Annotated in this window: 32 protein-coding genes and 1 tRNA gene; 10 read left to right on the top strand and 23 right to left on the bottom strand. The window is 40.3% G+C overall.

Annotated elements, in window-relative coordinates; all coding sequences use genetic code 11:
* Nucleotides 1-943: 943 nt before the first annotated feature.
* A complete protein-coding gene (locus QZ738_RS13230) occupies nt 944-2,095 on the bottom strand; it encodes an aldose epimerase family protein (RefSeq protein ID WP_293788228.1) in 1,152 nt (383 codons plus the stop codon).
* 199 nt (nt 2,096-2,294) lie between these two features.
* Here QZ738_RS13230 and QZ738_RS13225 point away from each other — a divergent pair, with 199 nt between their 5' ends.
* From QZ738_RS13225 to QZ738_RS13210, 4 genes are all read left to right on the top strand, one after another.
* Complete coding sequence (locus QZ738_RS13225; RefSeq protein WP_293788227.1) at nt 2,295-2,966, top strand: HAD family phosphatase; 672 nt, start codon at nt 2,295-2,297, stop codon at nt 2,964-2,966.
* 1 nt (nt 2,967) lies between these two features.
* Nucleotides 2,968-3,666: an NUDIX domain-containing protein gene (locus tag QZ738_RS13220; RefSeq protein ID WP_293788226.1), complete on the top strand. Its 699-nt coding sequence runs from the start codon at nt 2,968-2,970 to the stop codon at nt 3,664-3,666.
* A 208-nt stretch (nt 3,667-3,874) separates the two neighbouring features.
* Nucleotides 3,875-3,947, top strand: a tRNA-Lys gene (locus QZ738_RS13215).
* Nucleotides 3,948-4,321: 374 nt separating this feature from the next.
* Entirely contained in the window at nt 4,322-4,618 is a 297-nt protein-coding gene (locus tag QZ738_RS13210; RefSeq protein ID WP_293788225.1) for an Arm DNA-binding domain-containing protein, read from the top strand.
* Nucleotides 4,619-4,799: 181 nt separating this feature from the next.
* On the opposite strand, the gene QZ738_RS13205 is transcribed toward QZ738_RS13210, so the two are convergent.
* Nucleotides 4,800-5,033 (bottom strand): DNA-binding protein, encoded by a 234-nt coding sequence (locus QZ738_RS13205; RefSeq protein ID WP_293788224.1) that lies wholly within the window; start codon nt 5,031-5,033, stop codon nt 4,800-4,802.
* A gap of 197 nt (nt 5,034-5,230) precedes the next feature.
* Here QZ738_RS13205 and QZ738_RS13200 point away from each other — a divergent pair, with 197 nt between their 5' ends.
* Both QZ738_RS13200 and QZ738_RS13195 read left to right on the top strand, forming a co-directional pair.
* On the top strand, nt 5,231-7,414 hold the full coding sequence (locus QZ738_RS13200) for a peptidase domain-containing ABC transporter (protein ID WP_293788223.1): 2,184 nt from the start codon (nt 5,231-5,233) through the stop codon (nt 7,412-7,414).
* 12 nt (nt 7,415-7,426) lie between these two features.
* Nucleotides 7,427-7,951 carry a hypothetical protein gene (locus tag QZ738_RS13195; RefSeq protein ID WP_293788222.1) on the top strand — a complete coding sequence of 175 codons (525 nt, stop codon included), beginning with the start codon at nt 7,427-7,429 and terminating at the stop codon, nt 7,949-7,951.
* On the opposite strand, the gene QZ738_RS13190 is transcribed toward QZ738_RS13195, so the two are convergent.
* The 3 genes from QZ738_RS13190 to QZ738_RS13180 all read right to left on the bottom strand — a co-directional run bounded on the left by QZ738_RS13190 (nt 7,948) and on the right by QZ738_RS13180 (nt 12,334).
* Nucleotides 7,948-9,024 carry a hypothetical protein gene (locus QZ738_RS13190; RefSeq protein WP_293788221.1) on the bottom strand — a complete coding sequence of 359 codons (1,077 nt, stop codon included), beginning with the start codon at nt 9,022-9,024 and terminating at the stop codon, nt 7,948-7,950. The genes QZ738_RS13195 and QZ738_RS13190 overlap by 4 nt on opposite strands.
* A 20-nt stretch (nt 9,025-9,044) precedes the next feature.
* Nucleotides 9,045-12,002 carry a type 2 lanthipeptide synthetase LanM family protein gene (locus tag QZ738_RS13185; RefSeq protein WP_293788220.1) on the bottom strand — a complete coding sequence of 986 codons (2,958 nt, stop codon included), beginning with the start codon at nt 12,000-12,002 and terminating at the stop codon, nt 9,045-9,047.
* A 113-nt stretch (nt 12,003-12,115) separates the two neighbouring features.
* Nucleotides 12,116-12,334 (bottom strand): hypothetical protein, encoded by a 219-nt coding sequence (locus QZ738_RS13180; protein WP_293788219.1) that lies wholly within the window; start codon nt 12,332-12,334, stop codon nt 12,116-12,118.
* A gap of 267 nt (nt 12,335-12,601) precedes the next feature.
* Between QZ738_RS13180 and QZ738_RS13175 the strand changes: the two genes are divergently transcribed.
* A complete protein-coding gene (locus QZ738_RS13175) occupies nt 12,602-15,037 on the top strand; it encodes an outer membrane beta-barrel family protein (RefSeq protein ID WP_293788218.1) in 2,436 nt (811 codons plus the stop codon).
* Between the two features lie 646 nt (nt 15,038-15,683).
* Here the strand turns inward: QZ738_RS13175 and QZ738_RS21350 are convergent.
* Nucleotides 15,684-15,803 (bottom strand): winged helix-turn-helix transcriptional regulator, encoded by a 120-nt coding sequence (locus QZ738_RS21350; protein ID WP_367268589.1) that lies wholly within the window; start codon nt 15,801-15,803, stop codon nt 15,684-15,686.
* Nucleotides 15,804-16,788: 985 nt separating this feature from the next.
* On the opposite strand from QZ738_RS21350, the gene QZ738_RS13170 reads away from it, so the two are divergent.
* Nucleotides 16,789-18,114 (top strand): sigma-54 dependent transcriptional regulator, encoded by a 1,326-nt coding sequence (locus QZ738_RS13170; RefSeq protein WP_293788217.1) that lies wholly within the window; start codon nt 16,789-16,791, stop codon nt 18,112-18,114.
* Between the two features lie 337 nt (nt 18,115-18,451).
* Here QZ738_RS13170 and QZ738_RS13165 read toward each other — a convergent pair whose 3' ends face one another.
* From QZ738_RS13165 to QZ738_RS13095, 15 genes are all read right to left on the bottom strand, one after another.
* Nucleotides 18,452-19,072, bottom strand: a complete 621-nt coding sequence (locus QZ738_RS13165; protein ID WP_293788216.1) for a response regulator transcription factor — start codon at nt 19,070-19,072, stop codon at nt 18,452-18,454.
* 1 nt (nt 19,073) lies between these two features.
* Nucleotides 19,074-19,685: a hypothetical protein gene (locus tag QZ738_RS13160; RefSeq protein WP_293788215.1), complete on the bottom strand. Its 612-nt coding sequence runs from the start codon at nt 19,683-19,685 to the stop codon at nt 19,074-19,076.
* 376 nt (nt 19,686-20,061) lie between these two features.
* Complete coding sequence (locus QZ738_RS13155; protein WP_293788214.1) at nt 20,062-20,937, bottom strand: PorP/SprF family type IX secretion system membrane protein; 876 nt, start codon at nt 20,935-20,937, stop codon at nt 20,062-20,064.
* Between the two features lie 193 nt (nt 20,938-21,130).
* Nucleotides 21,131-21,646, bottom strand: a complete 516-nt coding sequence (locus QZ738_RS13150) for a gliding motility-associated C-terminal domain-containing protein (RefSeq protein WP_293788213.1) — start codon at nt 21,644-21,646, stop codon at nt 21,131-21,133.
* Nucleotides 21,647-21,689: 43 nt separating this feature from the next.
* Entirely contained in the window at nt 21,690-23,852 is a 2,163-nt protein-coding gene (locus QZ738_RS13145) for a hypothetical protein (RefSeq protein WP_293788212.1), read from the bottom strand.
* A 46-nt stretch (nt 23,853-23,898) separates the two neighbouring features.
* Complete coding sequence (locus tag QZ738_RS13140) at nt 23,899-25,203, bottom strand: hypothetical protein (protein WP_293788211.1); 1,305 nt, start codon at nt 25,201-25,203, stop codon at nt 23,899-23,901.
* 12 nt (nt 25,204-25,215) lie between these two features.
* Entirely contained in the window at nt 25,216-26,514 is a 1,299-nt protein-coding gene (locus QZ738_RS13135) for a hypothetical protein (protein WP_293788210.1), read from the bottom strand.
* Nucleotides 26,515-26,533: 19 nt separating this feature from the next.
* Nucleotides 26,534-29,944 carry a hypothetical protein gene (locus QZ738_RS13130; protein ID WP_293788209.1) on the bottom strand — a complete coding sequence of 1,137 codons (3,411 nt, stop codon included), beginning with the start codon at nt 29,942-29,944 and terminating at the stop codon, nt 26,534-26,536.
* 951 nt (nt 29,945-30,895) lie between these two features.
* On the bottom strand, nt 30,896-32,332 hold the full coding sequence (locus QZ738_RS13125) for a TolC family protein (protein WP_293788208.1): 1,437 nt from the start codon (nt 32,330-32,332) through the stop codon (nt 30,896-30,898).
* Nucleotides 32,333-35,467 (bottom strand): efflux RND transporter permease subunit, encoded by a 3,135-nt coding sequence (locus QZ738_RS13120; RefSeq protein WP_293788207.1) that lies wholly within the window; start codon nt 35,465-35,467, stop codon nt 32,333-32,335.
* A gap of 61 nt (nt 35,468-35,528) precedes the next feature.
* Nucleotides 35,529-36,647, bottom strand: a complete 1,119-nt coding sequence (locus QZ738_RS13115) for an efflux RND transporter periplasmic adaptor subunit (protein ID WP_293788206.1) — start codon at nt 36,645-36,647, stop codon at nt 35,529-35,531.
* Nucleotides 36,648-36,747: 100 nt separating this feature from the next.
* The gene (locus QZ738_RS13110) at nt 36,748-37,137 is read right to left on the bottom strand and encodes a hypothetical protein (RefSeq protein WP_293788205.1); all 390 of its coding nucleotides are present in this window, start codon (nt 37,135-37,137) and stop codon (nt 36,748-36,750) included.
* Nucleotides 37,138-37,336: 199 nt separating this feature from the next.
* Entirely contained in the window at nt 37,337-37,699 is a 363-nt protein-coding gene (locus QZ738_RS13105) for a ferredoxin (protein WP_293788204.1), read from the bottom strand.
* 19 nt (nt 37,700-37,718) lie between these two features.
* Entirely contained in the window at nt 37,719-38,372 is a 654-nt protein-coding gene (locus QZ738_RS13100) for a hypothetical protein (protein ID WP_293788203.1), read from the bottom strand.
* 519 nt (nt 38,373-38,891) lie between these two features.
* On the bottom strand, nt 38,892-41,039 hold the full coding sequence (locus QZ738_RS13095) for a GH92 family glycosyl hydrolase (protein ID WP_293788202.1): 2,148 nt from the start codon (nt 41,037-41,039) through the stop codon (nt 38,892-38,894).
* Between the two features lie 284 nt (nt 41,040-41,323).
* Here QZ738_RS13095 and QZ738_RS13090 point away from each other — a divergent pair, with 284 nt between their 5' ends.
* Both QZ738_RS13090 and QZ738_RS13085 read left to right on the top strand, forming a co-directional pair.
* The gene (locus tag QZ738_RS13090) at nt 41,324-43,525 is read left to right on the top strand and encodes a glycoside hydrolase N-terminal domain-containing protein (protein ID WP_293788201.1); all 2,202 of its coding nucleotides are present in this window, start codon (nt 41,324-41,326) and stop codon (nt 43,523-43,525) included.
* Nucleotides 43,526-43,644: 119 nt separating this feature from the next.
* The gene (locus QZ738_RS13085) at nt 43,645-43,998 is read left to right on the top strand and encodes a nuclear transport factor 2 family protein (protein WP_293788200.1); all 354 of its coding nucleotides are present in this window, start codon (nt 43,645-43,647) and stop codon (nt 43,996-43,998) included.
* 92 nt (nt 43,999-44,090) lie between these two features.
* On the opposite strand, the gene QZ738_RS13080 is transcribed toward QZ738_RS13085, so the two are convergent.
* Together QZ738_RS13080 and QZ738_RS13075 are read right to left on the bottom strand one after the other, a co-directional pair.
* Complete coding sequence (locus tag QZ738_RS13080; protein ID WP_293788199.1) at nt 44,091-44,285, bottom strand: hypothetical protein; 195 nt, start codon at nt 44,283-44,285, stop codon at nt 44,091-44,093.
* The gene (locus tag QZ738_RS13075) at nt 44,269-45,468 is read right to left on the bottom strand and encodes a GAF domain-containing sensor histidine kinase (RefSeq protein WP_293788198.1); all 1,200 of its coding nucleotides are present in this window, start codon (nt 45,466-45,468) and stop codon (nt 44,269-44,271) included. The genes QZ738_RS13080 and QZ738_RS13075 overlap by 17 nt, the downstream gene beginning before the upstream one ends.
* Nucleotides 45,469-45,575 lie beyond the last annotated feature (107 nt).

The raw sequence follows: 45,575 nt of genomic DNA, 5'->3' as shown, positions 1-45,575 counted from the left end.
ATTAATAGTGTGTAAAAAAAGCCCTTCTATAAACTGGAAAAAGTTCGCCTTCCTTTATAAGGGCTGACATAAAGATACTGGTTAAATCCTTTCTTTGCAATGTTTTTCCTTAACTTAACGACATTGGGCGGGCGGGCACAGCGGCATCCCTGAAGTGCAGCGGAGGGATATAGCGTAGAACGGGAACAAACTTTAATAGTTGCTACAGTCCTTGTGCTTCAAAATGAGAATAATTTTTTGTAAAGCAAGTTTCGTTGTCTTTCGTTTAGTGCAGTCCTTCTTTCCGCTATTATCTTTTTGTGAGAGATTGCAGGCATATTTTGGTTTCTGCACCAAAAAGGATAGCCGCTTCAATAAGGTTTATTGAACAGGGGCCTGTGTAAGAAACTAACGATTGCTTTTCATGTCGTCAGCCGTTTGCACTTTCTTGTCTTGCCCGAACCGTGTGATCTAGCCCCCTGCCCGTTGCAGGCGGGCGGGCAAAGCGGCATCCCTGAAGCGCAGCGGAGGGATATAGCGTAGAACGGGAACAGACATTAATAGTTGCTACAGCACTTGCGCTCCAAAAAAAAGTAATAAAAATCATTTGTAAATCAGGGATCGTTAGCTTTCGGTTAATGCAGTCTTTCTTTCCGCTATTATCTTTTTTGTGAGCGGTTAGCAGGCCTATTTTTGTTTCTGCACCAAAAAGGATAACCGCTTCAATAAGGTTTATTGAACGGAAGACAGAATAAGCAATCAAGAAGTATTTTGCCAAGAATCTCCAAATCATTTCTGATATCACCTCAAACTAATTTTTTAAAAAAAGACGTAGGCTTTCCGATCTGCGAGACACCAACAGATAGTAGAAGGGCAAAAAAAAAAGACCCCGAAGGTTATTGAAAACCTTCGGGGTACGGCTAAAACCTGTAGTTAGCTAATTCAGATTGTTAACTGGTCAACCCTATTTCGAGAACTGATAAGTTGTACTCGTTTTATACGTTTCACCTGGTTTAAGAACAGTCGAAGCAAAGTTAGGGTGATTTGGTGCATCAGGAAAATGTTGTGTTTCCAGGCAGAAAGCCGAACGGTGTGGGTATGATTTACCGCCTTTACCATCTTTATCAGCTCCGGTCAGGAAATTACCACTGTAAAATTGCAGGCCGGGTTCTGTGGTAATCACAGATAGCACAATACCAGTTTTGCTGCTTTTTACTACAGCAACCGGTGTTTTACCGTCATGGTGGGTTAAAGCAAAGTTATGGTCGTAACCTTTTCCAAATTTTAACTGCTCGTCATTATCGCCAATTTGCTTCCCGATTAATTTCGCTTTGTTAAAATCAAAAGCAGTACCTGCAACGGGCTGCAATTTTCCAGTTGGGATCAGGGTCGAATCAACAGGGGTATAAGCGCTGGCATCAATCATCAGTTCGTGGTCCAGAATGGTGCTATCTCCTTCGCCGTTTAAGTTGAAATAGGCATGATTGGTTAGGTTTACGATAGTGGTTTTATCAGTGGTCGCCTCATAGTCTATTTGCAATCCATTGTTATCAGTTAACGTATAAGTTACCTTCACATCTAGTTTACCAGGATAACCAGCTTCACCATCTTTTGAAACATAGCTCAATTCAAGTTTGTTGCTATCCAGTTGTTTGGCATCCCAAACTTTGCCGAAAAAGCCATCTGTACCACCATGCAGGGTATTTACACCATCGTTAAGCTGTAATTGATATTCCTTTCCGTCTAAAGTAAATTTACCTTTGCCAATGCGGTTTCCATAACGACCAATTAGTGCGCCAAAAAATGGCTCTCCTTTTTTACGGTAGGCACCAATGCTATCATAGCCAAGCACTACGTCGGTTAATTTGTTATTTTGATCAGGTATCAATAACGAAACTACTCTTCCGCCGTAATTACTGATAGACACCGAAGCGCCATTTTTATTTTTTAATGTATAAAGCTTAACCGCTTTACCATCAATGGTGGTGTTGTATTTCAGTGAATCTTGCTGTGTGCTACCTGCTGTACCTTTATCAGCTTTGGGGTTACATGCGCTAAAAGCAAGGGCTAAACACAAGGTAGCGAAGGGTAATGCCTTAAGGAATTGTTTTTTCATCAGTTTATTTTTTTTAAGTTGGTGAAGCGATCGTCATTTTTACATAGAAAAACTCCTGACGCTTACATATAGATTTATTTTTGGTTACGGCTAAAGTAGCAAAAAATAATTAACGTCAGCTTAACGATTATCATATTATTTCTATTAATGTTGATCCTCATTCCGTACATCAAAAAAAATCACATAATTTAGCGGGAATATGTACGATTTAAATTTCAAGCCCAAAGCTTTTCTGTTCGATTTAAACGGAACCATGATTAACGACATGGAGTACCACACCCTGGCCTGGTACAGTATCATGACCGAAGATTTAGGAGCAGACCTTGATTACGCAAGCGTAAAAAAAGAGATGTATGGTAAAAACCACGAGGTGCTGGAACGTGTTTTTGGTAAAGGTAAGTTTAGTCCGTCGGAAATAGAAAGCCTTTCTGTAGATAAGGAAAAGCGTTACCAGTCTGGTTATTTACCGCATTTGGCTTTGATTGCCGGTTTGGATAATTTTTTAGCGCGGGCTGATGCTGCACAAATACCGATGGCCATTGGCTCTGCAGCAATTCCGTTCAATATCGATTTCGTGGTAGATGGTTTAAACATCCGCCACTATTTAAGTGCAATTGTAAGTGCCGACGATGTGCAAAAGAGCAAACCTAATCCGGAAACCTTTCTAAAAGCTGCCGCTGCGTTGCATATATCGCCTGCCGATTGCCTGGTTTTTGAAGATGCACCTAAAGGTGTAGAATCAGCTTTAAATGCGGGCATGAAATGCCTGGTAATTACCACTACACATGCCGTTGAAGAATTTAGTGCTTATCCAAATATTTTGGGCTATATTACCGATTACAACGATGCTAAATTAAATTTGCTTTTTTAAAATGGGAAAATACTTAAACCAAAAACCTGTATTAGTTGCTGTTGACTGCATTATTTTTGGTTACGATGGCGAACATCTGAAACTTTTGGTTATTAAAAGGGCCATAGAACCCATAAAGGACCAATGGAGTTTGATGGGTGGTTTTATTGGGGAAGACGAAAATCTGGATGGTGCTGCAAAACGGATTCTTTTAGAGCTTACCGGTTTGCATGATGTTTATTTAGAGCAATTGCACGCTTACGGCAGTCCAAACCGTGATCCGATTGAACGCACGGTATCAGTTGTATATTTTGCCCTGATCGATATCAATAAATACAGCAAACAGATCAATGACCAGTTCCATGCCGAGTGGTTTAAAGTTAAAGAAGTACCTGAATTGATTTTCGACCACAATGTGATGGTTCAGGCAGCGATGGATAAAATCCGTTACCAGGCAGCCCTTCACCCTGTTTTATTTGAGTTATTGCCAAAACGTTTTACCATACCACAGTTGCAGTCTTTATACGAACAGGTGTACGACGCCCCAATTGATAACCGCAATTTTATCCGTAAAATTACGGCCAGTGGTTTATTGATCAAACAAAATGAAAAAGATAAATCAAGTTCAAGGCGTGGTGCTTTCTATTTTAAGCTTGATAAAAATAAACACAAAGCGCAGTTTCAGTCGTTTTTGAATTTTATACCCAAAACGGCCAAGTAAGCATTTTAGTTTTTCTTACCGTAATTTCCTTGCGATAGAAGTTTTAATTAAAAATTATAAAAAAAATATTTTCTGCTTAGTGGTTTTAGAATCAATTAATTATAACCAGATAATTTAATTTCTAAGCCTGAACCCAAAAACATTTTACAAAAACATTTGCAAAGCAAGGATTAATCTCTATATTTGCACCTCCTTAAACAAAAGGAATGATTCCGTAGCTCAGCTGGTAGAGCATTACACTTTTAATGTAGTGGTCCTGGGTTCGAATCCCAGCGGGATCACAGCAAAGACTATCAAAATGTATAAAACCCTGCAATCGCAATATTAGCAGGGTTTTTGCTTTTATGGAATTGCCAAAAATCACACGAATTCACAAAACTTTGGTGAGTGATTAGGTGAGTAAGGCAAAACGGTTAAAATTGACTCACCGAATTGTATATAATCATTTATTGTACAGGTTGTTACAAACTGAACATCTTGTTTAGATTTAGTTGCAAAGCTATGTTTGCATCACTGTTATTATTTTATAACGGCGATGCAACTCTCGAACCGAAAAACGTTCTCGGGTTGTTTCACCTTTAATCGTTAGATTATGAAGACCAATTTTAGCCTGCTTTTCTATCTGAAAAAGCAAAAGAACTAAGTAAGTGGAAATGTGCCGATCTACATGAGGATTACCGTAGAGGAAAATCGTGCAGAGATGGCCACCGATCGGGATTGCGACCCTAAGCGATGGAACGCTAAGGGCAGCCGAGCCATCGGCTCCAAAGAAGAGATCAAGGTGTTGAACACCCATCTTGACCAATTGCAGAATGCAATGTATTATGGCCATCAACGTGTTTTCGATATGGGCTTGCCGATTACTTCCGATGCCATCAAATCAAGTTATCTGGGTACGCTTACTAATTCACATACCCTATTGGAAGCGGTTGCCGATCATAATTTAACTTGAGTTCGGGATAAAAGATATATAAAAATAAGGGCAAAGTTCATTATTTTTTCTTATAAATAGTTGACAATCAATTTATTAACATGTAAAAAAAACCTATGCTCAAAGATAAAATTATAGAAATTTTCGTAAAAGTTGATGATTTCTGCAAGGAAATAATGCCGGAAAATGCCGCCACATTATCTTACTTGTAAAACATCAACCTACCGACTTTGCTAAATTTTAATGTCCCTGAATCACGGAGACTTTGCAACTTTCCAGGTGAGATGCTCAAAAGTTGACGTACTTCATAGCTTTTCAGCCATTCTTTTTGTTCGCTGTTTTTGTGCAGCTTTTGCCCCGGAGGTCTTAGTTCCGAAAATAGTTCCTGTTTGAACTGTTCTAAATCTTCTTTGGTTATAAATTCGATAGTTACCATAATATGCGTATTAAAATGTAATGGCAAACTTCAGATTGTTGGTTTGGAGTTATTGGGTACTTGTGTGGGTAGTACCTAAAAATAATTTGCAGAATTCAAATTAAATTTAACACGATACCAAAACAATTTGTCTTTATTGGTATAAATGTGTATATATGCCAAGGATCAGTTCAATCTTTAAAAACCTATTTTTTAAATTGAAAAAATTTAAGCTCTACCGCCAAAGAGATCAGATGGATTGCGGGCCAACCTGCCTTAAAATGATTGCCAGGCACTATGGAGCCAACCACGCTATCGAAAAACTTAGAGGACTCTCAGGGATTAACAAACATGGGGTTTCTTTCCGCGGAATTCTCGAAGCGGCCAGAGATATTGGATTAGATGCAACCGGAATAAAAATCAACATTGAGGAGTTAAAGAATATCCCTTTGCCCGCCGTTCTGCACTGGCGCAAAAACCATTTTGTTGTACTTTATAATATCAGTAGAAACAAGTTTCATATTGCCGACCCGGGAAAAGGAATTTTGACCTACGGACAGCGCGAATTCTCCGATAATTGGGGGACGCAGACTGAAAGTGCGAACATGGGTTTTGTGATGCTTTTTAGTCCGAATAAACATTTTGAAAAAGGCGCAGGAAAGACAGATGAACCGGTTGGATGGAAATACATTTTCCGGAATCTTCATGATCACCGGCAATTGATAGGCCAGTTAATGCTTGGTTTGCTGCTTGGCAGTATCATCCAGCTTATAATGCCGTTTCTGATGCAGTCACTTGTTGACCGGGGTATCGGCCAACAGAATATGACTTTTGTTTATATCATAGTTATCGCTCAGGTTACGCTGTTTATCGGAAAAATGCTTGCTGATTTTCTCAGGTCCTGGATACTGCTGCACGTCACTTCCAGGCTGAACATAACTATATTAACAGAGTTTTGGATCAAACTCATGCGGCTACCCATGAATTTCTTCGATACGAAGCTCACTGGCGATATTATGCAGAGAATAAATGATCAGGGCAGGATTCAGACCTTTTTGACCGGACCGGCGTTAAATGCTATATTTTCTACCGTAAGTATCATCCTTTTTACTATCCTGATGATCTTTTACGACCGGAGTATTTTTCTGGTTTTTCTTTTCGGGAATCTGATCTATTTCGCATGGGTCTACCATTTTTTGGGAAAGCGGAAAGAACTGGATTTCAAAAGATTTGATATTTCTGCTAAAAACCAGAGTGTCGTTGTGCAGTTGATAAACGGTATTCAGGAAATTAAGCTAAACAACTGTGAAGAGGAAAAAAGATTTAAATGGGAAGATATACAGGCCGACCTATTTCATTTTAACATAAAAAGCCTGAAGCTTGGCCAGGCGCAACAGGTCGGGGCATTTTTTATCAATGAAGGCAAAAATATACTGATCACTTTTCTTGCTGCCCATGCAGTGATTGAAGGGAACCTCTCATTAGGAGCCATGATGGCAATACAGTTTATTGTAGGTCAGGCCAATACCCCGGTGGAGCAGATGGTGGGTTTTATCCAACAGATGCAGGACGCGAGGATCAGCCTGGAAAGGTTAAATGAAATCCACAGCCTTAAGGATGAAGAATCTCTGGAAGACCATCTTATAGACAACTTACAATCGGGCAAAACTATCGATCTCAAAAATCTAAGCTTCAGGTATCCCGGCGCCGGAAATCAATATGCCTTGAAGAATATCAACCTTAGCTTTCACGAAGGAAAAACAACAGCAGTTGTTGGGATGAGCGGAAGCGGCAAGACGACATTGCTAAAACTTTTACTAAAATTCTATAAGCCATCTGCAGGTGCAGTTGATGTGGGTGGCCACAACCTGGAGAAGATATCTCCAAGCTTTTGGAGGGCCAATTGTGGAACGGTGATGCAGGACGGATTTATCTTTTCTGACACAATCATTAACAATATTTGCGTTAAAGAAGATTCATTAGACATTGAAAAACTGGCTCATGCAATCAAAATTGCCAATATCGGCGACCTTATCGACAAACTCCCGCTCGGACTAAACACTCAGATAGGATCTGATGGCAATGGGATCAGTGCTGGACAAAAACAAAGAATATTGATCGCCAGAGCCGTTTATAAAGATCCGCATTACGTATTTTTTGACGAAGCAACTAATGCGCTTGATGCTAAAAACGAAGCTGTGATATTGGAAAATCTAAATAACTTTTTTGCAGGAAAAACGGTGATTATCGTTGCCCACCGGTTAAGCACGGTAAAAAATGCCGACAACATTATCCTGTTAGATAATGGCGTAATCGCCGAACAGGGCACTCATAATGACCTCATTGCAAGAGGCGGTGCATATTATAGCTTGGTAAAAAACCAGCTGGAACTTGACGCATAACGACTTCTATATATGAAGAATCATCACACCCAGCGGATACAGAAAATAATTAAGGGAAACCCAAAATGGCTGACAAGATGGGGTATGACACTTCTATTTTGCTTTTTCTGCATATTTTTCATTTTAACTACCCTGATCCCCTATCAAGAAGTAGCTAAGCTAAACGCGCAGATCACTGTCATAAACAAAGTTCAACCTGTCTCACTAAATGCTTTTCCCGAATTTCTGATCAGTTGCAAAATACAGCCTGCGGGAGAAACACTAAAAATCAGGCCCGGTCAGGCCGTAACGATCCGATTAAGCATACCAAAACGTAAAGCGCTGAAAATTACTGGAAAAATCATACAGCTATACAAAAGTGACCACGAGACGATAACATTGATGATATCAGCAATTAATCCGGGTATTTTGGAAACGGACGTACTTTCGTCAACACCACTAAACGCCGTGTATCTGGATGTAATTACCGGCGATACGGTTCTATTTAAGCAATTATTAGAAAGCGCAGTATCGAACTTTCAGCCAGCTAAACTTTAAAGTGCTTCAATTTTAGCTTTGAACTGCTCAATATCCTGCCTCAAACTTACCGTTTTACACTTGGGACTGAAATAAGAGGCAATTCCCATCCACGGATAAAAATCGAGAGACTGTTTCAAAAAAAAGAATTTTGACATCATCATAGAATATTTGATGATTGGATCTATATGCTGCTGTCTGGTCTGTAGACTCATCAAAGCGATGGTTTTATACATGATTCTGCTATGCTTTTTGATCAGGGCAGGTTTGTAACCTTCAATGATCAAGAACCTGTTGATATCACTAAGGAGATAAAAAAGCTCAACCTTATTGAATTCATCATTGTTATTATCTGCAACGAAACGTCTGTTTTTTAATGCCTCCTTATAAAAAATGTATTTTGCTGTTTTGTCCTGAAATGTGGGGGCATAATTTCTATAAGCTGTTGCCAGATACTGCTCCAATACATATTTTTCATATTTCTCCTTAAACCTCTCCCGATATGTAACCGACAAGAAGGTTGTTGCATGAGAAAGGTTGTAAGTTTTGTATACCCTTATGGAATAAATACTCATTCTAAAAAAAACAGATGCCAGCAGGCTATCTGCAGCCTCAAACAACTGTGGATAATCCTTATATAACTGATGTATTTCTAAAAGAGATGCCAATGCTTTTTGCTTATTATTCAATTGGTCGTATATCTGAGAAACCTGCATCGTAATAAATGCCCGGTTTGTCAAAGCCTCAATACTAGCATCGTTTGACATTGAAGACAATGCCTTTTCAAAAGACCTTTTAGCAGACTCAAGTTTGTCGCCCATGAAAAAAATGAAACCGACTATAAAAAGTTCAAAAGCACTGCTATCAATACCCAAATCCCGGATAAATTGATCAACACATTCATCCTCTATGGCCGAACATAGTTTCCTGACATCCTTTTGCAAATCGGTTCCGCTTTTATAAGGTGTGGCAACCTCGTCCTTCTTGATTAAATAAAAACTATATATATCATCTGTATTTTGAGAATAGGAATCAAATGCCTTTGTCTTAACGACTCTTTTGCTATTGAAGAAGATATTGTTGACTGTGATCATGATATTATATTATTCACCGTCTACAAATGCAGCAGCGATGGCAATTGTTTATTAAACTTTAATTTAAGATAGTTGTAACCTATACCTGCATAACCATAGTATAAGCCGGTAATCTCCTGGTTCTGATACCATCCCCCACACTTCAGACTTTTAACACTTTTGAATCTGGAATCAAAATCCATCAGCCATTTATACTCTTTCTTCGGATCATTGAACATCAGTGTATGAAGTTCCAGCAGCCCCATAAAACCAGAGCATATAGAATGGTCTGTGTCCAGATAAAACCTGATATTTCGTTCAATAGATTCTTTGACAATTTCCATTTCATTTTCTGATAAGGGATCGTTTAAATATTTCTTTGAGAGAAATCTTCCCAACGCAATTCCTGCATCGCCGTTAGACCAGCCGTGATGACGGTCCCCCACCACTTCAACTGTCTTTTTCCAGTACCCGAGGTGACTGTCATAAAGGCTCTGATCATATTTCAATGCTTTTAATGCGCAATCATAATAATCAGCATTTCCAGTTAATTCATGCAGGCAGAATAAAAAATACGCGGAAGAGGCCGTTCCATGGGCAAACCCGCCCCATTTATCATGAGAACTCGATTCCCAGGTAATCTTATCTTGATCAACAACTAGTTTTGATTCAAGTAAATAATCACCTATCGTGATGACTAATTCCAGAATTTCAGCTTCAGGCCGTTTTTGGTAGATGCGCAGCAGCAGCAACCCTAGTCCAACAGAGCCGAACAAGTAGTCCTTCTTAGCATCTTTTTTAATGTTCAGCTTTATAAAATCAATCAAAAACCCAAAAGTATCGTTATCAAGTACAAAGCGATCAAAACCTGTTATTTCGGTATACAGGTAGCTCATATAGAGAATAGATAGAGGGTAATTTACCATTCCCAAAGAGGGAAGCGGATTATCCAGGATATCGATTTTGGTTTTTTTAAGATATCCAACGGTCTGGTCAAAAATATTGACCGCATTATCCAGATCAGTCTGCTTTCCAAATGTAACATAGCTTGCGATAAAAAACACACCCAGTCCGGGTATACCCTGAAAAAGATCAGAATCCTGGATATCCTGGGACCACAAGCTATCTTTAGTAATCGTATAGTCAATATAGGTAAACTGTTTTCCCTGATATCTGTTCAAGGAGGCGAGCGATATCCTAATCTGGTCGATCAGGCTTTCATCAGTGAAGGTCGGAAATATGGTCGGTTTAGCATCGTATTCATGATGAATTATTAATGCCCTCCTTATAACATTCAGTTGTTCATCAAGATCCTCCTGGCCCAATCTAGAAAGTTTTTCCTTAATGAGTTCCAGACCACTACCTGGAAAGTAGTCCTTAATAAGCAGGTTTCTTCCAACGTCAAAAAGATCCCTGGAATCTGATTTCGTACAAAACAATGGCACATCTCCAGAAAATACCTGTTCTATCTCAGACTGAATAATTTTTTCAGGTAATATTGTTTCATTATATCCTCTCCATAAAAATTCTATGACGTTTGCATATCTGAGGTGGTCCTGGAGAATCTCCGGATAATTTAATTTTTCAGCTAGAATAGTGTATTTGTAGGTATAGCGCAAAATTGTCCGCACATTAAAGTTTCGGCAAAGCTCATGCTGGGTTAAAATAAGTTCATATATTTTTTCCTGATGGTTTTTAAAGAACTGATAGGCATAAATAAAGCCATCCTCAAAATGGGTTTCCATACCGTCAATAGGAATAGCCTCTCCATTAAAAAACGGAACATTCCGATCGAATTCCTCCCCAGCAGAAAAGACTGAGATGCCAGAGTTGCTCTGTCCCGGATTATTAACAGATTCAAACCCAAACTGGGGAATCATACCTGTTTTTATAACCCCATGCAAAAGGCTACGCCCCGATAAAGAATTGGTCTTATAGGAAAGGCCATAAGGATAGGCGGGGTGCATAAAAATTTCCAGGTCAATCAACGCTGCATATTTACCGACCGAAATGATATTATCGGAAATTAGATCCTGGATATTGAAAATATAGGCAATAGCAGTAGTAATACCCTGATTGTAATAAAATTCGGAAGCTTCGCTGATCTGGGAAACTTCGGCAGCAACAACGCCGAGCTGCCAGGCGTAATCCTTACATACGATGGACTTTGTTTCCAAAATTGATCTTTTCAATCCGATCGAAAGTAACCCTTTGTATATATTGTAAAATACTTTTTCTGAATTTAAATTGCGTGGTTTATAATATACGGTTGCCCCGTCATCAAAACAGATCCTGATCGTGGAACGTGCGGAATGATGGAGATCACCAAGCCCGGTGTTTATCTTTGTGATCCGGCGATCGCAACTTATTTTAAATTCTTCCTTTAACTTGCCGATGTCGCTTCTCAGATTACCCAAAAACTCAGAGAGGTAATCCATGTAATTGTTAATCAGCCGTTCGATACGGCTGGCAGCCACAGGATATTGTTCAAAAAAATATTCGATCCATTCGGCTGAAGTTGATGCTTCAACCACGAACTTAAGCAGATTTTCCTTTGTATCCGGGTATTCATATGCATTCAGATAAACGGAAAACTCTAATTCGAGAGATGGAAGCAATATGTTCAGGAGCTTAGCGAACAGATCGTCAGATAAACCCGAACAGATTTCCGGAGATTGAACCGAAAACGCCTGATTGTAAATAACCTCTATTTCAGCATTGAGCAAATTTGCAATAGATACGAAAACAAAGTGCAATGGCTTGTCGTGCTGCATTAAAAGGCGTTCTAGGCTTTCTGCACTCACAAGTTGCGAGTGTTCAATAACCTTATCTAAAAATTGCCGGTAAACGTGCGGATTATTTAAAGTTTTAAGATGCTCCATGTATGAAATGAAACGATCGGAACCTTCATCAGTAAGCATATTTTTGCGTTTCTCCCAAACGCCATCATTTTGCAAGTAAAAACTGATTTTTCGCCATGCTTTTTCTGTTATTTCCACAATGGTTTTGCAATTTTATTATTTAGTTTACTAATTATATACAAAAGGGTAAGGACTTACAAGACCTTACCCCGCAAAGGACGAATAGGAACATCTGACCTTAATAAATCAAGTTATTGAACTTCCGGCTCACCGTCAGCACCGCAGCACACGGTTTTGCATACACAGGTGCTATCGCAACAGGTACTTCCACTTGTTGAACTTGATGATCCGCCACCAGAATTAACCTCAGTACCTCCGGTAACAAACATTAGTTCCTCCATTGATAAAACTGATGATTGGTTCAACGAAAAAGCTTTTCGAGATGACTTTAACTGCATAAAATTTTTCATACAAATTTGTTTTGTTTAAAGTGATTAATACGTCTAATGTATGAAATAATTTAACTAAAAAAGTACTATAACTGAATATACTAAATAATAATTATCATATAAAAACAAACAATTTGATTTACAGATAATTATTTTTTAAACTACAATGCTCATCGGGTTGATGAATTAATATACATGATCAAAGAGACAAGATACTTTATCGTTTATAAAAGATTTTTGACACATTTATCCCAGAATATTACTATTTATGCAGAAACTTTGCCGTGAATGAACTTTGAACCGATGACTATATCCACCTTAAAATTTTTAAAAGTCTTTTTACTTATCCTGCTATTGCTCAATATTAAGGCATTTGGCCAAAGCAAAGTATTCAGGGGAAAAGTTGAAACAGGAAAATCCAAAGGATTAGCTGACGCCTACATCAAGATATTCTCGCCTGCAAATTCGACAAATCCCATGGTTACCAGGACATCAGACAAAAACGGACTTTTTACTGTAGACGACTTGAGTTCAGCCGACTATTTCATAATCGAAATCTCCCATACCTCAACATATACATATAAGGGCAGGTTTTCTTTCAAAAATGCAACAGACAGCCTATACGTATTCTTTCTTCAAGAAAAGATAAATATCCTTGATGCGGTTGAGATAAAAGGTAGGCGTCCACTGATCTCCAGAAAAAATGATAAACTGATTGTTAATGTGGAGGGCAATGATGCCCTGCAAGGGAAGAATTTTAACCAGATCTTACAGTATGCGCCAGGGATCCAGGTGATGAACAATGAAATCTTCATCAATGGTGTTTCCGGTGTAAGAATTTATCTCGATGGCCAGCCGTTGAAGATGACCGGAAATGCCTTGAAAAACTATCTGGCAAATATAAATGCTGCAGAGCTCAAAAATATTGAGATTCTTGGAACTCCCTCTTCTGAATTTTCTGCCGAAGGCCTGGGAGGAATTATCAATATCAATATGAAAAAACCAACGGTTGATGGTATAACGGGGTACCTGGGAGGGCAGCAATCATTTGGATTGGGCCGGTATCCCTCTACCAGTCCATATGCGAATATTAACCTAAGGAAAGACAAAATCCAGTTGAGTGCCAAATATAGCTACCAGGTAAAAAAAGAATATTTCACCGATGAACAGTTTAGGACACTCATGGCAGGCAGTTCCTTCTCTTCTAAAACGGAACGGATAACAAGGGGAAACCTGAACAACCTAAATTTAGGACTTGCATATGACGTAAGCGCCAGTCAAAATATTAGCATTAACTACAATGGAAACTATGCAACAGAAAAAGAATCAAGCCTGAGCGAGGCACTAATGCTCAATACCGAACCTAAAAATACGGTGAAATCGGCGGGCCAGTTCAACAACATATCGAAGATAGGTTACCATAACTTCGGTATCAACTACCGTTTATACACCGACTCATTACAATCTAGGCTGAGTGTAAATGGCGATTTCACAACAAACAGCAAAAAAGAGTCCAGTGAAATTGAAAGCTCCTCCAGAGACAACCTCAACAACCTCTTGGCTGATACACTCTACAATTTCATCTTTCCAAGCCGTTCCAGAATTTATACAGGTGAGATTAAATACCTGAAGATATTTAAAGGCGGGCATGAGCTGAATTTTGGTGGCCGGATATCGAAATCATATATAAATACCGACAATTCAGTCGAGCTTTTTGCAGGCAATGGATTTTTCACAGATCCGAAAGCCGGTTTTGATTATCTGTACGACGAAATGATCACGGCAGGATTTATTGAAGGAAGCGGAAAGTTTCTAAACCTAAATTACAGACTTGGTTTAAGAGGCGAAGCAACAGACATTCTCACGTCACTTCATTCATTAGGAAACCAAACGGACAATCAACGAAAATACTTCAACATCTTTCCCTCCATTTATTTTGGCAGGGATTTGGACCAAAAAAAGTACTATAACCTTTCTCTGACTTACAACAGGCGAATTGCCAGGCCCTCCTACTCAACTTTGAATCCTTACATATTTTATGTCGACAACAATACCATCTCAACAGGGAATCCTAATTTAAGCCCATCATTTGCGGACAACCTGCAATTGACATTGACATTAAAGAACAGATACAGTTTAAGTCTATTATATTCTAACTTAAGTGGCCAGATCCAAAGGATTGTATCTATAGATAAGTCAGATATCCTCTACCAAACATGGGAAAATGTGGGTAATACGAGGCTTTACAATATAAACTTGTCAGCACCATTTGACATCACAAAATTCTGGACAACAAATAACACCCTACTGTTACAATACAAGCATGTAACCGGCGATCAGTATCAGATCCAAAAAGGTACATTCGTTTTCCAGAACAGCAATGATTTTGAAATAAATAAAACGCTATCACTATCCCTGAGCACATACTACACTCCACGAAGCATCTATGCGAATACTATTACCAAAGGTTTTGGAGATATTTCAGCCGGTATTTCAAAAAAGATGCTAAAGAATAAGTTGTCGATCAATGTTAACCTTGAAGACATATTGTTTAGCAGCAACCCACAAATCACCAGCTATTACAACAATCAGGCAATTACCAGGAATCCAAAATTTCAGACGAGAAAACTATATTTTTCGTTAAGATACAATTTTAGGTCTGGAAAAGCCTTCAAAAAAAGCACTTACGAGAAAAGCAGTGTTGATGAAAGCGGGAGACTGTAAAATAATGTGCATACGCTAGCACAACATTAACTTTTTTCTAGTTAAAATGCTCTTCTAAAGTAGGTCAATTAAAATTTGGCATTTTTAAAAAAGAAATCATTCAAAATCCTATTAAAAAACTTAAGGACTAATCAAAAAAAGAAAAAGACTATCAAGTACAACCAAGTTTTTTTGTAGATTTATTCGGAATAAAGTGTATTTTTGTAGAAAAAAATAATTTAATTGTTCTTTCAAAAAAAGTCAATTCATATCAAAATAACTGGTTCCCAATTCGATGCCCAATAAGAAATAACAATTAACTATTATTTATAACTTGCTCATTTAGTATCGCTTGGATTATTAAATTATTATCCCAGCGGGATCACGAAAACCTTCAAGCCTAAAGCTTGAAGGTTTTTTGTATTCATAGCCAGTGGTTTGAACATACAGGCTAGCCAACGGATCTTGGATCAAGCAAAAAAGTTGTAAAGATGTTACAATCTAATTTTAACAACAATACCTATTGTCCTAATATCTTTTTCCTTTGATTAGCTCCCCAGTGATGCAACTCCTGAATTACTTTTTCTTAAGTAATAACATAATTTCTTGCCGTGTATTCTACCAAAACAGGCGATTCGTCAAAAACATTGTGTTTGATGAGGTGGTGTTAATCTAGTTCTTTCAATTCTTTGGCGAGTACCTTTGAGGAAATTTTCGGAAAGCTACGTTCTATTTCCATGAAGCGTTTGTGGCCGCTCATGAAGGAAATAATGATCAGGGTTTGCATTTACCGCTAATCACATGAATAGACAATAAATGATCAACAGCTCTTTTATAATTTCATTATAGACGTATAAAATTGAGGAAATCTAGATTTTTATCATTCCAATATAACCAAGCAAGTTTTATGATTTAGGATGCTGATTGATATTTGTCATCTATAAGCAGTATTTATTTACCTAAATAGATCATTACTTCATTTAACTGACCAATAAATTTATAGATTTTGCGTCACCGTAACTAAATGAATGCTTTGAAGACACCTTGATTTGTTTAATTTCTACTGAATATGATCTAATTAATCCCTTTTTTTTTAAAAAAATATAATTCTGGTTTCCTATTATAGCTGAATCAGGTCACTATCCCCTATTTTAAGTTCATTAATTGACAACTGTCATAATAAATCTATTGAAATAGATAATAAAGGAATATAGTTATGATTACATTTACCTTACAAATTATCAAAAAAACGATACAACTTCTAGCCATTATGTTTATATACATCAATCACTAAAATCATGTGTAATCTACAATTCTAATTTTATGCTATAAATAATATATCCTTCATTATCAAAAAATCGTATATGTGTTATAAGCCATTTGTAATTAATATTCTCCATTAAAATTGCATACAATACCAATTGTATTGATTGTTATGGCATTATGGCTTGGTCTTTTCTTCATCAGATTGGATAAAGGCAGTTCCCCAATATATTAAAATAAAAGATACCGGAAAAAGTAAAAAATTCACTTTGTTTTTCATAAACAAACTTTACGGCATCATCTATTAGGAAGTATCCAAATTATTTACTCGCAAAAATATGGCGGCACGGTTAGCAGGTCCATTTGATATTTAGCTTTCGATGGATCACAAGGACCATCCATTTCTAATGGAGTAAACACAATTTTACAACTCATATTAATCACATATAAAATCTATGGCACTTGTCTGAATTTCGGCTCTTGCGATCTCTCATATTAAACATCTCTATATGCTTCCACAATTATTAATCATTGAAGATAATACTTTAGAGAGAACCCTTTATGGCAGAATATTGTCATCCGAAGGTTACGATGTTCTTGAAGCGGATTGTATCAAATCTGCAAAGGCTATCATCATGCGTCAGGTAATTCATGTTATCGTATTGGATGTAAAACTGCCCGATGGTAGTGGCTTAAGTTTCATTTCAGAAATCAAAAACATTTCTCCCGATACGGAGATTATTCTGTTTACATCAACAGGATCAATACCTGATGGTGTAAATTCAATCAAACTTGGAGCCTTTGATTATATGATTAAAGGCGATTCTCCTGTACGGCTTATTGGAATGGTAAATCAGGCCAGTATGCAGGCAATGGATAAATTTATGGAAAAATTGCACCAGAAAAATCTGGAGGAAAAGGGATTTGCCTCGATCATCGGAGATTCTCCCGCCATACAACATGCCAAAGAATTAGCTAAACGAGTGGCCAAAACCAATGCAAACGTATTGCTACTTGGCGAAACCGGAGTGGGTAAAGATCTTTTTGCTGAAGCGATACACCATAGCAGTTTACGTCATCAGCAACCATTTTTAGCGATAAATTGCAGTGCGATAGGAAAAGAGGTGTTGGAGAGCGAACTTTTTGGTTATAAAGCTGGAGCGTTTACCGGAGCGTTAAAAGATAAAAAGGGCTTGTTTGAGATGGCCGATCATGGTACAATTTTTTTAGATGAAATAGGCGAAATGGGAATTGAGCTACAGGCTAAGCTATTAAGGGTTTTACAGAATGGAACATTTATCAAATTGGGCGATACCAAAACAACAAAAGTTGATTGTCGTTTAATAGCGGCAACCAATCAGAACTTAGAATTAGCCATACAAAAAGGTAGCTTTAGGGAGGATTTATACTACCGGATTTCATCTTTCATGATCGATATTCCGCCGCTTAGGGAGCGGGATGGTGATATACAGTTACTCGTCAAACATCTATTTAACACCTTGCCTAACCAACTGGGCATTCCAAAACCAAGTCTTAAAGGCAATTTTGTTAAGGCATTGTCGACCTTGCATTTTAAAGGCAATATCCGTGAATTGATCAACGTAATGGAAAGAGCAATCATTCTTTCAAACGGAGTATTGGACGAAAACCTGATCATCAGGCCTAAAGTTAAAAAAGAAAATGCCTCAAGATCACTCCATGAAATTGAAAAAGAGCATATCCTGAATGTGATAGCAGAATGTCAAGGCAATAAAAGGAAAGCTGCAAGAAAGTTGGGGATTGCAATTGCCACCTTATATCGAAAACTGGAGGTAATTACGCCAGATAGAGAGTAAACATGAATAACAGTGAAGTAACTTTAAAAAGTTATGATTAAGCCTCGTTTGATGATGATGATTAGCATCTTGTTTTTACCAAAGCCTGCATCAGATCTAACCCCTACTGCTGAACTTATTTTTATGTAGAAATGGTGTTTGCACTTACCTGATTGTACCAGATGACCACGTCCATGTCGGCAAAATTAAGCTGAATGAAGATGATAGCTGCCTGATCTAGCTAACTTGCGTAGGAGCCAAAAACCTTGTTTAAGCTATGTTATTTAGTTATTTGGCATGCAGAAGTTTTTTTTAATTTTAGTTGATGATACAGAAGAAAGTTACGGCATGTTATCCTTTAGAGGGTTGATTTGATTTTTTCAGCTAATTGAATAATATTCTTCACCTTCAATTTTTTAAATATTCGAAACTTAAATGTTCCGATGGTACCCTGCTTAACATTTAATTGCTTGCTAATTTCCTTTATGGATTGTCCCTGAATTAAAAGATTGGCTATATTAAGTTCTTTTGCAGATAGCTCTTTTTCAAAAGCAGCATCTTTAATTGCGTTGCTTTTAAATATTTTTTCTTTGATTTGATCATTCACGAATTTTCCACCGCTGAGCACTGTGGTGATGGCCAATAAAACATCCGCTTCGTTCGACCTTTTTTCGACGTATGCGCTGGCTCCAATCTTCAGCATCCTAATGGCATATACCGAAGGTGACAAATCTGTATAAATGATAATTGGACTGTGCGGACTCCGAATTTTAATCCCCACAATAATCTCGTCATATGAGATGTCGATCAATCCGGGATCTATTATGATGATTGGAGAATCATTGCAATGAAAGAGCATTTGTTTTAATTCATCATAAGTATTTATTTGCACCACTTGTACATCAGACCAAAATTCCTGAATCAGTGAAACTAAACCCCTCCTGGTGATTTCCTGGTAATCGGTGATGATAATATTCATTTCAGGCAGGAGATTTTCTAATTCTGATCAGTGTTTCTAAGGTGATACCCAGGTATGACGCTATGTACTTTAATGGAATGCTTTCTTCGAAAACAGGCTGAGTAGATCTAAAGTAATCAAGCCTACGACGGGTGGGCTTGATAGCAATGGTTATGCTACTCAATTTCAGTTCAGTTAATTCTCTTTGCATTAATGTAAAGAGAATGACTTTTGCACTGGTATCTGTACTGGCCAACCTTTCCAAAATGGAGGCCGGAAACGAAATGAATTCTACCGGACCAATTGCTTTAACGTATCCGGGTTCATTGCTCATTACTTCATAGGCAATAAAAGAACCCCGATCAATCAAACGTATTGTAATTTGCTTTGATTCAACTTTCTTTGATATCTGGCATATGCCTGCTTCAATATAAATAATTCGCTTTTCCACGTTTAAAGGACTCGAAATATGTTTATTGTTTGCTACAGCATTAAACTTGGCGTGTTTGTATATTTCGGTAAATAAGGTTTCGCTTATAGGGTGTATCAATTCGAGTTGTGCCAACATTCTTGTTAAGGCCATGAATTGATTGTAATTCATGATATTCTCATTTTTCACACTTAAATCATTCATATCACAATCATTAAACGGGTTTGATTCTGTATTGCGAAACTTTTGTTTAAACTATTTTATCAAGCCAGGCAGATCTCGCAAGCGGTTTTTCAAAAATTGATCATATTAACCTGAGTTCGATTATTAATATCACCTCTGGGGTTAGCTCATATCGGCTTTTTGATTAAGCTGCCTTCACCCTGATCCGATAGCAATCGGATTTATTTCAGGGTCTTTCCTGCTAAAAAGATGCTGAAACACCCGTCCGACCGGCCGGGCGGAAGTTCAGCATGACGAATCGGTCAGGGATAATACTGCGAAGCGATATGTATCTAACCCTTAACTACTTAGAAATTCAAAAAAAGTATAACCTCATGTATATTTGCCTACCGTTATTTTAGAAGTGATATTTTAGCCCGATCTCGGCTTCTCCATTACTATATCCTTGTAAGTCGGCCGTATTGGTGGTGTACTGGCAAATGATGGATAAAACATCTTTATATTTAGTTCCGATACCTAATGTAACGCTGTTTGTTGAATGGTAAATGCCATTAAATAGCAGTTTCCCGTTTACAAAACTCAGGTTGGCTCCTATATCTACAATGTCTTTATAATTTTGCACACCGCGGTAAATTACTTTAGGCTCTAATTCAGTGTTTTTATCATCAAAAAACAATTTATAGCTGATGGCTGCCATATAGAGCGATCGATCCGCTACGGCACGGATGATATCACGATCCATTAATCTTTTGAGATTGGGCAATGTACCTTGTATCGTTAAACGGTTATTTCTATAGGCTATGCCAAAATCACCATCGAAATACATTTTGCGTTGATTAAAATTGGCCAGAGATCCATCTGTATTATCGCCCTTCACCCGATTAAAATCAATCCATTCATTCATATATCCAGCCGAAAGACCAAAATCTATCATGCTGGTGCCTTGATTAATTGGCAAATGATAGGCATAACTTGCTTTTAAACTGGTTCTTTTGATCACCCCGGCAGATTCGTTATAGAAATACAGGCCTAGCCCCACCTTTTTATTTTCACTCCCCCTGGTTAGGGTAACGGCTTGCATAACGGGCGCACCTTCTATTGCACTCCACTGCCCTTTTAATGCGCCAAAGGCCTCATAACCTGGTTCGGTACCAGCCAAAGCCGGATTAGCCAGATACTGATTGAGGAAATATTGTGTACCCATCGGGTTTAGCTGTGCCTGAGCCTTCATTACCATGAAGAATGAAACCGCAACCAATAATTTTTTTGTCATGTTGTCTATTTTAAGATTTCTAAAAGGTGGGCATGTCTCATCCAAACATGCCGCGCGCAGCCTCCAGCTCCTCTCAAAGAAACTGCTACCTTTCGTGTTTTTGTTTAAAATTTTTAAAAGGCGGGCATGCCTCCTCAAAACATGCCCTGCGCAGCTCCCGCATCCTCTCAAGAAACTGCTACCCTTTATATTTTTATTTATTGTCCAGTATTACAGAAATAAAGCCCCGTACTAATCCCCAGCCTTTTCCAAGATCGATTACATAATAGTAGGTATCTTCATTTAAGGGTTTACCATCCAGCATGGCGTTCCAGTCACTCTTATAATCAGTGGTGGTAAAAATTTTCCTTCCCGCCCGATCGTAGATACTGATTTTACTACCTGGATAATTGGATAAGCCAACGACTCTGAAAAGATCGTTCTTTCCATCACCATTAGGTGTTATCACATTGTTTTCCACAAAGACGTCCGTTACGGAACTGGTATTGATCAGGTAGGGTTGCAAAAAGCCCTGGCTCAGCAGGTATTGGTTTGCGGTAAAAGTATTTACCAAAACCATTTCGCCAAAATTGAAATCGTAAATCTGGCCATTCACCATACCATAACCTCCCGCCGAATTGATGGTGTAAGGAAGGTTATCCTGGGCTTTCGCATTTTCGACAGCGATAAGTGTTATTAACATAATGAGCAATGAATTTAATTTTTTCATATTTTCTGTTTCAAATAACTAAACCAATTAATTCTGATGTTCATTAAGCGCCAATAAGTATCCAATTGGTGCCATCGCTTTGTAATGTCATTTTATTACCTACACTAACCGTATTCATGGTTGATGCAGAAGATGACAGGGTATCTGTTGGTCCCTGAAATGCATTGGGAGGAGTATTAAATGGATCTCTATAAACTTTATAATTAGAGAACGTTATTTTATTGTCACCTGATCCGTTTCCAGAGTGGTTAACCAGAACTATGATTCTTCCCATCTGCGTAGTTGGATCTGGCAAAGCCAAGGTGATCGCACTCGTACCCTTAAATAAGATTGTGTAATCTGCATCTAAAACCGTTTCTGTTAGTGCTGTTGTGGTACGGAAACTCTGGAATACCGAACCGTTCGATTTCTTTAATACTCCATTTGCATCAGCTACGATTGGTGTATTGGCCAATGCGCCAGTTTGTAATCCTTCTAAACGTACCGGGTCTGCTGTTGCTTTAACGTGCAACATGCTTGCAGGTGTAGAAGTTCCAATACCAACATTACCATTCCTGTCTATCGTCATTCTTTCCGTTCCAATAGGGGTATCTTTTGTAACTGTTGTATAAAAGCGAATGTTTTGTACCGCAGCCTCTGAACCGTCCCATTTTCCACCGCCAATAAATACGTCGCTACGATCCAGGAAAGAGTTACCTACCAGTAAAGAAAATGGTTTCATAGCATTTGCACCTGAAGATGCAGATGGTGACTGTGCGATACTGAAATGCTGATTTGCTCCATTTAATGGCGCACCAAATCTTAAATCAAAATTAGATTGTACCCGATGATTACTGGTCGCATCTGGTGCTAAACCGAAACCTATCTTTCCATTCGCACCGAAGGTGGCCAGGGTATTATTATCTGTCTTCAATACCAGATCCTGTGCATCAGTGGTACCTATAAAATTCGTGGCAGAAGAGGTACCGGCATTACCAGTTAATCCCCAGGCTGTAGCAGCACCTGCTGTACCGATCATCAACTGTCCGTTAGCATCGGCCACAACCGGGCGGTTGCCTGTAGTTGCAGCAGCCGAAGAAGCTAAATCAGCTACTTTTAAAGTATTGTTTACTGTTAGAATTTTGGTAGAAAAATCGCCACGGATTAAGGAATTTTCTCCCAGCGCATTCCCTATAAAAAGTTGGTTTGATGCCGTTGTTTGTTGACCTGTCGGAAATCCTGTATTCGCACCCAAAAATACATTTCCACTACCTGCTATAAGATTGGCACCTGCATTGTTCCCAAAAGCAGTATTGGTATTACTATTGCTACCTTTTAGTGCTGCCAGCGCATTAGCCCCTATGCCCGTATTTTCTGAGCCGTCAGTATTAGAACTCAAACTAAAATGTCCAAAACTTGTATTAGAAGAACCAGTAGTATTGGTAAGTAATGCAAGGTGGCCAACTGCAGTATTTTGATTTCCGGAAATGTTTGCCTGAAGTGCATTCCCACCAACTGCAGTATTATAACTACCATTCGTATTATCACGGAGTGCTTGCGATCCTAGAGCACTATTCACATTACCTGTAGTGTTTCGAAACATAGAGGCGATACCAATAGCTACATTAATTTGTCCGCTGGTATTCTTGTTTAAAGTACCATCGCCAATAGCTACATTCATCGCACCATTAGTATTATTTTCCATCGAATGATGTCCTATTGCTACATTAGAGTAACCATCGAGATTTTTGATCAAATTATTATTGCCCAAGACCATATTGTTAAAACCTGTTGTGTTAGCAGACAATACTGAAGATCCTATTCCAATATTGTTAACACCAGTTCCTACAGTAGTACCATTACTACCCACACCTGCATCCTGAGTAATATGGTTGCCATTTCCAACCAATCTTAAATCCTGTGCTGTTGTGATTTGTATCCATTTGTTGGCACCTGCATCCCAGTAATAGTATCCTGGTATTACATCATTAGCTCCATTGTAGGTTGTTGCCGTGTTAAAAACGGTTAATGCATCGGCAGGAGATGAAATGGTTGTGACATCATTGGTACCCGTTAAAGTCACTCTAGGCAGTAAAACGCCTTTATTGTTTGCCTTCATATCGACCACCGCAGATTTATCCGGGTTGCTGGTGCCAAAACCTTGTTGTGCATTTGCAGCTAAAGAAGCCAAAAATGTTATCGTTGTTAAATAAAATATTTTTTTCATGCTATTTGCTGATTACCTGTAAGGATTGAAAAAGATTGGCTTTCCATTACAGTGCATTAATGATTAACCAATCTGCACCGTCACTTTGGATCTCGTATTTACCCCAGCCAGTTGCGGTATTGCCAGAATTCGCTGTTTGATTAATACCACCCAATGACATTACCCCAACCAAAGTAAAGGTGGCTGAATTGGTGGCTGGATGTGCTATAATTTTATAAATGCGGCCCTTAGCTGTCGAAGCACTGGGGAAAGTAATGTTGATGTTATTACTGCCAGAGTTTCTAACAACGATTGTGTAGTCTTGATCAGTTACGGTATAATCTGCACTGATGGTAACAATGCTGGCACTAACAGATCCGTTTACGTTTAATGTACTGCTGTTAGCAGGAGCTTTGGCTGTGGTATTGCTGGCATTACTGTTGTTTATGGTTAAATTACCGCCATCGTTGGCAAAGGTGCCGTAAACAAGTGGTAGTGTGGTGCTGCTATTGGCGATGTAGAGTTTATTGCTTAATCCTTCGTTATACCCTGCTCTGTACCCTATCGCAACCATGCCATTTCCGGAGCTATTAACGGCCGAAACTGGTCCACCGAGACTCTCTTTACCCAATGCCGTGTTCTGAGATCCATATCTGTTTCGAAGTGTACCTGAACCAATTGCAACATTGTCAGATGCAGAACCAATATGACGACTGGCTTCGTAACCCACAGCCACATTGTCATTACCAGTTGTATTTTGAAATAATGCTATAGCGCCTATAGCTACATTATTAGATGCGGTTGCAGCATTCGACATATTGTCGTTTCCTACTGTAGTGTTGCTACTACCATTAAAAGAGGGTGTCGAAAGACTATTTCTTCCAATAGCTACATTATAACTACCCGGTTTTGCCAGTGTTCCATAACCGAAGCCAGTACTACTATTACTCAGATAACCAGAGAGGATACCATTAAGCTTAAAGATTAACGGACTTCCATCTGTGGTACCTAAATAACTGCCTGCGGCAGCTGTACCTGCATTACCATTTAATGACCAAGCATCTCCACTATTTAGAATTCTTACCCATTTGCTTGCCGTTGTGTTCCAGTAATAGTAACCTGGCAGTATAATGTTGGGTGCAGTACCGGCATCTGCGGTATTAAATACCGTTAAAGCATTAGCAGGGGCAGCTATAGTAGTAATGTCTGTTAAACCTGTTAATGCAACTCTTGGAAACAAAACTCCCTTATTTCCTGCCTTCATATCAACCACCGCTGATTGATCTGGGTTGCTGGTACCGAAACCTTGTTGTGCATACGCCCCTATTGAAGTTAAAAATAGTATCGTTGTTAAGTAAAATATCTTTTTCATGTCGTTTATAAATTATATGCGACTAATGATATACCAGGCTGTACCATCGTATTGTACTGTCCATCCCTGATAAGGTAGTGTACCAATTATAGTGGCATTGCCATCAATGTTTTTACCATTGCCATTAATGGTTACCGAGTTCGATCCGGAATCAATTTTCTTGATATTGAATTTTTGTCCGGTTGCAGGGCTGGCCGGCATGGTAATTGTAATGTTGGTACTAGCAGCATTAACCAAAAGTGTTTCATCTGCAGCGGTTGCGGTATAGTCAGCTGTTTTGGTAACGATGGCAGGTGCGGCAGAAGCAGCCGCTCCGATCATCAATTGTCCGTTTGCATCGGCTACTACCGGACGGTTGCCAGTTGTGGCAGTTGCTGCGCTGTTTAAATCTTTAATTACGACTACGCCGCCATCTGCGTTTAGTGCTATAGGATTAATTCCTGTAGCCTTAGCATATATAGCATAGTTACCGGTATTGGCTGTGGACAAATTATCAACTTCGAAATAACCGCCAATGGTTTTAGTATCTTGATTAGTATTGCTGCCTGTATAGGATGATTTGGCAATCAAACCAACCTGTCGTTGATTACTGCCACTTGTTTGGCTGTTTAAAATTCCAAATTGGCCACCTACCAGCCATTCGTTGTTGGAATTAGACGAACCCAAAATACTTTTGATACCAGTCATGGATCCATCATAGTTAGTATTTAATTGAAGATTTACAGGATCTACCGTTCTGGAGTTCTGGATGGAGATGTAGGAATCGGTGCCAGAAGCGTCTCCTGTCCCTCCATCATTATACCTTAGCCTTAAACCACCCTTAGATAGGCCTACAGACTTTGCGCCTGGGAAACCCAGCCCTTCATCTCCTTTGACAAAAGTGAGTGATTTATCATTGTAATAAATCTTGGTATCTTGGTCAAATGTTCCTCCTAAACCTACCTGATTACTTGAATTAAGCGACAGACCATTATAGTAGCTTTGGTCATTTAACCTCACCCAGGTGTTACCTCCAGCATTCCAGTAATAATAACCAGGAATTACATTATTCGGTGCTGTACCCGCAGTGGCAGTATTGAAAATGGTTAAAGCATTGGCTGGAGATGGAATGGTGATGACATCTGTTATGCTGGTTAACGCTACGCGGGGTAATAAAGCACCCTTATTGCTGGCTTCTACATCCAACACCGCACTGTTGGCTACTGTTGTGGGGTTGTTTCCAACCTTTAAGGTTTGCTGGGCGCCTGCGCGGTTTACTCCGATGCCCACTAGTGCCAGAAATATGCTATATGTTAAAAATCTTTTTTTCATGATTGTTTTGATAATGGAATTATAAACCTTTACTGATTACCCACCAGTTGGTACCATCGCTCTGTAGATGCAGGGTAGAAAGGCTGTTCACCGTGGTAATATTGGTACTTACCGAATACCTTAAGTTTTGATCGAATGTTAAAATATTTGTGGTTTCGTCTGCTTTGCGGATAATTAACTCTCTACCACTATTTGCCGCAGCAGAAGGTAAAGTAATCGTAAAACCAGCCGTGCTCGCATCTGCAATAATGGTACGATCGGTTGCCAATACGGTATAAGCAGCATTTACGTTAACAATAGCGGAAGATGAAGTGGTAACTGCTGCTCCGATTTTTAATTGTCCGTTGGCATCTGCTACTACCGGACGGTTACCTGTGGTTGCGGTGGCACTACTATTTAAATCACTTACCTTTAAAGTGTTGTTAATGGTGAGTATTCGAGTCGAGAAATCACCATCAATCAATGGAGAACTTGTTCCTGTTCCGGTATTATCAATAACCAAACGATTGCTCCCCGCAAAACCAAGACCTGCATTTTGTCCAATGAAAACGTTGTTAGAACCAGTTGTTGCACCCACGCCTCCACCGGCTTTAAAACCAATGCCAATATTATTGCTACCATTGGTATTCAGTTCAAGTGCCTGCATACCCAGGGCAATATTATTACTTCCGGTTTGTAAGGCTTGAAGTGAATTCCATCCTAAACCAAAGTTTAAATTACCTGTAGTCAGGTTACGGAGGGAGTTGCGGCCAATAGCGGTATTGTAATTACCTGTTTGTAATGAAAGTAGTGCATTTGAGCCGATAGCAGTGTTTACATTAATTACACCACCATTGCTTAGCGCCGATTGGCCTATGGCAATGTTATCGCCCCCACCTGTGCCTAAAGCAGTACCGTTACTATTTGTACCGGCATCCTGGGTTAAGTGATTATTTCCGGAAACTTTTCGAAGATCAACCGTAAGCTGGTCAACCACCTTTATTACATTATTTGCGTCCTTAACTAAAATTTTATCGCTGGCAGCGCCAGTTTGTAAACCTGCAAGTGCCAGCGTATTGGTGGCATCGGTAGTTACCGTTGTGGCCGAGGTAAGTGTGCCGCCCAATTTTACTTCTCCGTTAACACTGTTTAAACCATTGCTTGCAGAGATTAATACCGGAACCGCTGGCGTACTGGCTACTCCATTCACCGTAGAAATCAAATTTCCATTGGTAGCCGTAAGCGTATTGGTAGTTGCTGCATTCAATGCTGGTGTTAAATCCAAAGCTGTACTGGCCACACCATTTACGGTTGTGGTTAAACTCGTTCCGCTCAGCGAAGTGGTATTGGTATTAACCATGTTAACCGCTGTTCCAGTTACCCCGTTTACGGTTGTGGTTAAAGTATTACCCGTTGAGGTATTGGTAACGGTGGTTCCGGCATTCATAGCAGACTGGATATCAACTGCAGTTCCGGTAACGCCATTAACCGTTGTAGTTAAATTGGTGCCGTTTATAGCATTGCTAACGCTAGTACCAGCAGAAACAATACTCTGTAAGTCTGTTGTACTGGCCACGCCATTTACCGTACTGGTTAGATTAGTTCCTGATTTGGTTAAAACATTGGTAGTCGCCGCATTAATAGCAGGAGTCAAATCTACTGCCGTTCCGGTAACGCCATTAACAGTTGTGGTCAGATTTGAACCCGTTAATGCATTCGAAACTGTTGTTGCAGCTGCAATAGCAGGTTGTAAATTTACCGAGGCGCCAGTTACACCATTTACAGTGGTAGAAAGACTGCTACCTGATAAAGCATTTGAAACCGTAGTTCCTGAATTGATCATGCTCTGTAAATCCGTGGTGCTGGAAACGCCATTTACAGTACTTGTTAGGTTGGTACCCGTTTTACTTAAAACATTCGTGGTTGGTATGGTCGTAAATGTAGTTCCGTCCGTGTAAGTAAAAGTAATTGATCCATTTCCGTTATCATTAGCAGAAGCAATCCCTTTACCGTCTTGTCCATTAGTACCATTGGTTCCGTTGGCACCGGCAGGACCGGTCAGGTTAGCTGTGGTAAATGTAGAGCCATCGGTATAGGTAAAAGTGTAGGTTCCATTGTTATTGTTTACGGTTGAAACAATCCCTTTACCATCCTGTCCATTGGCACCATTGGTTCCGTTGGCACCGGCAGGACCGGTGAGGTTAGCTGTGGTAAATGTAGAGCCATCGGTATAGGTAAAAGTGTAGGTTCCGTTGTTATTGTTTACGGTTGAAACAATCCCCTTACCATCCTGTCCGTTGGTACCATTGGCACCGGCGGGGCCAGTCAGGTTAGCCGTGGTAAATGTAGAGCCATCGGTATAGGTAAAGGTATAGGTTCCGTTGTTATTGTTTACGGTTGAAACAATTCCCTTACCATCCTGTCCTTTGGTACCATTAGCACCTGGATCTCCTTTAGGCCCTTTTACACTTCCTGTGGTGGTCATAGATGTTCCATCGCTATAAGTAATGGTAATGGTACCATCACTATTTACAACTGTATTGGTAATGCCTTTTCCATTGGTTCCGTTAGTACCAGGATCACCTTTTGGCCCTTTTACGCTACCTGTAGTAGTCACAGATGTTCCATCGCTATAGGTGATGGTTATCGTGCCGTCGGTATTAACAACTGTATTAGAAATACCTTTTCCATCTTTTCCATTTGTTCCCGCTGCACCAGGATCACCCTTTGGTCCTTTTGTACTTCCGGTGGTTGTGAGCGAAGTACCATCAGTATATTTTATGGTCAACGTACCATCCGTATTAACCGTAATAACATCAATTCCTCGGCCATTAGTACCAGCAGGGCCTTGCTGACCAGCCAACCCCTGAATTCCTTGCGGGCCTACCAAGCTTTTTCCCGCAGGCCAATTGCCGTTAACTTTTGGTCCATAAATGATACTGTTCAGGTTATCAATATAATAATCGCCATTATTGCCCAGATTAATTGCGGGAGCGCCATTTCCATTGATGATTGTATTGTTATTTCCTGATCCACCGTTGCCAGCATAGAGCGCATAGGGAACACTAAGTAATTGAGCGGTACCCGCTATGTTAAATGCGTTTCCATTATTAGGATCAACCTCTACTTTAATATATTTGAGTCCATTGGCCCAGGTTACAGCAGAAATGCTTCCAGTTGTGCTAATGGCGCCAGGGCTTCCAATCGCGATATTATATAAGCCCAATTGATTGGTCGTAACGCTTCTTGTTTCTGAGTATTGAATGTTCCCATTTGCAGAGCCATCAAGAATGCTTATCCTTAAGGATATAGGCCGGTTGGCTAAGGGAGTACCATTGGCATTCCTTGCCGCACCCTGATAATTGAACTGTTGAGGAGCTTGGGCAAAACTTTGCATAATGCCCAGCACCAAAACAAAACAGACCGTTAATAGTAGATGTTTAATCTTCATTAGTTAATCGTTGTTTAATGTTTAGAAATCTCTTTTTACAACCAGAAAATTGTTGATCAGTATCTGACTACTATTGATACAATAATCTGGAAAGTCGTATTTATATATAACTCGATTACCGGCTATATTAAAACGATGCCAGAAATCAGATTTTTACCAATAATGGCTTTAAACTGCTTCTGATGCGTTTTCTAAGCATCTCGAAATAAAATGAAGGGTATAACAACAATACGGATTATCAAAACGATACGGATTGAATTGTTTACATAGTTGAGTAAAATACGTGCTTATTCTTTGCTTTGCCAGACTAGAATTGATTATGGAGAGTACCCTTATGATATGATATAAAGAAAAACATTAGGAATTGATCAATAGTATATCAATAAAATATTTATTGGACAATCATGAGTACTATGGAGGTGCATATGTCCCACAAACTCAATAAAGTCATCTAATCTCCGCTTGATTCAAACATAACGGTGTTTGAATTAATAAGGTAATCGTTGTAACCATATAAACCATGGCTTTAATCGGAGGCTGCCGCTTCTGTCCCTCGGGGCAAGCGTTTATGCAACTTAAAACCTTTAATACGGAAGCGTAAATATTATTACGATACGTAACTCAGTAATCAGATTTGATTCTGTTGTACTGCTTAATCGTCGGTAGATTTGGGGTGGACATTTGTCTATAATACCAATTATTTATTATCTCATGGGTAAGTTTGATTTAAATGGCCAAGACCACTTAACACGCTGTCAAACTTGGTTTTTCGAGTCTGTTTTTTCCAATAAAAATATAGTATTTACTAAAAACTTAGGCGAGCGGAGAGTCCAAATTTCAAAGCCACTCTAAGATATTGCAAACCCTGATTTTTACGCCAGGTGCAAATCCCAACGAGATCACATCAGGAGACGATCAAAATTGATCGTCTCCTTTTTTATTTTCGGCATGCTATCCACCTATTGCCCGGTACAAACCAATTAAAGCAGAATATGATGCCTGCTTGAGGTCAACCTGTTCCATTTCTGCGTTCAGTACACTGCTTTGGGCCACGATTACTTCCAGATAACTGGCGTAGCCTGCCAGGTAAAGATCATTTGCAGTAGATACTGCTCTCTTTAATTCTTCAACTTCAATGGTTTTAAAACGATAGGCTTCCTTGTAATTGTTAAGGGCTGCAAGCTGTTTCGTAATTTCCTGATAACCATTGATCAGGCTTTTTTGATACTGGTAATAGGCATCCAGCTGGCTGGCACTGGCTACCACGTGTGCATTTTTTAAGGTAGCCCTGTTCAGTACCGGTGCAGTAAGGCCGCCGACCAACCCGGCTGCTAAAGATCCCGGAGAAAAAAGCAGGGGTAAGCGGAAGGCATTATAGCCAGCATAAGCATCAAGTGTCAGGCTCGGCAGAAAAGCCTTTCTGGCCGCCGAAACATCGGCCTTTGCTGCTTTAAGCTGTTCTTCGGCCTCTTTTACGTCCGGACGGTTTAAAATGACGTCGGCAGGAAGTCCTACGTATACTTCTTTGGGGAGGGGCAGGCTTATCAGTGCCGTATCCCGGGGAATTCTGTTGGCAAATTGCCCCAACAGGTTGTTCAAATCATTCTCTACACCTCTGATTTGCTGTCTGATCTCAAACTGCTTCCCTAGGGTTGCTGTTCGTTGTGCTTTAAACTGACTCACGGCCAGCGCAGTTGCCCTCCCGCCGGCCATTTGCGCCTCTACGGTTTCCAGTCCCTTATCCTGAAGCAGAATATTACTTTTCAGAATCTGCAAACGTTTATCCAGCGCGATCAGCTCGTAATAGAGCGCTGCAACCTGACAGGTTACCTGGGTACGGTACCACTTTAATCCACTTGCACTGGCTAGATACCGGTGATAGGCTGCTTCTTTTCTTTTTGATAATTTACCCCAGACATCAATTTCCCAGCTGCTCCTGAAACCGGCAAAATAATCTGGTACCGGACTGGGGATACGCTGATCGCGGCTAATGTTGCCCGAAAAATTGGTATCATAGTTACCTACCCCATCCATGGTATATTTTCCATAACGGTCAAGCCCGCCGCTGATGTTTGCCTGTAAGCCAGGTAATAGTGCTGCTTTACTGAGTTTGAGGTTTGCACCTGCAATGAGCACCCTTTGCATTCCTGATTTTAAATCTAGGTTTTCTGCCAGGGCCAGGTGGATCAGGGTATCCAGTTCTTTCGATTTAAAAAAAGTATTCCAGCTCAAATCCTTTTCAGAACTGTGAGATAAAGTATCGAAACCACCTGGAAATGGTTTTATGGATGGAACCGGTGTTTCCTTAATCGAAGCACATGAACTCAATAGTAAAGAAAGAGCGAACATGTTGGCGATGGCAGATGGAATGAATTTCTTCAATTTCATTTATTCAGATTTAGATAACTGTAGATTTTGATGTTGTTTTTTAGGCGCCAGTAAGACATATAATCCGGGAATAAGGATCAGACCGATTAAGGTTCCGATCAGCATTCCGCCAACCGCTGTCATTCCGATAGAGCGGTTTCCTATCGCTCCTGCTCCCGAAGCCATACAGAGCGGAATCAACCCGGCAATAAAGGCGAATGATGTCATCAGGATGGGACGCAGACGTGATACGGCACCAAGTTTAGCCGATTCCCATACAGATAAACCGCTTTTTCTTTTTTGCTCCGCAAATTCGATGATCAGAATTGCATTTTTACCGAGCAAACCGATAAGCATCACCAGGGCCACCTGCGCATAGATATTGTTCTCTAATCCGGCCAGCTTAAGTGTAAAAAAGGCGCCGGCAATACCTGCAGGAAGCGACAATAGCACGGGCAAGGGCAACAGAAAGCTTTCGTACTGTGCCGCCAGCAGCAGATACACGAACAAGAGGCAAACGATAAAAATGTATATGGCCTGGTTTCCGGATAAGATTTCCTCACGCGTCATCCCCGACCATTCTATAGTATAACCTCTTGGTAATTTATGCCTGGCTGTTTCTTCTACCTTTTTAATGGCATCGCTGCTACTAAAACCCGTTGCAGTTTCACCGGTGATCATGGCCGAGGGATACATGTTATATCGGTTGATCTGCTCCGGCCCGTAAACCCTTTCCAGGGAAATAAAGGTCGAGTAAGGGATCATTTCTCCCCTATCGTTTTTTACATAGAGTTGCAGAAGATCTTCGGGCTTGCCACGATACTGCGGATAAGCCTGCACCATTACTTTATACATCTGTCCGAAACGGATAAAGTTGGTGGCATAGTAACTGCCTACTAGCGTTTGCAACGTAGACATGGCATTATCAATCGAGACCCCTTTTTGTGCGGCCATGTCCTGATCAATATGGATCATATATTGTGGAAAGCTGGGGTCGAAACTGGTAAAGGCGCCTGAAATGCTTTTACTGCTATTCAGTTCTTTCAGAAAGTTTTGGGTTACCGAAGCGGTACGGGAAAGGTCTTCTCCTTTGTTCTTATCCAGAAGCCGCAACTCAAAACCACTGGCGTTTCCGAAGCCCGGTACAGTTGGCGGCGAAAAAAATTCGATGCTGGCATCGGCAATGTGGCGGGTTTTGGTTTTGAGTTCCCTGATTAGTTCATCCACGCTTTCTTTCCTGGTGTCCCAGGGGCTTAAATTAATCATGCCCATGCCATAAGATGCGCCCGTAATTTCACTCATCAGGCTATATCCTGCGAGTGTACTCACATTTTCTATTGCTTTAAAACCCTTGGTTACTTGCTGGATCTCGTCCAGCACTTTTTCGGTACGTTCAACGGTAGAACCCGGAGGTGTGGTCACATTGATGTAAATCATGCCCTGGTCTTCTGTTGGGATAAAACCAGACGGTAAAACACTGCTGCCGAGGTAGGTAGCGATTACAGAAAATAGCAATAAGCCCAGGGTTACCGGTTTCTTTACCGTAATCCAGCCAACAAGAGCGCTAAATTTACGTTCGGTTTTATTATAACCCTTGTTGAATAAGCTGAAACCTTTTTGTAGCCAGTTTTTCTTGCCTTTTTTATCTGGTTCGTGCTTGAGCATGAGTGCACACAAAGCAGGTGTTAGCGTAAGTGCATTCACACCTGAAATGACAATGGAAATAGCCAGTGTGAGGGAGAACTGCCTGTAGAAAACGCCCACCGGACCTGAAAGAAAGGCCACCGGCACGAAAACAGCCGACATGACCAGGGTGATGGCGACAATAGCTCCGCTGATTTCTTTCATCGCGGCAATAGTGGCTTCCATAGGTGGCAAATGTTCTTCTGACATCTTTACGTGTACCGCTTCCACCACCACGATAGCATTGTCGACAACAATTCCGATGGCCAGTACCAATGCAAACAGGGTGAGCATGTTTATGGAGAAATCCATTGCCAGTAAAAAGGCCAGGGTGCTGATGAGTGCTACGGGTACGGCCAATGCCGGGATCAATGTACTCCTGAAATCCTGAAGAAAAATAAATACCACGATGAACACCAGGATGAAAGCCTCTATGAGGGTTCTTAACACTTCATGAATACTGGCATCAAGAAAGCGGGAAACGTCGTAAGCGTAATTATATTCCATACCAGGCGGGAAGCTGCTGGCTTTAAGTTCGGCCATTTTCTCCTTGATCTTTTTGATGACTTCGCTTGCATTCGATCCGGGACGTTGTTTAATCATGATGGATGCCGAGGGCTTTCCGTCTGTTTTGGACACCATATCATAACTTACCGTGCCAAATTCCAGGTCGGCTACATCTTTGAGCCGGATCAACGCACCATTGCGCTCGGCTTTGATGACCATGTTTTCATACTGTTGCTTATTATTAAACTTTCCCCCGTACTTTAACACGTACTGACGTACCTCTCTACCCTTGCCTGAGTTTTCTCCGGCCACTCCCGGTGCAGCTTCAATATTCTGTTTACGCATCATGCCCACCACATCATCCACAGAGAGGTGATAAGACTTCATGCGGTCTGGTTTGAGCCATACCCGCATGGCATAATCCCGGGCACCCATAATTTCTACGAAACCCACCCCGTCAATCCGCTTCAGTTCCTGAAGAACATTGATATCGGCAAAATTATAAATGAACTCTTCGTTCATTTCCCGATCTGAACTGGTTAGGTTGAGGTAAAGTAACATACTGTTAACCTCTTTTTCGGTGGTAACGCCCGCCTTAATTACTTCTTCCGGAAGTTCGTCAAGAACAGTGGTAACCCTGTTTTGTACATTCACGGCGGCCTGGTCCGGATCGGTTCCGACGTTGAAAAAAACCTGTACAAGCGTAACGCCATTATTACTGCTAACGGAATTCATATAGGTCATGCCGGGAACACCGTTGATAGCCCTTTCAAGCGGCGTAGCTACTGCTTTAGCACAAACCTCTGCATTGGCACCATTATAATTTGCGGTAACCACCACAGAAGGCGGTACAATGTCCGGAAATTGGGTGATGGGTAATTTGAAAAGGGCAAGGGCACCCAGTAAAATTAAAATCAAAGAAATGACCAGCGACAGCACAGGTCTTCTGATAAATGTTTCTACCATTATGATTGTATTGCAAAGCCGGCCTCATCTACAATGAAACGGCTTGTAAAAAAGAATTTGATTATTTACTGACTAACAGCTTCTTAAAAGAGGTGTACACGGGCTTGATAGCGGTACCATCACGTAGTTCCTGCACGCCCTGGTACACGATAACCTCTCCAGCTTTCAATCCGGAACCAATGACGTAAAAGCCAGACAGGCTGAGCTTAGGTACAAAGCTTCGCATTTTAACCTTGTTGTTGCCTCCAAGTACAAAAACATAACTTTTATCCTGGATTTCAAAAACCGACTGTTGAGGGATGAGTAAGCTTCCCTTTAAAGCCGAAACCAACCTTACTTTTCCGGATACGCCATGTTTGAGGATATGGTTCGGATTTTCAAATATAGCACGAAAGGCAATGGATCCGGTATTTTCGGCAAAGGCATTTTCATGTGTCTGGATCTTACCTTTCAATGGATACTGACTACCATCCGAAAGAATAAGGCTTACTTCCTTATCTACATCAAAACGGCCCTTACCTTTTCGCACAAACTGCAGGTATTCATTTTCTGATACATCAAAATAAGCATACATTCTGCGGCTGTCTGATAGCGTGGTTAACAGCGATCCTTCTTCTACCAGGCTGCCCGGTTTAAGGGGCAATCTATCAATACGTCCTGTAAAAGGTGCCCGCACCCGGGCGTAGGTTAGTTTCTGGTTGGCGTCTTCAATTAAAGAACGTGCGGTTTTGATGCTGGCCTCAGCTTCAGCTTTCCGGGCTTCGCCTAAAGAAAGCTCAGAGGGTGAAATCACTTTTTTTTCAACCAAAGTCCTGATTCTTTCCAATTCTACTTCAGCAATACGTGCTGCTGAAATCGCACTCACGAGATTTGCTTTTGCTTTGTTCAGCGCGATGCTGTATTCCTTATCGCTCAATTGAAAAAGCAATTGACCTTTTTTGACCTCCTGACCTTCATCTACCAATATTTTGTCAATAAATCCATGCATTCTGGAACGCAATTCCACATGCTGCACGGATTGAATATCTGCCACATAATCGGTAGCAATTGAAGTGTCCTGTGGCTGGATCCTCATTACCGGAATTTCTGCAAGGTCTGCGGTATTGTTTTTTGCGCTGCCGCCCGAACATGCCTGTATCAACAGGCATAGCGCAACGCATGCCATTATATTAAATTTCATTTTGTGTGTTTGTGTTTAAACTTGCCGGGGGAAAAAGCGATTCCCGGCTATATCCGTTAAAATGTTAAGCCTGATGCTGCTTGAAAACAATTAACCGGTGTTAGAAACAAGCCAAACGATAAAGAAAGGTGTGGAGTACAGAAGAGAAAAAAGGTGTCTGATAAATAGCGACCGAAAGCGGGATGATATAATCTTCAACACGTTCTTTCCTGAAGCATTCTAAACGAATGCCAGAGTCTGAAATGTGTTTATATCTTTTTCTGTACTTACTTAAAGGTGATTTAACTATAAAATGCTGAAAAGCATGATGATCATTACCGATATCGAAAATATCCGAAACTTTTTCCGCTACTGTTTCGAGATGATCATCCAGCGTATCTGTTACCTGCGGAGTGGAAACCAAAAACATGGCCATCAGGAAAGAGAGGCAGAAAAAGCTTCCCCATAGAAATTCGAGACGACGATATGTGGTTTTGTATAGTGTAAGCATCTTTACAATCCATGCAAAAATATAAAATGTGGGATAACGAAGCCAGTTCCGATTGTAACGGATTAGCTACAGAAGCGGCTTAAACTGTCTTGTTGCTCCGATAATTTTAATCGCCTATACAAAATTTGCAGATTTTATTCAACCTGTATCGGTATAATTTCGGAGCAAACCGGTAATTATGTTTTGATGACGAATTAAGCTAGGCTTTCTGTCTGTTCAATTTAATTTTTACCGCTGGTTGGTGGGCACATTCATCCGCGAGTCCTGATTCATAAAGGTGTTTTAATATTTCCTCATCTTTACCTCCGTACCTGAGACCCGAAATACATGAAACCTGCATAGCGCTAATGGCCCTGCTAAGTTCATCAGGAGTTTTTGGTTGCTTTTTAAAATAGCAATGGCCATATTCAATTTTAGAATGGTCAATCAGGTCTGGCGCTTCTGCTTCCGGCGCACCGCAGGCGATGCATACCTGATTCTGTACATAAAAATCTCCGTGAGCGTTTTCCGGAAATCTTTCGTCGAATTTTTTGCCTGAAATCCTTCTAAATATTTTCTTCAAGCTGTGAATGTATTCAAAATTAGTTCGTAGTTGATAAAGATAAGGAAAGGATTTCAGGTGGCGCTTCTCCAAAGTGTTTGGTATACCATTCAACCAGTTTGTCTGATTTAAAACGGCTATTCCCATTTACTCCCCTAATGAACCTTTTGGCAGATTTAGTTCCATCTTCTCCATTCATCGCCTGGTAAATTACATAGTCGACTATAATTCTATCTTCAGGCTTTGGACCTTTGTAAGATAAGATTGCGCCGTCTTTCCCGATAATGAATGGTGCCGGATCGCTGATTTTCGCAATGTTTCTGAATTCAGCTGATGAAGCATTATTAACCAGCCTGTTCGCAGTGGATGTGCTGTCTGAACCGATATTAAGTTTAGCAAAAACCACATCGGGATATTTGGCAAAACGCTTCTTCAACAACAGGTACGATTTTTCTTGTTCGGCGGACAGTTTTTTATCTTTCCAAACATATAGATAAACTGTTTTTTCAGGGTACAAATCGCTAAAAGTGTGCAGTTTTCCTTTCGGATCTGCAATTTGCAGGTCAGAGATATGCGTACTGGTATAATCGTTGTAATTTTTAACCACAAGTTTGGCTATGCCTTTTATCATCATGGTACAGGAACTGGCAAGGATGCAAAGGGAGAAAGTTAGGAAGTAAAAAGATTTTTTCATGTTTAGATTGGTTTGAGGCTGTAAGTATAGTTAATTAATCATTATAGCAAAGACGATCAGGATCTAATTAAGGTTGCATCATTAATTTTTTATGGTTTTTACCGAGCATATCCCAGTGGTTGCATTTCAACGACCATAATAAATGATTGATGTAGAAAATGATCGAACGGTAGTTCTTGGCGGTATGCAGTCCCGCCATTCGCTATAGCTCCGATAGAAAATCTTGGCAACACTATAAACCATTGCTTAAATCGGAGGCTGCCGCTTCTGTCAGGTTTAGGAACAAGGGTTTATGCACCTTGCAACCTTTAATATGATATGCTGCCAAAGCCACCTAGCCCTCCTGCCCGTTGCAGGCGGGGGCTGAAGCGTTACCCTGCAGCACCGAGGTACGAAGCAGCGAAGCGTAAAAGCAAAAGACGGGAGGAGACTTCCGGCTCAGCACAAGCCTTGCGCTCCAAATGAAGATTACCAACGGCATCTTACCATTATGCAGTCTTTTACCCGGGCCTCAAACTTTTAGTTAGTACCAATCTCTACCTTGCCGCCCATTTTAAACAGATCATGAGAGATGAAATATCCCTGTATTGCTTTTTCGTTAACTTTGATGCTGGTAATCCCTCTCCCCTTACCTGGTTTAGAAATCGTTAACATTTTACCCGAGCTGGTTTTCCATTTTATCTCATCAAAAAGCGGAGCGGTAACGATATAATTTGGATCAGTAGCTGAGAAAGGATACAAACCTAAGGCGCTAAATACATACCATGCAGACATTTCGCCGGCATCGTCCATTCCGGAAAGGGCCAAACCCTCCTCTCCGATCCCATAAAGTTCGTTTAAGATTTTGTCGATAATCTTTTGTGATTTTTCCGGTTTGCCGATAAAAGTATAAGCGAAAGGTGCTTCATGATCGGGCTGGTTGCCCTGGCAATACTGTCCGATCATGGTTTCCACATTGCGGGCAATATATTTCGGGTTCCAGGGTAGCGTAAATAAAGAATCCAGTTTAGATTCAAAACCTTTTGCACCACCATATAGCTCAATTAATCCTGGCATATCATGCGGAGCATAAAACGATACCTGCCAGGCATTAGCCTCTCTGTACATATATTCGTAGTATGGGTACTGTGGGTTAAAAGGTTTAATCCAGTCACCATTGTCCAGTCGGCCCCTCATAAAACGCGTACCGGGATCAAATACGTTATTATAATTTTTAGACCGGGTCATTAGCATGCGGTAATTACTGCTATCACCTAGTTTTTTAGCAATCTGGGCCAGCGAATAATCATCATAGGCATACTCCAGTGTTTTAGAAACACCAGCTTTGGCTTTGGTTTCTACATGTGGATTTTTAACATCAGGGTCTGATATATATCCTTTTTCGATATATTCTTTTACAAACGGGCGGGCGCCACCATCCACATTAGCATTACGCAATAAAATCTGGTAAGTACCTTTAATATCAAAATCATCAATTCCCCTCAAATAAGCTCCTGCAATGGATGAAGCACCGTGGTCGCCATGGAAAAATGTAGGTATAAACCCCGTTTTATCGCCCACATCTTTCATTGACTTAATCACATCTAAAGTCACTTTTGGCGTAATCAAACCTAAAAGCACATCTTTATTGCGGTAAGTATCCCAAAGCGATGGTTCTGTATAATAATTGAAGTTACCTTTTACCACATTGCGTTTTGCATCTCTGAACTCACCGTTTACATCACTGCGCAAAGCAGGCCATAAAAAAGATCTGTACAGGCAGGAATACAACAGCTGTTTTTGCTTTTCCGTTCCGCCCTTCACCTGGATATGAGATAAAAGTGCTTCCCATTTATCTGTGGCCTCCCGGCGGATCTGCATGAAAGTTTTATCCCCGATTTCTTTTGCCAGGTTTTCTTTGGCATTGGCGATGCTTACAAATGATAAACCGATTTTAAGTTCTACAGGCCCACTATTTCCATCAGCAAGGTGAACGATGGCATAACCGGATCGTTTGCCTTCCTCTGTGATATCAAGCCGATCTATTTTTCCATTTACTATGGCATAAAAATATACGTTTTCGCCACCTTGAAACCCTTGTATGGCTGACGGACCGTCTTGCGCGATTTTCCAGGTATTCACGCCACTATTGGCTTTGCCCATACTGAACAGGATTTGCCTGTCAGAATTATCTTTGTAGTTATATTCATGAAAACCACACCTTAATGTTGAAGTTAATCTCACATTTATTTGATAGTCATCCAGATATACCTGATAGAACCCTGGAGCTGCACTTTCCCTGTTGTGCGAAAACTTAGAACCAAACTTACCGTTAGGCTTTGATAGTGGTAAAATAGGAATATTACATAAATTCCAATGTCCTTTGTTCGTGTGTGCAAAACCGTAAATCGTATCATCTTCGTACTCATAGCCCGCGCCAGATCCAAATTCGGTAATCGGACTTAACTGCACCATTGCATTGGGCAGAGAGCTACCTGGAAAAGTTAAGCCCGCCCACGATCGCCAGCCCTCTGGTAACGTATAGCCTAATATTTTAGGGTCAGTTAAAGGCGCAGTGCCAATAAAGGTATTCACGTATCGCGTGAGTTTGGTTTGTGCATGAGTCAGGCCAGGAATCGAGGCACATAATAGCGTGATAACAGTTAAAGATTTGATTAGAAACTTCATTTACATAAAACGTTTTAGTTTATTACCAAATATATAAAATCTATGAGGTCTCTGCATAAAATATCGTAATCGTTACCAATTAATTTCAAGGAGTTATTCATGCAAGATGCTTAAATCGTTGAATTATTTGCCAAATATCATGATGCATTACGAACCCTGTTGCTATACACCACTCTGCGATTTTATATATCTTTGAAATACACACTAATCAAATAACCACCATGCTTTTAAATTTCAGGCTTTATATTGTCTGCCCCCTGTTATTGTGCTTACTTTTCTTCTGCTTGATCCACCGGGCTCAGGCGCAAAATCAAAATACAGCTTTCACCATCTGGGATGATAAACCTGCACAGCAATGGATGACCGAGGCCTACCCTATTGGGAATGGCCGTATTGGCGGGATGATTTTTGGTGGCGTTGATCAGGAACACATACAGTTTAATGATAACACACTCTGGACAGGCGATGAAAATGACAGAGGTATGTACCAGGCATTTGGCGATCTGTTAATTGATTTTAATAATAAAGATCAACAATTTACCAATTACAGCCGTAAACTTAACATTACCAACGCTATACATACCGTTAATTATACTCAAAATGGCGCGCAATTTAAACGTGAGTATTTTTGCAGTTTTCCGGATAAAGTGATGGTGCTGCGTTTCACAGCCAGCCGGAAAAAAAGCTATTCGGCAATAATTGGTTTGAAAGATGCACATGATGGAACGATAACCGCGAAAGGAAATGCCATTCAGATTACTGGCAAACTTCCAAATGGTATGACATATCAGGCTACAGCTGTGGTTAATATAGAGAATGGAAAACTGGCAACAGTAAAAGATGGCGGGCAAGAAAAATTAAAAGTAACCGCTGCTGATGCCATTACCCTTATTTTTACGGCAGCAACCAATTACATCAATAAACGCGAAGAAAACTGGAAAGGCGAAGAACCTGCACCTAAAATCGAACGAATTTTAAGTGCTGTTAAGGCTAAAAGTTACGATAAATTGTTAAAAACACATATCGATGATTATAGCCATTTATACAACCGCCTTTCCATAAATCTGGGCAAAAGTAATACCGGTAGCCAAAAATTACCTACTTACCAAAGGCTGATTAATTATAAAAAAACGTCCGATCCTGAAATCGAAGCCTTGATTTTTCAGTATGGCCGGTATCTGTTAATCAGTTCATCAAGGCCTGGTGGCTTACCGGCCAACTTGCAAGGTCTTTGGAACGAAAGCAATACCCCACCCTGGGGCAGTGATTACCATTCGAACATCAATATCCAGATGAATTACTGGCTGGCAGAGCCGACCAATCTCTCTGAATGCATGATTCCGTATCTGGATTATATTAACAGCATGCGCGAGGTGAGCGCGATGCATACCCGCAAGCAATATCCGAATACCAGAGGCTGGACGGTTAAAACCGAAAATAATATTTTCGGTGGCATGAGCTTCCTTTGGAACACACCTGGCAGCGCCTGGTACGCACAAGCCCTTTGGGAACATTATGCCTTTACAAAAGACAAAAATTATTTAAAAAATTTCGCTTACCCGATCATCAAAGAAATCGCTGAATTTTGGGATGATCATTTAAAAAGGAGACCTGATGGAACATTGGTATCGCCAATGGGCTGGTCGCCGGAACACGGACCAACCGAAGATGGGGTAACGCACGATCAACAAATTGTATTTGATTTGTTTACCAACTATATTGAAGCAGCAGCAGTTTTAGGCATTGATACCGATTATAAAAAACATATTGCCGATTTAAAAGCGCATTTATTAAAACCTAAAATCGGAAAATGGGGCCAGCTGCAGGAATGGGAAACAGATCGTGATGATCCAACTGATCAGCACAGACACATTTCACATCTCTTTGGTTTACACCCGGGCAGAGAGATCAGCACCATTAAAACGCCGGAACTGGCAAAGGCGGCCAGGGTAACTTTAACAGCCCGAGGTGATGAATCAACCGGGTGGTCAATGGCCTGGAAAATGAATTTCTGGGCAAGATTACAGGATGGAAATCATGCCTATAAAATCCTACAAAATTTTATTACACCCGTTGGCGGCTCCGGTACCGATTATAATAAGGGAGGCGGGATTTATGCCAACCTATTCTGCGCGCATCCGCCCTTTCAAATTGATGGGAACTTTGGCTATACAGCTGGTGTTTCAGAAATGTTGTTGCAAAGCCAGACTGGAGAATTGCAACTCCTACCTGCCCTGCCTGATCAATGGGCCGAGGGAAGCATTCAGGGTTTAAAGGCCCGTGGAAACTTCGAAATCACTAACCTGCAATGGCAAAATGGAAAAGTTGTGGCCTTGTCTATCAAATCCTTATCGGGTGAAAAGTGCATTTTAAGAAGCCCTAATCAGCTAAAAGGAAATGCAAAAGGTATTACGGAAGAAAAATCTGGCAAAGATTTCAGGTATAGCTTTAACAGTCAGGCCGGTAAAATATATCAGTTTAAGTAAGCTGCATAGGATAATGGTTTGGTATTCCTGATTCAACTCTTACCAATTCGATACCGGATCATTTTCGTATCAATTAAACATTTATTGCGGGCTGATCGTTTATTTGTAAACAAATAGTCATGAATACATCCAATAAATTATTAAAGGAACATAATGCTAAAGTTGTTGTACTGGATTTTATCCACGCTTTAAATGCCGAAAATTTTGAAACGGCCAGAGCTAGACTTCATGATCATATGGCTTTTAGAGGCGTTATGGGCGAAAGAAACGGAGCAGATATTTATATCGAGGACATGAAGAAAATGAAGTTCAAATACGATATTAAAAAGGTCTTTGTAGATCAGGAAGAGGTTTGCCTGTGGTATGATATCAACATGGGAGCAAAAACGATTTTTGCATGTGGCTGGTACAGCATTGCCGAAGAAAAGATCAAGTCCTTTCAGGTGATATTTGATCCGAGACCAATTTTATAGGCAAGATTTAAACCACCATGCGCGCTTTGTGATTGTCTCGCGCCTTACATTGAAGATAATGGGAAAAACTCGTAAATGACAAATACGAATAATTAACACACCTGCCTTAGTTTTTTCACTACCACGTGGTTACCTTCCAACTGAAAAAGAAACATCAGAAATTCATCAGTTTCACTGATGTGGATACTTTTTATAGTATCGGTTTGCCCATCTGCTGTTTTAATCTCATCTCCTGCTTTCAGTTCTAACAGCGTAGAAGTGGGCAGTTTGTCACTTAAAATTGTCATTCGTAAAAGGTATATTTAGGGTAAAAGATGTATTTACCGCTGTAGAAGAAACCTTCAGTGTTCCGTTATGGGCATTGGCAATTTCTGATGCAATATATAAACCCAGGCCAAGGCCTTTCTGATTAGGTTCCACCTCACCTCTGGAAAAAGGCTGAAATAACCGCTCCATTGCAGCATCCGGAATTTGTTTCCCCTGATTGGTTACACAAAGATTAAATTCTTTTTCGCTGCTAAAGGCCGTGATTTCAACGGTAGAGTCTGATGGTGAATAGTTTAACGCATTAGCCAGTAAATTGGAAAAAAGCTGTGCAACCCGCTTTCCGTCTGCATGAACAGGGTGATCAAAACTAAAGCTCACCCTGATATTTCTTAATGGCCAAATGGCCTGCAATTCTTCTACTACCTGCAGCAGCAGCTTCTCTAAATCTTCGTCGGCTGTTCTGCTCAGTGTAATTCCCCCGCCTAAACGCCCGCTGGCAAAATCGAGCATATTTTCAATCAAACCATTCATTCTGAACGACGAATCGCTTATAATTTTGGTAATGCGACCCGTACGTTCGTCTAAATTTAAACGCGATAACAGCTGCGCACTACTCGAAATCGCATTTAAAGGATTACGTAAATCGTGACCCAAAATAGCAATAAACTGATCTCTTAAAACAGCTATTTCCTGTTCTTTTTTTAATTCTCTTTCTGTTTTAGCAAGTTCTTCCAGCGCATCTAAATGAAAGGCAATCAAGTCAGCAAACATGGTAAACATCCCCCTGACAGTTGCATTTTTCAATTTAGCAGGCTTAGGATCAATGGCACAAAGTGTACCGAAAAACGTACCATTTTTTAATACGATGGGTACTGAAATATAGCTTTGAAAACCATACATTAACGGTGTATGATGATGTGCGAAATCGGGATCCTCTGCTACATGATCAATGATCACAGCCTGTTGATGCTGTCTGATTTCATTACAGATGGTCGTTTCGAGTTTAAGCTCACCTCCAACAGCTAACCCGAAATTTATTTCATCCCGAACCGCGCAGGCCGTCCATGTATCTGGTGTTACCCTGGCCACCGCCGAAAAACCCATTCCTGTAGTTCTACAAACAATTTCTAAAATATGCGCGACTGCAGGAATCTTATTTATGGATTCGATGTCGTTATGGATGCTATTACTAAAATTTTGCAATACTAAGGAGGATAATTTTCAGCAATTTACAAAAAAATACAAATGTACAAGGCATTAAACAATGTTATGATATCTCTTTTACGTAAACTGATCTCTTTATTCCTGAT

This window comes from uncultured Pedobacter sp. (assembly GCF_913776295.1).
GTDB lineage: Bacteria > Bacteroidota > Bacteroidia > Sphingobacteriales > Sphingobacteriaceae > Pedobacter.
The sequence above is the reverse complement of the archived record's forward strand: the minus strand, read 5'-3'. Positions and strand labels throughout refer to the sequence as shown.

Excerpts from the sequence above, each read along its gene's own strand:
- QZ738_RS13230 (WP_293788228.1), bottom strand. The coding sequence starts at position 2,095 with ATGAAAAAACAATTCCTTAAGGCATTACCCTTCGCTACCTTGTGTTTA.
- QZ738_RS13225 (WP_293788227.1), top strand. The coding sequence starts at position 2,295 with ATGTACGATTTAAATTTCAAGCCCAAAGCTTTTCTGTTCGATTTAAAC.
- QZ738_RS13220 (WP_293788226.1), top strand. The coding sequence starts at position 2,968 with ATGGGAAAATACTTAAACCAAAAACCTGTATTAGTTGCTGTTGACTGC.
- QZ738_RS13205 (WP_293788224.1), bottom strand. The coding sequence starts at position 5,033 with ATGGTAACTATCGAATTTATAACCAAAGAAGATTTAGAACAGTTCAAA.
- QZ738_RS13195 (WP_293788222.1), top strand. The coding sequence starts at position 7,427 with ATGAAGAATCATCACACCCAGCGGATACAGAAAATAATTAAGGGAAAC.
- QZ738_RS13190 (WP_293788221.1), bottom strand. The coding sequence starts at position 9,024 with ATGATCACAGTCAACAATATCTTCTTCAATAGCAAAAGAGTCGTTAAG.
- QZ738_RS13180 (WP_293788219.1), bottom strand. The coding sequence starts at position 12,334 with ATGAAAAATTTTATGCAGTTAAAGTCATCTCGAAAAGCTTTTTCGTTG.
- QZ738_RS13175 (WP_293788218.1), top strand. The coding sequence starts at position 12,602 with ATGAACTTTGAACCGATGACTATATCCACCTTAAAATTTTTAAAAGTC.
- QZ738_RS21350 (WP_367268589.1), bottom strand. The coding sequence starts at position 15,803 with ATGCAAACCCTGATCATTATTTCCTTCATGAGCGGCCACAAACGCTTC.
- QZ738_RS13170 (WP_293788217.1), top strand. The coding sequence starts at position 16,789 with ATGCTTCCACAATTATTAATCATTGAAGATAATACTTTAGAGAGAACC.
- QZ738_RS13165 (WP_293788216.1), bottom strand. The coding sequence starts at position 19,072 with ATGAATATTATCATCACCGATTACCAGGAAATCACCAGGAGGGGTTTA.
- QZ738_RS13160 (WP_293788215.1), bottom strand. The coding sequence starts at position 19,685 with ATGAATGATTTAAGTGTGAAAAATGAGAATATCATGAATTACAATCAA.
- QZ738_RS13155 (WP_293788214.1), bottom strand. The coding sequence starts at position 20,937 with ATGACAAAAAAATTATTGGTTGCGGTTTCATTCTTCATGGTAATGAAG.
- QZ738_RS13150 (WP_293788213.1), bottom strand. The coding sequence starts at position 21,646 with ATGAAAAAATTAAATTCATTGCTCATTATGTTAATAACACTTATCGCT.
- QZ738_RS13145 (WP_293788212.1), bottom strand. The coding sequence starts at position 23,852 with ATGAAAAAAATATTTTATTTAACAACGATAACATTTTTGGCTTCTTTA.
- QZ738_RS13140 (WP_293788211.1), bottom strand. The coding sequence starts at position 25,203 with ATGAAAAAGATATTTTACTTAACAACGATACTATTTTTAACTTCAATA.
- QZ738_RS13135 (WP_293788210.1), bottom strand. The coding sequence starts at position 26,514 with ATGAAAAAAAGATTTTTAACATATAGCATATTTCTGGCACTAGTGGGC.
- QZ738_RS13130 (WP_293788209.1), bottom strand. The coding sequence starts at position 29,944 with ATGAAGATTAAACATCTACTATTAACGGTCTGTTTTGTTTTGGTGCTG.
- QZ738_RS13125 (WP_293788208.1), bottom strand. The coding sequence starts at position 32,332 with ATGAAATTGAAGAAATTCATTCCATCTGCCATCGCCAACATGTTCGCT.
- QZ738_RS13120 (WP_293788207.1), bottom strand. The coding sequence starts at position 35,467 with ATGGTAGAAACATTTATCAGAAGACCTGTGCTGTCGCTGGTCATTTCT.
- QZ738_RS13115 (WP_293788206.1), bottom strand. The coding sequence starts at position 36,647 with ATGAAATTTAATATAATGGCATGCGTTGCGCTATGCCTGTTGATACAG.
- QZ738_RS13110 (WP_293788205.1), bottom strand. The coding sequence starts at position 37,137 with ATGCTTACACTATACAAAACCACATATCGTCGTCTCGAATTTCTATGG.
- QZ738_RS13100 (WP_293788203.1), bottom strand. The coding sequence starts at position 38,372 with ATGAAAAAATCTTTTTACTTCCTAACTTTCTCCCTTTGCATCCTTGCC.
- QZ738_RS13095 (WP_293788202.1), bottom strand. The coding sequence starts at position 41,039 with ATGAAGTTTCTAATCAAATCTTTAACTGTTATCACGCTATTATGTGCC.
- QZ738_RS13085 (WP_293788200.1), top strand. The coding sequence starts at position 43,645 with ATGAATACATCCAATAAATTATTAAAGGAACATAATGCTAAAGTTGTT.
- QZ738_RS13080 (WP_293788199.1), bottom strand. The coding sequence starts at position 44,285 with ATGACAATTTTAAGTGACAAACTGCCCACTTCTACGCTGTTAGAACTG.